Consider the following 42,408-nt stretch of genomic DNA (forward strand, 5'->3'; position numbering starts at 1 on the left):
GGTAACCCAGCAGCGTTGTCGCCACGCCACCCGCCCGCTCCCAATTGCTGCGGATCAGCTCGAACAGGTGACTGAAATCCAGCCACTGGGTGATTTCCAGGCCGGTGCGCGCCTCCAGCCAGGGCAGCGCGGTCAGCATCAGCCAGTCGCGATAAGCCGGCAGCGAGGCCCACAGCGTCAACACCTGGCGCTCGATCGTCGGCACCAGCAGCACCAGCGCCAGCAGCACCAGCAGGGTCATGCCGGTGAACACCAGCCCCACGGCGAAATCACGCGAGCGGCCCCGGGCCTGCAACTTGTCCACCAACGGGTCGCCCAGCCAGCCCAGCATCGCCGCCAGGACAAACGGGGTCAGCACGGGCGCCAGCAGCCACAGCAGCCAACACACGGCCACCGCCACCGCCGCCCATTTGAGGCGGCGGAGAAACAGTGCGATTTCCTCGACCGGTTCCATGTCGCGCATCGGTCAGCGCATCCGGTAAACGGGTTCGTCGCCTTCCTCGGCGACCAGCACGTCGTCGCGGGCCACCGCGCGCTTGAAGCCCGGCAGGCCCGTCGGCAGCTCCAGATCGAACGTCACGCTGCCTGGCACCGCACGCACCGGCGTGATCCGGCCCACCGCGGACAGCTTCTCCAGATAGCCGGCCAGGCGAATGTAGGCCTCCGCACTCGCGATGCCATTGAAGGTCACCCGGTACGTGCCGGCCGGCCCGAGGCCCTTGGCACTGCCAGGCTTGGCATACCGGCGGACCAGTGCGTTGGCCGCGCCGTCCGCACCGGTGGCCATCACCCGACGGGCATCGGCGTGCTTCTCCGTCCAACGCGACAGCACCTTGCCACCATCGACGAAGATCCAGTCGGCCTGCCAGCCCTCCTTAACCCGGTACAGCTTGCCCACCAGTTGCATCGGCGGGCTGTAGCGCGTCGATGCGCGGGCCACGGCCGCGGTGTCCCCGCGCCAGATCGCGCCCACCACCGCCTGTTCGGCGGCGGTACCGGCGGGCAGGCCCAGCGCGTACCCGCGGTCCTTGGCCCGGTCCAGCACCGGCCGGGCTGCGTTGGTCTGCGGCAGCCCCACCAGGCGCGGGCCCGAGCCATCGTCAATCGCCATCCACAGCACCGGCTTGGGCCGCGGCAGCGGCCAGATCGGCAGGCCCACGATCGCCGCCAGCTCATCCACCTGTTCCTGGTCGAAGCGAACCACCAGCACGGTACCGAAGGTCGGTGCACCGCGGGAGGACACACCCTCGTCCTGCCGGTAGTCGTACCCATCCACCATCTCCCTGGCGCGGGCCAGCTCCTGGCGCATGCCGGGGCGCGAGGCGACCGCGTTGTCGCCCGACAGGCGCGCCAGCACCTGCACCAGCGCGCGCACGAAGGCGTTGTTGCGCTCCGGCTCGCCCTGGCCGTTGACCCTGACCTCGGCGGCGTAGGGCCCCTGGGCCTTCGCACGATCACCCTCCACGCGCTGCGCGGCCGCGCCAAACGCCATCGAAAGCAACGCGACGGCCAAAAACACTCGGATTGCGCGGAGCATCGCCTACCCTAAGTTGGCTGGATTCATCCGGAAATGGTGCCCCACCCCGGGTGATCCGTCCATTGACGCCGGTCGCGGACGCCACCACCGGGCCAACGGGGCACCGGCAGACTGCTAAAATGCGCGACTCCCTACCGCCACCGCCGAGTCCGCCGTGACGAGCCCCACCCCGCTTACCTACCGTGACGCCGGCGTCGACATCGACGCGGGCAACGAAGTCGTCGAACGCATCAAGCCGCTGGTCAAGCGCACCATGCGCCCCGAAGTGCTGGGCGGTGTCGGCCTGTTCGGCGGCCTGTTCGACGTGAGCGGCAAGTACCGCGAACCGGTGCTGGTGTCCGGCACCGACGGCGTGGGCACCAAGCTGATCCTGGCCAAGCAACTCAACCGCCACGACACCATCGGCATCGACCTGGTGGCCATGTGCGTCAACGACGTGCTGGTGCAGGGTGCCGAGCCGCTGTTCTTCCTCGATTACTTCGCCACCGGCAAGCTCGACGTGGCCACCACCGTCGACGTGGTCGGCGGCATCGCCAAGGGCTGCGAAATCGCCGGCTGCGCGCTGATCGGCGGCGAGACCGCCGAGATGCCCGACATGTACCCGCCGGGCGAGTACGACCTGGCCGGTTTCACCGTCGGTGCGGTCGAGAAGGCCAAGTTGATCGACAGCAGCAAGGTGCGTGCGGGCGACGTCCTGATCGGCATCGCCTCCAGTGGCCCGCACTCCAACGGCTATTCGCTGGTCCGCAAGATCCTGGCGCGCGCCGGCAATCCACTCGACCTCGACCTGGGCGGCGTGAAGCTGGCCGACGCGCTGATGGAGCCCACCCGCATCTACGTCAAGCCAGTGCTGGAACTGCTGGCCCGGCACGACATCCATGCGATGGCCCACGTCACCGGCGGCGCGCTGGTGGAGAAGATCATCCGCGTGGTACCGCAGGAGTTCGGCCTGGAGATCGACACGTCCGCGTGGCCGCTGCCGGCGGTGTTCGACTGGCTGCAGCGCGAAGGCAACGTGCCGCGCGAGGAAATGTGGCGCACCTTCAACTGCGGCGTCGGCTTCGTGCTGATCGTCGCGCCGGGCGACGTGGCCGCGATCAATGCCGACCTCGATCGACTGGGCCTTGCGCACTGGCAGATCGGCCAGGTCACCCCGGCCGGCACCGGCGAACGCCTGCGCATCGGCTGACCGCATGCGCCTGGCGGTCCTGGCCTCCGGCCGCGGCAGCAACCTGCTGGCCATCCTCGACGCGATCGCGCGGGGCCAGCTGGATGCCGAGGTTGTGGGCGTGTTCTCCGACCGGGCCAAGGCCGCGGCCCTCGACCATGCCCGCGAGGCCGGCGTGCCGGCCACCGCGCTGTCCGCCAAGGGCTACCCCAGCCGCGAGGCGTTCGATGAAGCGATGTTCAGCCTCGTCGACGCCGTTCATCCAGACCTCATCGTCTGTGCGGGATACATGCGGCTCATGAGCGCCGCCTCCGTCAACCAGCGCCTAGGCCGGATGATCAACATCCATCCTTCGCTGCTGCCCGCCTTCAAGGGCCTGCACACCCACCAGCAGGCGCTTGATGCGGGCGCTGCGGTGCACGGCGCCAGCGTGCATTTCGTCACTGCCGAACTCGACGGCGGCCCTGTCATTGCCCAGGCCCGCGTGCCGGTATTGCCGGGCGACGATGCCGAACGCCTCGCCGGCCGTGTGCTGGAACGCGAGCACCCGCTGCTGATTGCCACCCTGCGCGAACTGGCCGCCGGCCACATCCGCTTGAACAAGCACGGCGTGCAATACGATGGGGCCACGCTGGACGCCCCCCTTCAACTCACCGCCGACAATCGCCTCTCGCCGCCATGACCCGGACCCGACTGATCACTGCCGTCGCCGCCCTGATCGTCCCGTTGTCCGCCGCCATCGCGCAGAGCGCCCTCCCGACGCCGCCTGCAACCTCCGCTGTGGCGCCCGCCGCCGCGGCACTGGAACCGTTCATCGCCCAGTACAAGGTCTACAAGGGCAGCAGCGAACTGGGTGAAGCCACCCTGCAACTGGTGCGCCAACCCGGCAATCGCTGGCGGGTGGACCTGCTGATGCGCGGCGGCGGTCTGTTCAAGATCGCCGGCGTGCATGCCGACCAGAGCACCGTATTCGACACCTCCATCTCCGGCCAGACTTACCGCCCGCTGACTCAGGCCACGGTGCGCAGGGTCGTATTCACGCAGCGGAAGACCATCGGTCTCTACGATTGGAAATCACGTACCGCCCGCTGGACGGGCGACGTGAAGGAGTCCCGCTCCCGCCCCGTGGCCCTGCAGCCCGGGGACATGAGCGGGTTGTTGATCAACCTGGCGGTGATCCGCGACGCTGCCCCCGGCAAGGCCCTGCACTACCGCTTTGTCGACGATGGCCGCGTTCGCGACCACCGCTACCAGGTCGCCAGCGACGTGGAGAGCATGGGCGCGGGCGACATGCGGTTCGATACGCTGCGGGTCAGCCGCATCGGCAACACCAGCGGCGACGAGACCTTGCTGTGGGTGGCCAACGGCGTCCCGACGCCGATCCGCATCCTGCAGCGGGACGATGGACAGGACAGCTACGACCTGCGCCTGGTCGAGTACAAGGGAATCCAGTAGATGACGATGACGTTTTCCAAGTCGAAGGTGTACCGGATGGCGTTCGCGGTCTTGGCCGTGCTGGCCAGTGCGCCCGCGTTGGCACTCGAACCGTTCACCGCGGACTACCAGGCCAGTTACATGGGCATGCAGGCCAATGGCCGCATGACCCTGGTCGCCGCGGGCGAAGGCAAGTGGCGCTACAACCTGAGCATCCAGAACCAGTTGGCCAACCTCAGCCAGACCACCGTCTTCCAGGACATGGACGGCCAGTGGCGCCCGCTGTCGGGCACCGACAGCAGCAAGGTGCTGATCAAGAGCTCGATCAAGAACGCGGCCTACGACTGGTCACGTGGTGTCGCCACCTGGTCCGGCGACGTCAAGCCCGATCGCGCCGGCCCGGTGAAGCTGCAGGCCGGTGACATGGACGCGTTGCTGATCAACCTCGCGCTGGTGCGCGACGTGCTGGCTGGCAAGCCGCTGGTCTACCGGATGGTGGAAAACGGCAAGGTCAAGGTGATGAAGTACGCCGTGGCCGGCAAGGAGCAGATCACAGTGGGCGGCAAGCCGCAGCAGGCCACCAAGGTGGTCAACACCAGCGGCGAGCGCCAGATCATCGCCTGGGTGGTCGAAGGCCTGCCGGTCCCGGCCCGCATCCTGCAACGCGAGAAGGGCTCCGACGCGATGGACCTGCGGGTGAGCACAGTCCGATAGTTGTACCTGGCGTGCCGGCACGTGTGGGACCGCGGGCACATTGTTCGCCTCCAGCTCCCGCCCACAAAAAAGCCCCACCCGGGGCTTTTTTGTTCTCTGAGGGTTGGCGCCGCCAGGCGTTAGCCAATGCGGCGGATCTTCGCCCCCAGCCCCGACAGCTTCTCCTCGATGTTCTCGTAGCCGCGGTCGAGGTGGTAGATACGGTCGATGGTGGTCTCGCCTTCGGCCACCAGCCCGGCCAGGATCAGCGACGCCGACGCGCGCAGATCGGTGGCCATTACCGGCGCACCGCTGAGCTTCTCCACGCCCCGCACCACCGCGCTGTGCCCGTCCACGTGGATGTCGGCGCCCAGGCGTACCAACTCGTTCACGTGCATGAAGCGGTTCTCGAAGATCGTCTCCTTGATCACGCCCACGCCCTCAGCCACGCAGTTCATGGCCATGAACTGCGCCTGCATGTCGGTCGGGAACGCCGGATGTGGCGCGGTGGTGAGGTTCACCGCCTTCGGCCGCTTGCCGTGCATGTCCAGGGTGATGCGGTCACCCTCGCAGGTGATTTCCGCACCGGCCTCGCGCAGCTTGTCCAGCACCGCATCCATGGTGTCCGGGCGCGCCTTGCGCGCGGTGATCCGGCCGCCGGTCATCGCCGCGGCCACCAGGAAGGTGCCGGTTTCGATGCGGTCGGCCACCACGGCGTGCCTGCCGCCGTGCAGGCGCTCGACGCCGTGGACCACGATGCGCGGCGTGCCCTCGCCCTCGATCTGCGCGCCCATCGCTCGCAGGCATTCGGCCAGGTCCACGATCTCCGGCTCCATCGCCGCGTTCTCGAGGATGGTGGTGCCTTCGGCCAGGGTCGCGGCCATCAGCACGTTCTCGGTCGCGCCCACGCTGACGATCTCGAACACGTGGCGTGCGCCCTTCAGCCGGGCCGCCTTGGCCTTGATGAAGCCATGCTCCACCACGATCTCCGCACCCAGCGCCTGCAGGCCCTTGATGTGCAGGTCCACCGGCCGCGAACCGATCGCGCAACCGCCCGGCAGCGACACTTCCGCCTCGCCGTACTTGGCCAGCAACGGGCCCAGCACCAGCACCGAGGCGCGCATGGTCTTCACCAGCTCGTAGGGCGCGATGTGGCTGTTGACCGTGCGCGGGTCCACCACGATGCCGCTCTCGCTGCCGGTGCCGATGGTGCCCTGGTCGATGGTGATGGTCGCGCCCAGCCCGGCCAGCAGCTTGGCGGTGGTGACCACGTCGTGCAGGTGCGGCACGTTGCTGATTTCCACCGGCTCGTCGGCCAGCAGGGTGGCGCACAGGATGGGCAGCACGGCGTTCTTGGCGCCGGAAATCTGCACCTCACCGTTCAGCGGGCGTCCGCCCTCGACAACAATCTTCTGCATGGAATTCTCGGCTCGCGGAACGGGGATGTTTACCAGTGGAGTGCCGCCGGGACGCCGGGCTCGCGCGGACCACCGCGCAAGCTTCCCGGCCGGCATGGCGCGGATCAGGCCGAGGCTCCGGCCTCGTCAGGGGTCATGGTCTTCAGTGCCAAGGCGTGGATCTCGCCGCCCATGCGCTCGCCGAGGGTCGCGTAGACCATGCGATGGCGCGCCAGCGGCAGCTTGCCGCGGAAGGCCTCGGCCACCACCGTCGCTTCAAAGTGCACGCCATCATCGCCGCGCACGTCGGCACGGGCGCCGGGCAGGCCTTGTTCGATGAGGGCACGGATGATTTCGGGATTCATGGGGAAAAGCACCTTGGTGGTCGTCGCGCTCAGGGGAGGACATCCCGCTACGGGCACCGGAACGGCCGCCAGCGCCAGCGTTGCGTCGCCGCCCGCCCGGCACCGGGCGTTTCCGGGCCAGACCGCATAGAATGGACCGATTAGCCTAGCGGAAAGGCCCCCACTCCGAAATGGCAACCGTGCCTTCGCCCCGATCGCCCCACACCACGCCCGACACCAGCTCCCTGGCCGCCAGCGGCCGCCGCGCCTTCGCGGTGGAGATCGACGCCCTCGCCGCCGTCGCCGACCGCCTGGACGGTGAGTTCAGTGCCGCCTGCCGACTGATGCTGGAGACCCGCGGCCGCGTGGTCTGCACCGGGATGGGCAAGTCCGGGCACATCGCCCGCAAGATCGCCGCCACACTGGCCTCCACCGGCACCCCGGCGTTCTACGTACATCCCGGCGAGGCCGCCCACGGTGACCTGGGCATGATCATCGACGCCGATGTGGTGCTGGCGCTGTCGTACTCGGGCGAAAGCGACGAGATCCTGTTGCTGCTGCCGGTACTGAAGCGCCAAGGCAACAAGCTGATCTCGATGACCGGTCGCCCGCAGTCGTCCATGGCGCGCGAATCCGACGTGCACCTGGACGTCAGCGTGCCCGCCGAGGCCTGCCCGCTGGCGCTGGCGCCCACCTCCAGCACCACCGCCTCGCTGGCGATGGGCGATGCGCTGGCCGTGGCCCTGCTGGAAGCGCGCGGCTTCACCGCCGACGACTTCGCCCGCTCGCATCCGGCCGGTGCGCTGGGCCGGCGTCTGCTGCTGCACATCACCGACGTCATGCACGCCGGCGACGATGTCCCCGCCGTGGGCCCGGACGCCACCGTCAGCGAGGCGCTGGTGGAAATGAGCCGCAAGCGCCTGGGCATGACCGCGGTGGTCGATGCCGAGCGGCGCCTGCTCGGCCTGTACACCGACGGCGACCTGCGCCGCAGCCTGGACGATGCCGACGTCGACCTGCGCACCACCCCCATCGCCCGCGTGATGACGAAGGCGCCCAGGACCATCGATGCGGGCGCGCTGGCCGTGGAGGCCGCGCAGTTGATGGAAGCGCACAAGATCAGCGGCCTGCTGGTGGTGGACGCTGAACAACGCGTGGTCGGGGCGCTCAACATTCACGACCTGTTGCGCGCCCGGGTGGTCTGATCCCGACGACGCCGGACCCTCGACGCCATGCCCTATTCCCACTTCAATGACTACCCCCCCGCAGTGCGCGACCACGCCACCCGCGTGCGGCTGGCCTGCTTCGACGTCGACGGCACCCTGACCGACGGGCGCCTGTTCTTCGACACCGAGGGCCGCGAGCTCAAGGCCTTCCACGTGCACGACGGCCAGGGGCTGGTGCTGCTGCGCAAGGTCGGCATCACCGTGGCCTTCGTCACCGCGCGCGCCAGCACGATTGCCGAGCAACGCGCACGCGAACTGGGCATCGTCGAAGTGCACACCGCCGTGGCCGACAAGCTGGCCTGCGTGCGCGACATCGCCGCCCGCATGGGCATCGGCATGGACGAAGTGGCCTTCATGGGCGACGACCTGCCGGACCTGCGCGTGATGCAGCAGGTCGGCTTCTCCGTGGCCCCGGGCAGCGGCCATCCGTGGGTGCGCGAACGCGCCCATTGGCGCACGTCCGCCCCCGCCGGCAATGGCGCGGTCCGCGAGTTCTGCGACCTGGTCCTGGCTGCGCAGGGCAAGGCCGAGGCGCTGCTGGCCGACGTGGTCCGCATTGATGGCGTGCGCGTCGAGGGCAACGCATGACGTGGCGGACGATGACCACGTGGGTCCTGCTGGTCGCGGCAATCGCCAGTGGCTGGATGCTGTGGCGCCAGCGCGCCCCGGAGACCGCGCCGGCGAAGGCGCAATTCCGCCCTGATTACGTGCTCAACGACCTGGAACTGATCGCGCTCGACGACCACGGCCGCGAGGCCTTCACCCTGCGCGCGCCGCACCTGACCCGCGACCCATCGGCTAAATCGATGGACATCCAGACCCCGCTGTTCATGATCCCCCCGAGCCCCGGAAAGGCCGGCACGCCCTGGGCAGTGCGCTCGGCCACGGCCTGGGTCGCCCCCAAGGGCGACGAGATCCGCCTGCGCGGGCAGGTGAAGGCCGACAGCCAGGACGCGCAGGGGCGGCCGGTCAACATCACGACCGAAGAGCTGAACGTCTTCCCCAACACGAAGCGCGCCACGTCCACGGCCAAGGTCGCGATGACCCAGCCCGGATTTATACTGAACGGCCGTGGGCTCGACGCCCAGCTTGATGCCAAGCGCATCGTCCTCCAATCCGACGTCAAGGCCCGATATGAAAGGACTGCCCGCTAGTTCGCTGGCCACCGTGCCGGCACTCCTGCTGGCTGCCGCGCTTGCCCTGCCGCAGGCGGCCTCGGCGCGCTCGTCCGACCGCAACCAGCCGATGGACATCGATGCCGGCCACTCGGACTACAGCCTCGACGAGAACAAGCCGGCGACGCTCTCCGGTGGCGTCACCATCACCCAGGGCAGCCTCAATATCACCGCCAGCACCGCGGTGATCACCCAGCGCAACGGCGACCCAACCCGCGTGGTGCTCACCGGCGCACCGGTCACGCTCAAGCAGCAGATGGACGATGGCACGCCTATGAACGCCATCGCCAACAAGATCGACTACGACCTCACCACCGAGGTGGTGGTGTTCACCGGCAAGGTCGACATCCGCCAGCCGCGGGGCAACCTCAGCGGCGAACGCGTGGTCTACAACATGCGCACCCAGCAGGTCACCGGCGGGGGCCAGGGCGCGGGCCGGGTGAAGATGCGCATCATGCCCAAGGGCGCGCGCGCCAACGGGAGCGGCACCTGATGCTGGTCGCCAACGGACTGCGCAAGGCGTATCGCTCGCGCGAGGTGGTCAAGGACTTCGGCCTGACCCTCGATGCCGGCGAGGTCGTCGGCCTGCTGGGCCCCAACGGCGCCGGCAAGACCACCTGCTTCTACATGATCGTCGGCCTGGTGCCGGCCGATGCCGGCGAGATCAAGCTCGACGGCCGCGACATCACCCATGAGCCGATGTACGCGCGCGCCAAGTTCGGCGTGGGCTACCTGCCGCAGGAACCCTCGGTGTTCCGCAAGCTGTCTGTGTCCGACAACATCATGCTGGTGCTGGAGCTGCGCGAAGACCTGGACAAGGCCGGCCGCGAGCGTGAACTGGCCAACCTGCTGGACGAGTTGCAGATCGGCCATGTCGCCACCCAGTTGGGCGCCAGCCTATCCGGCGGCGAGCGCCGCCGCGTCGAGATCGCGCGCGCGCTGGCCGGCAAACCGCGCCTGATCCTGCTCGACGAGCCGTTCGCGGGCGTCGACCCGATCTCCGTCGGCGAGATCCAGCGCATCGTCACCCACCTCAAGAATCGCGGCATCGGTGTGCTCATCACCGACCACAACGTGCGCGAGACCTTGGGCATCTGCGACCGGGCGTATATCCTCAGCGATGGTGGCGTGCTCGCGCAGGGGGCTCCGGACGCGCTGCTGGCCAATCCCGACGTGCGTCGCGTGTATCTGGGCGAAACCTTCCGCCTGTGACCGAATCGCCAACGACCGTCGGCCCTGCCGCGGTACGTTTGTGATCGACCATGAAACCTCGCCTCCAAACCGCTATTGGACAGCACCTGGTGATGACGCCGCAGTTGCGGCAGGCCATCCACCTGCTGCAGCTGTCCACCGCGGAACTTGAGGCCGAACTGGCCGAGGCGGTGGAGAGCAACCCGCTGCTCGACTGGACCGAAGAGCACGCGCTCGCTCCCGACACGGGCGAAGTCCCCTCGCCCACCGAGGCCGGTCCCGCTGAACAAACACCCGCGCGCGACGACGATGACTGGGGCCTGCCGGAAGGCGAGACCTGGTACGAGCGCGTCGGCCCTTCTGATCGGGACGAGGAAACGCCCGAGGCCGAACAGGTCGCGGGCGACGAAAGCCTGCGCGACCACCTGCTGTGGCAGTTGCACCTGAGCCATCTCTCGCCGCGCGACCGTGGCATTGGCGTCGCCCTGATCGATGCGATCGATGATGACGGCTACCTGCGTGAGGATCTGGACGCCTTCGTCGCGTCGCTGCGCCCCGAGATCGAAGCCAGTTGCGCCGAAGTGGCCACGGTGCTGCACCAGGTCCAGCGCTTCGACCCGGTGGGCGTGGGCGCCCGCAACCTCGGCGAATGCCTGCGGCTGCAACTGGACACCCTGCCGGACACCACGCCCGGCAAGCCGCTGGCCGGCCAACTGGCCAACGGACCGCTGGAGCGGCTGCCCCGGATCGGGATCGAGGGCCTGGCCACCGAACTCAAATTGCCGGCGGTAGAAGTGGACGTGGCCGTGCAACTGTTGCGCTCGCTGGATCCCCGACCCGGCGCACAGATCGGCGGCATCGGCAGCGACACCTACGTCAGCCCCGACGTGGTGATCTGGCGCCAGCACGGCGTGTGGCGCACCGCCCTGGCCTCCGGCACCCGGCCGGGCCTGGCCATCCACCGCGGCTACGAGTCCATGATCCGCCATGCCAGCACGGCCGACGCCAGCTACCTGCGCGGCCGGCTGCAGGAGGCACGCTGGCTGCTCAAGAGCCTGGAGGCGCGCGGCGACACCCTGCTCAAGGTCACGCGCTGCCTGATCCGCCAGCAGGCCGCCTTCCTCGAGTTCGGCGACAGCGCGCTGCGCCCGCTGACCCTGCGCGAGGTCGCACAGGATGTCGGCCTGCATGAGTCCACCGTGTCGCGCGCGATCGCCCGCAAGTACGCGCGCACGCCGCGCGGCACGATTCCGCTGCGCGCGTTCTTCGCTTCGGGCATCGAGACCGGTGCCGGCGGCGAAGCCTCCAGCACCGCCATCCAGGCGATGATCCGCCAGCTGATCGAGGCCGAGAACCCTCGCAAGCCAATGTCCGACGCGCGCCTGGCCGAATCGCTCAAGGCTGGTGGCATGCCGGTCGCGCGACGCACCATCGCCAAGTATCGCGAGGCGATGAACATTCCTTCCTCGCAGGATCGGGTCCGGATCTGCTGACCGGGGTGCCGCCGCCCCCTTCGGCGGAATCGTTAAGTACTCGTAACGCGCCATGGCGGGCTAACCCGTTACGTTCTCGCCGGTGCGCCGACAACACCGCGCGCACGCCGATTGACCGTTATCAAGGCATCGCTTCACGAAAGCTTGAAACTGGCACCAACGCATCCCAGACATGAGATGCTGTCACTACCGTTCCAACGTGAAGGAGGTTTCCGATGCGTATCGACGTCCACGGTCAGCAGATCGAAGTCACCCAGGCCCTGCGGGACTACGTGGAATCAAAGCTGGAACGGCTGCCGCGCCATTTCGAACAACCGCTCGACGTGCGCGTGCTGCTCAATGTAGACAAGGTCGAACAACGGGCCGAAGCCAACATCACCATCGCAGGCAAGGTGCTGCATGCCGATGCCACCGGCGTGGACATGTACGCGGCCATCGACCTGCTTGCCGACAAACTCGACCGCCTGCTGATGAAGCACAAGGAAAAGCAGGTCGACACCCACCGCCGCGCCGAGGGCATCGCCCGCAGTGCCGACTTTGGCTGAAGGATGCCCCTGCATGACATGCTCGACGGTGACCGCGTTGCACGGCTGGCTTCGGCCGACAGTCGCGATGCGGTGATCGACGCCGCCGCCCGGCTGCTGGCCGGCGCGGCGGCTCCGCCACAAGAAGTGGCCCTCATCCGCGACAGCCTGCGGGCGCGCGAAGCCTTGGCCAGCACGGCCATCGGCCACGGGGTGGCATTGCCGCACGGCCGCATCGCCGACCTCGAAGACACCCGCTGCGCTTTCCTGCAATTGAGCCCCGCCGTCGATTTCGGCGCGCTCGATGGCCAACCGGTCGATCTGGTGGTGGCAATGGCGGTACCCGAACACTTCGCACAGGAACACCTGCACCGTTTGGCCGTGGTGGCCGAGCGCTTCTCCGATCCCGGGTTCCGTGCCGCGCTACGTGCCGCCCGCACGCCCACCGCGCTATACCGGCTGTTGGTGACCGGACAGCCCAACGGCGGCTGAGTCCCATTAAGATGGGCTGATGACGACCCGCATCAGCGCCAACGAACTCTTCGAGCAGCAACGCGAACGCCTGGACCTGCGTTGGATCGCCGGCCAGTCCGGCGGTGATCGTGTGTTGGAGGCGGGCGATACCGTGGCCCGGCGCCCCTCGCTGGCGGGCTACCTCAACGCCATCTATCCGAACAAGGTCCAGATCCTCGGCACCGAGGAGTTGGCCTGGCTGGACGGACTGGACCCGCGCCAGCGCTGGGAAACCATCGAGAAGATCATCCACTTCCGCCCGCTGGCGCTGGTGGTGAGCAAGAGCCAGGCCTGCCCCGAGGACCTGCGGCTGGCCGCCGAGGAGTCGGAAACGCCGCTGTGGTGTTCGCCGCGCCGTGGCCACGAACTGCTCAACCTGCTGCAGTACCACCTGGCGCGCGCGCTGGCGCCACGCATCACCATGCACGGCGTGTTCATGGAGATCTACTCCATCGGCGTGCTGATCACCGGTGAATCCGGCTCGGGCAAGAGCGAACTGGCGCTGGAGCTGATCACCCGGGGCCACCGCCTGGTCGCCGACGATGCCCCGGAATTCACCCAGATCGCTCCCGACGTGCTCGACGGCACCTGCCCCGACATGCTGCAGGACCTGCTGGAAGTGCGCGGCCTGGGCGTGCTCAACATCCGCCAGATGTTCGGTGACACGGCGGTCAAGAAGAACAAGTACCTTCGGCTCATCGTCCACCTGACCAAGCCGATGACCGACCCCCTGCCCAGCGGGCTGGAGCGCCTGACCGGCGACAACAGCACGCGTCGCATCCTGGACCTGGACGTGCCGATGACCACCCTGCCGGTGATGCCCGGCCGCAACCTTGCCGTGCTGACCGAGGCGGCCACGCGCCTGCACAGCCTGCGGATGAAGGGCCTGGACCCGGCGGCGGCGTTCATCGCCCGCCACAGCAACTTCCTTGAACGAGGCGAAGCATGACGACCACCCCGACGCCGGCGCTGGTAATCGTCAGCGGCCTGTCCGGCTCGGGCAAGTCGGTGGCGCTGCGCACCTTCGAGGACCTGGGCTACTACTGCGTCGACAACCTGCCCATCGAGATGCTGCCGCAGTTCGTGCGCAGCGTCAGCAGCGGCGACGACGCCCCGCCCAAGCTGGCGGTGGGCATCGACGTGCGCAACCGCGTCGGCGAGCTGGCCAAGGTCTCCGGCTGGCTCTCTGCCGTGGGCGAACTGGGCCTGGACCCGCGCCTGCTGTTTTTCGAATGCCGCGACGAAGTGCTGCTGCGGCGCTATGCGGACACCCGCCGCCGCCACCCGTTGAGCCACCTCGGCCTGGCGCTGGGAGAGGCCATTGCGCGTGAACGCGAGCTGCTGCGCCCGCTGCGCCAGATCGCCGACACGGTGATCGACACCAGCGACCTCAACGTGCACCAGCTTCGTCGGCACGTGATCACCGAGTTCGAGATGGGCGACGACAAGAAGCTGTCGCTGCTGTTCGAGTCCTTCGCCTACCGCCACGGTGTCCCCGCCGACGCCGACTTCGTCTTCGACGCACGCGCCCTGCCCAACCCGCACTGGGATGCGGTGCTGCGGCCGCTGTCCGGTCGCGATGCGGGCGTGCGTGACTATCTGGACCGGCAGGCGGACGTGGAGATGTTCTTCGGCCAGGTCAGCCAGTTCCTCGACGCCTGGCTGCCGCGCATGAACGCCGACACCACGCGCAGCTACGTCACCGTCGCCTTCGGCTGCACCGGCGGGCGCCACCGCTCGGTCTACCTGGCCGAACGCATGGCCGCCCACGCCCGTGCGGAGGGCTGGGACGAAGTGGCCGTGCACCATCGCGAACTCGATTAGTCCAACCCGCGTCACGCGCGCCGGGACGCCTTCGTCCCGGATTCATGCTGCCTGCTTTCAGGCGGCGTCCCTGCTCTGTTAAGTTTCCTCCATGGCCGTCGGAATCCTGCTCATCACCCACCCCGGCATCGGCAGCGCGCTCGTCGCGGTGGCCAACGGACTGCTGCGCACGCTGCCGCTGCGCACCGAGGCCTTCGAGGTCCCCTTTGGCGGCGACCCGGACGAACTGTTGCCACAGGCCAGCGCGGCACTGCGGCGGGTGGACGGCGGCGCGGGCGTGCTGGTGCTCACCGACCTGTACGGCGCCACGCCCAGCAACCTGGCGGCCAAGGTCGCGCGGCTGGGCACGCCGGTACGCCGCGTGTCGGCGGTGAGCCTGCCGATGCTGTTGCGGGTGATGAACTACGCCGAGCTGGAGCTGGACGAACTGCCTGCGGTCGCTTCCGCCGGTGCCCGCAATGGCGTGATCCTGGACGACGCGTGAGGCCCCCCACATGATCGAACGCGAACTGACCGTCAGCAATCGACTGGGCCTGCATGCCCGGGCCACCGCCAAGCTGGTGCAACTGCTGTCGGCCTACAAGAGCAACGTGACCCTCACCGCCAAGGGCCGCGAGGTCAATGCCAAGAGCATCATGGGCGTGATGCTGCTTGCCGCCGGCCAGGGCACGCAGGTCAAGCTGCGCGTGGACGGCGAGGACGAAGGGACCGCCTGCGACGCGGTGGCTTCGCTGTTCGAACGCCGCTTCGACGAAGACAGCTGAGCGGAGCCCGGGGATGAGGCAGGTGTTCAATGGACTGGGGGCGTCGCGCGGCAGCGCGCTGGGACGTGCCCGGGTCCGCCTGCCGCATGCACTGGAGGTGGCTGAGGAACACATCCACAGCAACCAGGTTGAAGGCGAGCTGGCGCGCCTGCACGAGGCCATCGACGTCGTGCGTGCCGAGATGCATGCCCTCAGGGAACGCCTGCACGGCGCGCTCGCCCATGAGGTGGGCGAGTTCCTCGATCTGCACACCCTGCTGCTGGACGACCCCGAACTGCTGCAGGGCCTGGATGCGCTGATCCGCACCGGCCGCTACACCGCCGACTACGCGCTACGGCTGCAACGTGACCGCATCGCCTCGGTGTTCGAGGCGATGGACGACGATTATTTCCGCAGCCGCGTGGACGACATCGACCAGGTCATCGGTCGCATCCACGCCGCGCTGCACCGGCGCGGGGCCGAGACGGCCGGCGTGGCCGGCGAGATCCTGATCACCGACAACGTGGCCCCCGCCGAACTGGCACAACTGCAGGCGCAGGGCGTGGTGGCCATCGTTACCGCCGGGGGCAGCACGCTCTCGCACAGCGCCATCCTCGCGCGCAGCCTGCACCTGCCGCTGGTGGTCGGTGCGGCGCAGGCACTGCAGAAGATCAACGACGGCGACGCGCTGATCGTCGACGGTGGCAGCGGCCTGGTGGTGCTCGAACCCGGCCCCGGAGACCTGCGCGACCACCGCACCCGCGAGCGCGAGTACATCCGCGAGCGCAAGGAGCTGCATCGCCTGCGCCGCGAACCCACGCGCACGCGCGATGGCCACGACATCCAGCTGCACGCCAACGCCGAGTCGCGTGAGGACGTGGCCGAGGCGCATGCGCTCGGCGCCAGCGGCATCGGGCTGTACCGCACCGAGTTCCTGTTCCTGCAGCGCCATGAACTGCCGGACGAGGAAGAGCAGTTCCGCGCCTACCGCGACGTGGTGCTGGGCATGAGCGGTCGCCCGGTGACCATCCGCACCCTGGACCTGGGCGCGGACAAGGCCGACCGCACCGGGCTGGCGCTGCGCGACGAACCCAATCCCGCGCTGGGCCTGCGCGGTGTGCGCCTGTCGATGGCGCGCAGCGGCCTGCTCGACACCCAGCTGCGAGCCGCGTTGCGCGCTTCCGGCTACGGGCCGATCCGCATCCTGGTGCCGATGGTCACCTCGCGCGAGGAGATCGCGACGGTGCGCACGCGCATCAAGCTGATCGGCCGCGACCTGCGCACCCAGGGCTACGAGATCGCCGATTACGTGCCGCTGGGCGCGATGATCGAAGTGCCAGCCGCCGCGATCGCGCTGCCGGGCTACATCGGCAAGCTGGACTTCCTGTCCATCGGCACCAACGATCTGGTGCAGTACCTGCTCGCCGCCGACCGCAACAACGAAGCGTTGGCCGAGTTGTACACGCCACTGCATCCGGCAGTGATCCGCCTGGTGCGCGACGTGATCCGGCTGGCACATGCCCGCGGCAAATCCGTGGCGGTGTGCGGCGAGATGGCCGGCGACCCGGCCTTCACCCCGTTGCTGCTGGCGTTGGGCCTGAATGAGTTCAGCCTGCACCCCGGCACCTTGCTGGAGGTGCGACGTCGCATCCGCGAATGCGACCTTGCCACGCTGAAGAAGCGTGTTCCCGCGCTGATGCGCGCGCGCGACCGCAGCGACATCGAGGCTTGGGTGGCCCGCGCCTGCGCCGATTAGGGCACTGCCCTCCACAGCCGGGGTGTGCAGCGTCGCGATCACGGGCGATAATGTGCGCATGAACGCATGACGCCCGGTCGCACCCGTCGTCGCCCGCATGAGGCGATGGTTGCGGCTCCCCGCAGGAACGGCCCCCGGCCGCTTCCCCGAGACCGCCCACGGAGCGCCGCATGGCCGAAGCCATCCGCCACGACAAGACCGCACGCCAGCTGCGTCTGCTTTCGGACGCGCTCGACAGCGGCCGGCTGGGCCCGGTCAAGCGGCTGGTCAACACCCTGTCCCCGGCGGAGATCGGCAACCTGCTCGAGTCGCTGCCGCCGGGCAAGCGCACGGTGGTGTGGGGCCTGGTCGATCCCGAGGACGACGGTGAGGTGCTGCTGCACGTGGGCGAGGACGTCCGCGAGAACCTCATCGCCGACATGGATCCGGACGAGCTGGTCGCGGCGGTCGAGGATCTCGACATCGACGACCTAGCCGACCTGGTCGAGGACCTGCCGGACACCGTCATCGACGAAGTGCTCAAGTCGATGGACCGCGAGAACCGCGACCGACTGGAGCAGGTGCTGTCGTACCCGGAGGACACCGCCGGCCGCCTGATGAATCCCGACGTGGTGACGGTGCGCACCGACACCACCGTGGACGTGGTACTGCGCTACCTGCGCCTGCGCGGCGAGCTGCCGGACCACACCGACCACCTGTACGTGGTCAGCCGCCGCCACCAGTACCTGGGCCGCATCGCGGTCACCGCGCTGCTGACCCACGAACCGGGCACGCCGATCAACAAGCTGGTGGACGACGAACAGCCGGCCATCGATGTCGGCGAGACCGCCACCGAGGTGGCGCGCCAGTTCTCCGACCACGACTGGATCAGCGCGCCGGTGGTGGACGACAACAACATCCTGCTCGGCCGCATCACCATCGACGACGTGGTCGACATCATCCGCGAGCAGGCCGAGCACCAGGCGCTGGGCGCCGCTGGCCTGGACGAGGACGAGGACCTGTTCTCACCGGTGCCGCGCGCGTGGCGCCGCCGCCTGATGTGGCTCAGCATCAACCTGGGCACGGCATTCCTCGCCGCCAAGGTGGTCGACAGCTTCAAGGGCACCATCGACGAACTGGTCGCGCTCGCGGTGCTGATGCCCATCGTCGCCGGCATGGGCGGCAATGCCGGCACCCAGGTACTGGCGCTGATGGTGCGCGGCCTGGCGCTGGGCCAGGTGGGCGCGTCCAACATCCGCACGCTCATGTGGAAGGAAGCGCGCGTCGCCCTGCTGAACGGGCTCGTGCTGGGCCTGGTGCTGGCGCTGATCGTGCTGGCCTGGTTCCAGGACATCGGTCTGTCGCTGGTGATCTTCACCGCATTGACCGCCAACCTGCTGTTCGCCGCGCTGGCCGGCGTGATGGTGCCGGTGACGCTCAAGCGCGCAGGCTACGACCCGGCGCTGGCGAGCAGCATCTTCCTCACCACCGTCACCGACGTGATGGGATTCTTTACCTTCCTCGGGCTTGCGACGCTGTTGCTGGTGCGCTGAGCATCGCCCGCGAACGTATTCGGCGCGCGACACCAAACACAACCAGGCGGGTGCGCTGCAGGAACCGTGGCGCACGGCGCGCGCACGGCCGCACAGCGACCTTCAACGGGCCAGTAGTGCCTCCAGCACCGCCATGCGTGCCGCCACGCCGTTGCTCACCTGGCGCAGGATCAACGACTGCGGGCCATCGGCCACCTCGTCGGTGATTTCCACGCCACGGTTCATCGGGCCGGGATGCATCACCACCGCATCGGGCGCGGCACGGCGCAGGCGTGTTGCGGTCAGGCCGTAGTCGCGGTGGTAATCGTCCAGCGAGTCCACCAGTCCCTCTTCCATGCGCTCGCGTTGCAGGCGCAGCATCATCGCCACGTCCACGCCTTCCAGTGCGGCGTCGAGGTCGTGGGTGACCGTGCAGCCCGCCAGCGTGCCGTCGTCGGGCAACAGCGATGCCGGGGCGCAGACGCGGATGTCAATCGACCCGCCCTCTGCTGCCCCGAGCGTGCGCAGCGCGTGCAGGTCGGAACGCGCCACGCGCGAATGCTTCACGTCACCGACGATCGCGATCTTCAGCCGCGAGAAGTCCGCACCCTTGGCCTGGCGCAGGGTCAGCATGTCGAGCAGGCCCTGGGTCGGATGGTTGCTACGGCCGTCGCCGGCATTGAGCAGGGCGGTGTCGGCGTTGGCCGCCGCGGCCAGTTCGGCCACCGCGCCATCCTGCTTGTGGCGCACGACGAAACCGCGCACGCCCATCGCCTCCAGGTTCTTCAGCGTGTCGCGCGCAGTCTCGCCCTTGCTGGTGGACGAGGACGAGGCATCGAAACTGAGCACGTCGGCGCCCAACCGCTGCGCCGCCAGGGTGAAGCTCATGCGCGTGCGGGTGGATGGCTCGAAGAACAGCGTGCACACCGCGGTGCCAGCCAGCGCGCCCCGCGCGTCGTGGCCTTCGGCGAAATGCTGCGCGCGATCAAGCAGCGCGGACAACTGCGCGCGCGGCATGCCGTCGAGGGTGAGCAGGTGGCGCAGCGCGCCGGAAGCATCGGTCTGGGGAATCATGCGGGGGGCAGGTCGGTAAGCGGTGTGGCGTCATCCGGAGAGGCGAGCCAGCGTTCGATGATCACGGCCGCGGCCACCGCGTCCAGCGCCTCGGCATCGCGGCGGCGCTTGCGGCCCTCGGCACGGTCGCTGGCGAAGCGCTGCGCGGCCTCGATGGAGCTGGAGCGTTCGTCCACCAGCACCACCGGCAGCTTGCAGCGGCCGTGCAGTTCGCGGGCAAAGGCGTGGGCGCGGGCGCGGATGGGCTGGTCGCCGCCATCAAGGGTCATTGGGTCGCCAATCACAATTCCGTCGGGGCGCCATTCCTTGAGTAGACGATCGATGGCCGGCCAGTCGGGGCCATTGGCGTGCACATCCACCACGGCCAGCGCGCGCGCGCCGTGGCCGAAGGCGCTGCCCACGGCCACACCGATGCGGCGGGCACCCACGTCGAAGCCCAGCACCGTGCCATCGCGGCGGATCGTTGCGGTCATGCGTGCCCGGCGTAATCAGCCAGGTGGGCGAAGTCGACACCGATGCGACCCGCCGCCGCTTGCCAGCGCGCCTCCAGCGGCAGCGCGAACAGCAGCTCGGCGTCCACCGGCGCGGTCAGCCAGTCGTTCTCCGTGAGTTCGTGCTCCAGCTGGCCTTGGCCCCAACCCGCACAGCCCAGCGCCACGATGGCATGCGCTGGGCCTTCGCCCTTGGCCATCGCCTCCAGGATGTCGCGCGAGGTGGTGAGGAACAACGCTTCGCTGACCTGCAGCGAGGAGTCCCAACGCATGCCGCCGTCGTGCAGCACGAAGCCGCGCTCCGGGTGCACCGGCCCGCCGGCCAGCACGATCTGCGCGGCCATCGCCGGGTCATGCGCTTCCAACCCCATCTGGCCGAGCACGTCGCCCAGGGTGTATTCGGACGCCTTGTTGACCATGATGCCCATCGCGCCGTCGTCGTCGTGCTGGCACACCAGGGTCACGCTGCGCGCGAAATTGCCGTCCGCCAGCGCCGGCAGCGCGATCAGCAACTGGTTGGTCAGGGGCGTGGGCATGAGCGACATGCGCCCATTCTAGCCCGTGCCATACTCGGGGCGACATTCACGGACGAGCCTCATGAGCGAAAGCCCCGACCTGCCCGCCCGGAGCCGGCCCTTCGTCGTACTGGTCGCCCTGTTGCAAGGCCTGTTGCTGTACCTGGCCGAGACTGGCCGCGAGCACGGCTGGTGGCCGTTCGATGGCCTCGGCGGCCTCGTTTGCTGGTACACGCTGGTGCTGTCGGTCCCCACCCTGATGACGCTGTCGGTGCAGGAGCTACGCGACCGGCTGTTCTGGCAGCATGCCCTTGGCGCCACGGCGGTATTCGGCGCGCTGGCCGCATGGGCCGGCTGGAGCGCGACCGGGGCCCCCGGGCTGGCCAGCGGCCGCGTGCTGGCGCCGTTTGGCCTGACCATGGCCGCGGCGCTGTTCGTCGCCCTGCCCTATCTGCAGAGCCGGCTGCAGTACCGACGCTGGAGTGCGCCCTATCCCGACCTGTTCGAGCACGCTTGGCAGAACGCACTGACCCTGCTGCTCACCCTGTTGTTCGTGGGCATCTGCTGGGGCGTGCTGACGCTGTGGGCGCAGCTGTTCGCGCTGATCAAGATCACCTTCTTCAAGACCCTGTTCCGCGAAGAGCCGTTCGTGTACCTGGCCACCGGCACGATGGCGGGGCTGGGTGTCCTCATCGGGCGCACCCAACGCCGCCCGGTACAGGTGGCGCGGCAGATCGTGTTCGCGATCTTCAAGGGTCTGCTGCCGCTGCTGGCACTGATCATGCTGACCTTCGTCGCCAGCCTGCCGTTCACGGGCGAGGAGGCGCTGTGGAACACGCAGTCGGCGGCCTCGATCCTGATGAGCGTGCTGATCCTGCTGGCGTTGTTCATCAACGCTGTCTACCAGGATGGCGGAGGCGCACCACCCTACCCGGCCTGGTTGCGCCATGCGGTGGATGCGGCGCTGGTGGTGTCGCCGGTGTACGCGGGACTCGCGCTGTACGCGCTGTGGTTGCGCGTGCACCAGTACGGCTGGACCGCCGAACGCGTGTGGGCGACGCTGCTGGCGCTGGTGCTCGCGGGCCACGCGCTGGGCTATGCGTGGGCGGCGCTGAAGCGCGGCGACGGCTGGCTGCGCCCGCTGCCGAAGGTCAACGTGGCCCTGTCATTGGGCGCAATGGCAATTGCACTGCTGGTCAATTCACCGCTGCTGGACCCGCACGGCATCGCCATCCGCGACCAGATCGCCCGGCTGCGGGACGGCCGCACCCAAAGTGACGCCATCGATTTCGACTACCTGCGCTTCCATGCGGGGCGTCGCGGCTACGAGGCCGCGCAGGCGCTACAGCACGAGCCGGCCATCACCCGCGATGCGGAACGGCTGGCGGAGTTGCGCCGCGTGCTCAAGCGCACCACGCCTTATGGCGCATGGAAGAGCGACGAGGAACTGCGCCGCACCGCCATCACCCGGGTGGACGATGCACGCACGCTGCTGCATCCCGCCACCGGCGCAGAGCCATTGGACCTGGCATGGCTGGAGGCCCTGGTGGCGCATCGGTTGGATGCGGGCGCGTGCCTCCAGCGCGACGCCGACTGCGTGGTACTCAGCCCCGACCTGGACGGGGATGGCCAGCGCGAACGCCTGCTCTGCGACGCGGGCCGGCCCTGGGGCGTGACCTGCCAACTGCACACCCGGGACCTGCAGGGATGGCACGACGCTGCCTCACTGCACCTGCCGGGCGATGCGACCAAACTGGGACGGGCCCTCCGCGCCGGCCAGCTCACGCCACGCCCGCGGCGCTGGCCGGACATCGAAGTGGCCGGGGAACGCGCCGCGTTCTCGTCCGAGGCCGTACGCGCGACAGTCGACTGAACCGCCATGTCATCCTATTGTGATTTCGCCACCGGGCATCCCCTCCACGGCCCCTACCACGACACCGAGTACGGCTTCCCGCACCGCGACGAGGCGGTGCTGTTCGAGCGTCTGGTGCTGGAGATCAACCAGGCTGGGCTGAGCTGGGAAACCATCCTGAAAAAGCGCGAGGGCTTCCGCCGCGCCTACGATGGCTTCGACGTGGACACCGTGGCCGCCTACGGTCCGCGCGACCGCGAGCGCCTGTTGGCCGACCCGGGGATCATCCGCAACCGGCTGAAGGTGGAGGCGGCCATCCACAACGCACAGGTGGTGCAACGGTTGCGGACGTCGCACGGCGGCTTTGCCGACTGGTTGGACGCGCACCTGCTGGACGCCGGGAGTGCCCGCGACAAGGCGGGCTGGGTGAAGTTGTTCAAGCGCACCTTCCGCTTCACCGGCGGGGAGATCACCGGCGAGTTCCTGATGAGCCTGGGTTACCTGCCGGGCACGCACCGCGCGGATTGCCCGGTCCACGCGCGGATCGCCGAACTGCAGCCGCCGTGGATGCGGGCGCGGTGACGTCCACGCTGGAAGAGATCACACCCATGGAGAGGTATTGATGGATCGTCGACGTTTCCTTGCCGCTGGCGGCTTGACCGCGGCATCACCGTTGTTCGCGCATGCCGCCACAGCGGCCTTTCCGGGCGCCCGAACCACTGCCATTGGCGGGCAGGCACGACCGGAGGCCACGCCCACGATGTTCACCCAGGTCAACTTCATCGCTGATGGATTGAACCTGCGCCCCGCCGAGTACGCCGCACTGCTGGCGGAGACCGTGGCGGGCGGCGACGTCGAGGCCGACAATTACAGCCTTGGCGGCGCCATCGAGCAGTTGGAGCAGACCTTTGCCCGCCTGCTGGGCAAGGAGGCCGCCATGTTCGTGCCCACCGGCACGCTGGCCAACCATCTTGCCGTGCGCACGCTGGCCGGCAATGACCGCCGGGTGCTGGTCCAGGCCGAAAGCCACCTCTACGCCGACAGTGGGGACGGAGCCACCACGCTCAGCGGCCTCAACCTGATCCCACTGTTACCGGGAGCGGTGACGCTGACGGTGGATGACGTTCGGCCGTGGGTGGAGCGCTCTGTCGGCGGCCGGGTGCCCGGCAAGATCGGCGCAATTTCCGTGGAAAGTCCGGTGCGCAGGCTGGGCCATCGCATGGCCGACTTCAGCGAGTTGCAACGGCTAAGCACCTACGCCCGCGGACAGGGCATCCGCATGCACCTGGATGGCGCGCGGCTGTTCAACCTGCCGCAGCACTCCGGCCACACCGTCCACGATTACACCCAGCTTTTCGACACGGTGTACGTGTCGCTCTGGAAGCACTTCAACGCCGCCAGTGGTGCCATCCTCGCTGGCGATGCCGCGTTGATCAACGGCCTGTATCACACGCGCCGCATGTTTGGCGGTTCATTGCCACACGCGTGGCCGCAGGTCGCTGTGGCGCAACGCTTCGCCGCCACCTACCAGCAGGACTATGCGAAGGCGTGGCAGGCAGCGGAGGCGATCATCGCGCAACTGCGGGCGGACGGGCGGTTCGCCATTCGCAAGCTTGAAGATGGCACCAGCCTTTTCTACATGACGGTGGCTGGAGCAGACCATCAAAAGCTGGCTGCACGCGCCCGCGCGCGCGGCGTGACCTTGGCACCGCCGCCTTCCGGTCAAAGCGAATTCACGATGCAGGTGAATACCAGCCTGCTGCGCATGCCGCCCGCCAAGGTGGCGGGCGTACTGATCGACGCCCTGGCCGGCTGAGCCGGCCTCAGCGCACCTCGGCCAAGTCAACGCCATCCAGGCCGGCAGACAGGGTCTTGGCATCGCCGCCCTGCGCCAGCTTGATGCGCAGGCGCACCTCGTTCTGGCTGTCGGCGTAGCGCAGCGCATCCTCGTAGGTGATCTCACCGGCCTGGTACAGCTCGAACAGGGCCTGGTCGAAGGTCTTCATGCCCAGCTGCACGGACTCCTTCATCACTTCCTTGAGCTTGTGGATCTCGCCGTCGCGGATGTAGTCCTGCACCAGCGGCGTGCCCAGCAGGATCTCCATCGCCACGCGGCGGCCCTTGCCATCCGGGGTCGGGATCAGCTGTTGTGCGACCACGCCCTTGATGTTGAGCGACAGGTCCATCAGCAACTGGCCGCGGCGGTCCTCGGGGAAGAAGTTGATGATGCGGTCCATCGCCTGGTTGGCGTTGTTGGCGTGCAGCGTGCACAGCACCAGGTGGCCGGTTTCGGCAAAGGCGATGGCGTGGTCCATGCCCTCGCGGGTACGCACCTCGCCGATCATGATCACGTCCGGTGCCTGGCGCAGGGTGTTCTTCAGCGCCGCTTCCCAGCTCTCGGTGTCGATGCCGACCTCGCGCTGGGTGATGATGCAGCCCTCGTGCTTGTGCACGAATTCGATCGGGTCCTCGATCGTGATGATGTGGCCGGTCGAGTTCATGTTGCGGTAGCCGATCATCGCCGCCAGCGAGGTGGACTTACCCGTACCGGTCGCGCCGACGAAGATGATGATGCCGCGCTTGGTCATCGCCAGCGTCTTGATGATCGGCGGCAGGTTCAGCTCTTCCACCGTCGGGATCTTGGTCTCGATGCGGCGCAGGACCATGCCGACCTGGTTGCGCTGGTAGAAGCACGACACGCGGAAGCGGCCCACGCCGGACACGCCGATGGCGAAGTTGCACTCGTGGGTTTTCTCGAACTCCTCGCGCTGCTGCGGCGTCATCACGTTCAGCACCAGGTCGCGACTCTGTTGCGGCGTAAGCGCGGTCTGGGTGATGGGCGAGATCTTGCCGTGCACCTTCATCGAGGGCGGCATGCCGGCGGTGATGAACAGGTCCGAGGCCTTCTGGTGGGCCATCAGCTTGAGGAACGAGGTGAAATCGATGGTGCTCATCCGGTACTCCCTTGCCGCGCGCCCCTGGGCGACACGGCGTACAAATCAATGAAACGCGGCGACGCGCGCCGTCACTCGAACAGCCGCTTGTCCTTCGCGTACTCCCGCGCCTGCGGGCGCAGGATCAGGCCGCGCTTGACCAGGTCCTGCAGGTGCTGGTCCAGGGTCATCATGCCGGCCGCCTGGCCGGTCTGGATGGCCGAGTACATCTGCGCCACTTTGTCCTCGCGGATCAGGTTGCGGATGGCCGGGGTGCCGACCATGATTTCCCACGCCGCGGTACGGCCACCGCCCACCTTCTTCAGCAGCGCCTGGCTGATCACCGCACGCAGCGACTCCGACAGCATCGAGCGGACCATCGGCTTCTCGCCGGCGGGGAACACGTCGATGATGCGGTCGATGGTCTTGGCCGCCGACGAGGTGTGCAGGGTGGCGAACACCAGGTGGCCGGTCTCCGCCGCGGTCAGCGCCAGGCGGATCGTCTCGATGTCGCGCATTTCGCCGACCAGGATGTAGTCCGGGTCCTCACGCAGCGCGCTGCGCAGCGCCTCGTTGAAGCCGTGCGTGTCGCGGTGCACTTCTCGCTGGTTGATCAGGCACTTCTGCGAGGTATGCACGAACTCGATCGGGTCTTCGACCGACAGCACGTGGCCATACTCGTTCTTGTTGATGTGGTCGATCATCGCCGCCAGCGTGGTCGACTTGCCCGAACCCGTCGGGCCGGTGACCAGGATCAGGCCCTGCGGCTGGTCGATCAGGTCCTTGAAGATCTTCGGGCAATTCAGATCCTCCAGGGTCAGCACCTCGGACGGAATGGTACGGAACACCGCACCGGCGCCGCGGTTCTGGTTGAAGGCGTTGACGCGGAAACGCGCCAGCCCCGGGATCTCGAACGAGAAGTCGACCTCGAGGAACTCCTCGTAGTCGCGGCGCTGCTTGTCCGACATGATGTCGTACACCAGCGCGTGCACCTGCTTGTGCTCCAGCGCCGGGATGTTGATGCGGCGGACGTCGCCGTCCACGCGGATCATCGGCGGCAAACCAGCCGACAGGTGAAGGTCAGAAGCCTTGTTCTTGACCGAGAACGCCAACAGTTCGGCGATATCCATGCGTGCTCCCCCGCACTGCGTCGGAACCGGTCGCGCGACCGGCAAGTTGGAACGATACTACCCCTTGCGAAGCAGTATAGACCTGTACCTGTGTCGCCAATCCATCCCATGGACGAGACCACCGACGAGCTGGCGCGCGCCCTTCAGGGCGTACTCCGGCAACTGGATAACGCAGCCTGTTCAGCCAAGCGGCCAACGCCGCGGCTGCTGGCGGTCAGCAAGACCCAACCGGCGGCGCGGGTGGCGGTACTGGCCGCGGCCGGCCATCGCGCCTTTGGCGAAAACTATGTGCAGGAAGCGGCGACCAAGATCGCTGCACTGGCGTCACTGGGGCTGGAGTGGCACCTGATCGGCCACCTGCAGTCGAACAAGGCCAAGGACGCGGCGGAACTGTTCGACTGGGTGCAGACAGTGGACCGGGCCAAGCTGGTAACGGCGCTGGCCCGCCACCGCAGCGCTGAACGGCCGCCGCTGAACGTGCTGGTGCAGGTCAATATCGATGACGAGGCGAGCAAGCACGGGTGCCGGCCCGATGAGGTGGCGGCACTCGCGGAGGCCATCGCTGCCGAGCCGCGGCTGCGACTGCGGGGACTGATGGCCATTCCCACGCCGTGGCCGGACCTGGAGAAGCGCCGCGCGGCCTTTGCCCAGGTGCGGCAGCTGTACGAAGCGCTGCAGCAGGCCCATCCCGGGGTGGATACCCTGTCGATGGGCATGAGCGAGGACCATGCCGTGGCCATCGCCGAAGGTGCGACCATGGTGCGCGTGGGCACGGCCCTGTTCGGGCGTCGCCCGGCCGCCGGATAGGCGCTGCCCGTGCGGACCCCGCGCATACCCGGCGTCCCGGCCATGCACGCCATGCCGGTCGCGTCTTATCACCCCGACCCCCATCCCGGACAGCAGGAAGCCCCATGAACCATCAATCTCCTGCCAGCCTCGCCTTCATCGGCGGCGGCAACATGGCCCGCAGCCTGATCGGCGGCCTCGTGGCCCGCGGCGCGGACCCGACCACGATCCGCGTCGCCGAGCCCGTGGATGCGCTGCGGCATGCAATGCAACAGGACTTCGGCGTCCACACCTTCGACCACGCGGCCGATGCGGTGCAGGGCGCGGACGCCTGGGTGTTGGCGGTGAAACCGCAGGTCATGCGCGCCGTCTGCGAAGCGCTGACTACGCAGGCCCAGGCCACGCGGCCGCTGGTGGTGTCCATCGCCGCCGGCATCACCGCCGGGCAACTGGACCGCTGGCTGGGAGGCTCATTGGCGGTGGTCCGCGCCATGCCCAACACGCCGGCACTGCTCGGTGCGGGCGTGACGGGCCTGTTTGCCAATGCCGCGACCGACAACGCGGGCCGGGCCCGTGCCGCGGCGCTGCTCGGCGCGGTGGGCGCCACAGTGTGGATCGACGACGAGCACCTGATGGACGCGGTGACCGCGGTATCCGGCAGCGGCCCGGCCTACGTGTTCCTGCTGGCCGAGGCCATGCAGCAGGCCGGTGAGGCGCAGGGACTGGACCCCGCCGCGGCGCGGGTGCTGGCGGCGCAGACCCTGCTGGGCGCGGCGCGCATGCTGACCGAGCGCGAGGAACCGGCCGACGTGCTGCGTGCCCGCGTCACCTCGCCGGGCGGCACGACGCAGGCGGCCATCGAAACCTTCGAGGCGGGTGGCTTCCGCGGGCTGGTGGCCAGGGCCATCGACGCGGCCACCACCCGCGGTCGCGAACTGTCCGCCGCCAACGACTGAGTCACCGGGAGTGTTGCCATGATGCCCAGTTCCACGCCGATGTTGCCTCCCAGCGCATGCCTTGCCCTGGGCAACCACTCCGGCAGCCCACTCCCGTTGGCGCGGCGCCGTCGTGTGGCCGCCACTTGGATACCCCTGCTCACCTGCCTGCTACTGGGTGGCTGCGGCGGCGATACCGGCCCCGCCGGTCCGCCCGCTGCCGCGACTGCTCCCTCTGCACCGCAGGAGGCCGTGACCCGGATCGGCGACGTGACCATCCGCGCGAGCGTGGTGCAGACCTCCACCCTGCCCGACACGGTGGCCATGCAGTACGGCATCGAGCGCAGCGACCGCCTCGCCCTGCTGCTGGTGGCCGTGCGCCAAGGGCCGGAAGCGCAGGAAACCGCGCTGCCGGCAACCATCACCGCCACCGCCACCGACCTGCGCGGCCGACGCCAGGACATTCCGATGCGCGAGTTGCGCACCGGCGACCTGCTCGATTACGTGGGCACCGCCGAGATCGACCTGCCCGACACCATGCGCTTCGAGCTCACCATCGTGCGCGAAGGCGGCGCCCGGTCGACGATGCAGTTCAACCGCGAGTTCTATCCGCGCTGACCGTGCGCGGGTCGTCCCCGCGCGCCCAAGCCTGCACCACTGCGGCGATCTCGCGCACGCCATCGGTCAGCGCCGCGGGCCCCGGCTGCAGGATCGCGGGTGACTTGATCTCGTGCAGCCAACCGCCGCGCACTGCGGGGACCGTCTCCCAGCCCGGGCGCGCGGCCACCTTCTCGGGCCGGAACTTCTTGCCGCACCACGAGCCCAGCACGATGTCCGGCGCGCGGGCCACCACCTCGTCGCCATTGGCCAGGATGCGGCCCTTGGCCAGCGACTCGGTGGCGCGTTCGGGAAAGACGTCGTCGCCGCCGGCAATGCGCACCAGCTCGGACACCCAGCGGATGCCGGTGATCAGCGGGTCGTCCCATTCCTCGAAATAGACCTTGGGTCGGCGCGGCAGGCGTGCGGCTGCGTCGGCGATGGCGTCGAGGCCCCGCTGCAGCTCGTCGGCATAGGCAATCGCGCGCTCTGCGGCGCCCACCATGGCACCCAGGCGGCGGATGTAATCGAGGATGCCATCCACGCTGCGGTGGTTGCTGATCCACACTTCCACGCCATGGCGGATCAGTTCGGCGGCGATGTCGGCCTGGATGTCGGAGAAACCGATGACGAAATCCGGCTGCAGCTTCAGGATCTCGCCGATCTTCGCGCTGGTGAAGGCACTGACCTTGGGCTTTTCCTTGCGCGCAATGGCCGGGCGCACGGTGAAGCCGCTGATGCCGACGATGCGGTGCTGCTCACCGAGCGCGTACAGCGTCTCGGTGGGCTCTTCGGTCAGGCAGACAATGCGTTGGGGTCCCATCGCGCCATTCTGCCCAAGGCTTCGGGCCGGCGACAGCGATTACGGGTACAACATGCGCCGCGACCACGCGCCAACGGCGTCGACTTCGTAATGCTGCCGCTCGTGCAGGCGGAAATCGGCGCCGTACCAGAACTCGATGGTCTCCGGCTTGACCCGGAAACCGGTCCAGCGCGGTGGGCGCGCGACTTCGCGGCCATCGAACTCGCGCTCGGCGTCGGCCAGCCGCTGTTCAAAGGTGTCCCGGTCGGGCAGGGTCTGCGACTGCTTCGATGCCCACGCGCCCAGCTGGCTGACCCGCGGCCGCGAGGCGAAGTATGCGTCGGCCTCGGCATCGGACACGATTTCCACCGCCCCCTCGATGCGCACCTGCACGCCGTTGCGCACGCGTGGCCAGTGGAACAACAGCGCGGCGTGCGGATTTGCCTGCAACTCCCGACCCTTGCGCCCATCCAGGTGGGTGTAGAAGACGAAGCCGCGACGGTCGCGCGACTTGAGCAGGACCACCCGCGCCGAAGGCCGCCCCTGCGGCGTGGCGGTGGCCACGGTCATGGCGGTGGGGTCGGGTTCACCGGCCGTGGCGGCCTCGGCGAACAGGGTGTCGAAGGTGGCGAGGGCTTCGCCCAGCAGGTCGGTCGTGTCCATGCTGCGCATTGTGCGCCATCCCCCCAGTCCGCCGCCTGATCCGGATCAACCTGCGACGGGCGGCGCGCCTTGGCACCGCCCGCCCATGTCCTTACTCGACAACGAACGAAACCCGCATGTTGACCCGCCATTCGGTGACGTTGCCGTCGTTGTCGGTCACCACCTTGACCTCATTGACCCAGGCACCCTTGATGTTCTTCACCGATTCGGCGCATTTCTTCAGGCCGCTTTTCACTGCGTCCTCCATGCTGGCCTTGGACGATGCATTGAGCTCGATGACCTTGGCGATGGCCATGGCAAACCTCCTGTGGCCCGCGACCGGGCTGGCGCGGAACTCCGACCCTAGGCGTGGAAGCGTTAAGGCCGCGCAGTCAGTTGCGCCCGCAACCAGCCCGTGCCCGCCGCCGGCGCACGCCTACAATGGGGGAATGAAGCCCGCTGCCAATCTCGTCCTTGTCGGCCCGATGGGCGCGGGCAAGACCACGCTGGGCCACGCGCTGGCCGAGCGCCTGGGCCTGCATCTGCACGACCTGGACCGGGCGGTGGAACTGGCGGCCGGCGCCAGCGTGGCCGATCTGTTCGCCCGCGAAGGCGAGGCCGGCTTCCGCACCCGCGAAAAGGCCAAGCTGGCCGAGCTGCTGGCGGGCGATGGCGCGCTGGTCGCCACCGGCGGCGGCGCGGTGCTGGACGCCGACAACCGCCGCATCCTGCGCGCCCGCGGCTTCGTGGTGTACCTGCCGGTGGACGTGGCCACGCAACTGGCGCGGCTGGCCGGTGACCACACCCGCCCGTTGCTGGCGCGGCCGGACCGTGAACAGGTGCTGCAAGACCTTGCCGCCCTGCGCACGCCGTTGTACCGGGAAGTGGCGGACCTGGTCTTCGACACGACCGGATTGGCGGCCGAAGACGCTGCGGCACAACTGGCCGACCGGTTGGCCACTCAATGGATGCGCCAGGGAGCAACCGCATGAACACGGTACGCACGGTCAAGGTAAGCGGCGACTATCACTACACCATCGCCATCGGCGCGGGCCTGCTGGACGATGCTCCCCGTCTGGCGCACACCCTGCGTGGCCGCCACGTGCTGCTGGTGAGCGATGGCAACGTCGCACCACTGTACGCCGACAAGGTCGAGGCGGCATTGGCCGCCGCACGCCCGGACCTGGTGGTCCGCCGTTTCGTGATCCCGCCCGGCGAACAGGAGAAGACCCTCGCCCGCTTCGGCGAATGCATCGAAGCGCTGGCCGCCATGGGCGCCACCCGCGACGCCACGGTGCTGGCCCTCGGTGGCGGCGTGGTGGGCGACCTGGCCGGCTTCGCCGCCGCCTGCTGGATGCGGGGCGTCGACTGCGTGCAACTGCCGACATCACTGCTGGCCATGGTGGACTCCTCGGTGGGCGGCAAGACCGCGGTGGACCTGCCGGCGGGCAAGAACCTGGTCGGCGCCTTCCACCCGCCGCGCGCAGTGATCGCCGACACCGCGACCCTGCACACCCTGCCGGAGCGCGAGCTGCGCGCAGGCCTGGCCGAAGTGGTGAAGTACGGCGCGATCTTCGACGCCGGGTTCCTGCATTGGATCGAGGCCCATGCCGAATCGCTGCTGGCCGGCGACGAGGCGGCGCTGTCCTACGCCATCGCCCATTCGTGCGAGCACAAGGCCGACGTGGTGGCGCGTGATCCGTTCGAGCACGGCGACCGCGCGATGCTCAACTTCGGCCACACCTTTGGCCACGCCATCGAGACCGAGCAGGGCTACGCCGGTACCACCGGCGCCGGGCTCAACCATGGCGAGGCGGTGGCGGTGGGGATGGTGCTGGCCGCCCGGCTGTCGGCCGCACTGGGCATGGCCCCCGACGCCGACGCCGAACGCCTGCAGGCGTTGCTGCAGCGGCTGGGACTGCCCACTGCGATCCCGGCAGGACTGGCGCCCGATGCATTGCTGGCCCGCATGCAGCTGGACAAGAAGGCCGACGCGCGCGGCCTGCGGCTGGTGCTGTGGAACGGCGCGGGCAAGGCCTGCATCGTGTCGGGCGTGGCCGAGAACGCAGTGTTGCGGGCTCTGGCGCACGGCTGAGCCGCGCTGCCGCTACAATGCCGGGCCATGCGCCTGCTCCTGCAACAACGGCCTGACGGCCCCGAAGCCCCGCGCTTCGTGCAACTGATGCTGCAACCCGACCTGTTGGGCGGGTGGACGCTGGTGCGCGAGTCCGGGCAGATCGGCGGCCGCAGCCAGCTGCGCCGTGACCAGTTCATGGACCAGGACAGCGCCTTGGCCGCGCTGGAGAAAGCGCGCGACCAGCACATCAAGCGCGGCTACCAGTTGATGTTCACCCAGGGCGCGGACGCGCCGCGGTGAGCGGTGCGATTAGCCGCAACCTGTCCCTCGCCGCGCCGGCAACACCTTGGCAGCGACGGCGAACCGCCCGCGCGGCGACCGCGACCCCCTCTTTTTTCGCCCCACTCCTTGACCGAACCGCGCCCACACGCGCTTGAGGACTACTGCATGACCGCCAACGCCCCACTGACCAACGACCGCTTCCTTCGCGCCCTTCGCCGCGAGCCGGTCGACTGCACGCCGGTGTGGCTGATGCGCCAAGCGGGCCGCTACCTGCCGGAGTACCGCGCCACCCGCTCGGCCGCCGGCAGTTTCCTCAACATGGCCAAGAACCCGGAACTGGCCTGCGAAGTGACCCTGCAGCCGCTGCGCCGCTTCCCGCTGGACGCCGCGATCCTGTTCTCCGACATCCTGACCGTGCCCGACGCGATGGGCCTGGGCCTGTATTTCGTCGAAGGCGAAGGCCCCAAGTTCGAACGCCCGGTGCGCAGCGCTGCCGACATCGCCAGGCTGGCTGTACCGGACATGGGCACCGAACTGCGCTACGTGACCGACGCGGTCAGCCTGATCCGCCGCGAGCTCAACGGCAGCGTGCCGTTGATCGGCTTCTCCGGCAGCCCTTGGACGCTGGCCTGCTACATGGTCGAAGGCGGCGGCAGCAAGGACTTCGCGCGGGTGAAGTCGCTGGCGCTCAACGACCCGGCCGCGATGCACCAGCTGCTGGAGGTCACCACCGACGCCGTGATCGCCTACCTGTCCGCGCAGCGCGCGGCGGGCGCGCAGGCGCTGCAGGTATTCGACACCTGGGGCGGCGTGCTGTCGCCGGCGATGTACCGCGAATTCTCGCTGCGCTACCTCAAGCGCATCGCGCAGGAGCTGCCGCGCGGCGAAGGCGCCGACCGCACCCCGCTGATCCTGTTCGGCAAGGGCAACGGCGCTTACGTGGAAGAACTGGCCGCCACCGGCACCGAAGGCGTGGGCATCGACTGGACCGTGGACCTGGGCGATGCGGCGCGCCGCACCGGCGGCAAGGTCGCCCTGCAGGGCAATCTGGACCCGGTAACGCTGTACGCCTCGCCCGACGCCATCCGCGCCGAAGTCGGACGGGCCCTGGACAGCTACCGCGAGGGCAACGGCGGCTCGCGCGAAGGCCACGTGTTCAACCTCGGCCACGGCATGTCGCCGGACATGAACCCCGAGCACGTCGCCGTGCTGGTCGACGCGGTGCACGCACTCAGCCGTCGCTGAGCGCGCGATCGCTCTCGACACGCGCGATTCGCGCGCGGCCAGCCCCAGCCGCGCGCCCCGGGCGCCCCGCCGTCACGCGACGCCGGTTGGCTCCGGGCAAAGGGCGGTCACCACGTCCGACAGCATCGCCCTGGTCACCGGCTTGCGCAGGAAGCGGTTGAACCCCGCGTCCAGCGCCTGGGCCATCGCCGCTTCGTCGGAGCGCGCAGTCAGGGCTACCAGCGGTGCCTGGAAACCGCGCGCACGCAGTTGGCGCGCCAGGCTCAGGCCGTCCATGCCCGGCAGGTCGAGGTCGAGCAGCGCGAGGGAGAAGTCCTGCGTCATGGTGGCCGTGAGGGCGGCCAGGGCATGCGGCGCGTGGTGGACGCGATGTCCTTGCGACTGCAGCAGGCCGGTGACCACCTCAGCCACCATCAGGTCGTCCTCGACCAGCAGGATGCGAAGCGCCCCCGGCGCCGAATCCCGGCAGGGTTCCAACTGGGGTTCCGAGACCGAATCCGAATCCACCGCCGGAGCGAGCTCGGCGTCGGCCAGCGGCAGGTCCACCACGAACCGTGCGCCCTCGCCCAAGGCGCCCGACACGCTGATCCGCCCCCCCATTTCCGCAGCCAGCTCCTGGCAGATCGCCAACCCGAGCCCACTTCCGCCGTAGCGCGCGGCGGTGCGCGCGCCTTCGGCCTGCTCAAAGCGCCGGAACAGCCGGGACGCCTGCTCCTCGCTCAGGCCAGGCCCAGTGTCGGCCACTTCCAGTGACAGGCCGGTCGGTGCCAGCCGCCCCACCCGCAACGTCACACTGCCGCGCTCGGTGAACTTGATCGCATTCGCCAACAGGTTGGTCAGGATCTGCGCGATGCGGTCGGCATCGCCGACCAGCCCGGCCGGCAACTCGGGCGCTACTTCCGTTTGAAAGGCCAAGCCCTTCTGCCGCGCAAGCGGCGCCATCAGTGCCACTGCCTCCTCGACCAATGCGCGCGGATCGAACGGCTGCGGGTCCAGTTCCAACTTGCCGGATTCGATCCGAGCGAGGTCCAACGCATCGTTGACCAGTCGCAGCAAACGCTCGCCAGCGCGGCGGATGGATTCGGCGTAGCCACGCTGCTGCCGGTCCAGTGACGTACCCAGCAACAGCTCGCTCATGCCCAGCACCCCTGTCATCGGCGTGCGGACCTCATGGCCCAGCGTGGCGAGGAACTGGGTCTTGGCCAGTGAAGCGTGCTGGGCAAGCTCGCGCTCCTGCTGCGCCATCTGCCATGCGTGCCGACGACGGACGCGCTGCCGGTAGGCATCGCCCAACCACCATGCCAACAACAGGGCCAGGCCAGCGGCGCCAGCCAGGGCGGCCGGCGTGCGCCACCATGGCGGCGCCACGTCGAACGTCACCTGCTGCACCGGAGACCACACGTTGTCGGCGTTGCGCGCCTGCATCTCCAGCCGGTAGCGTCCGGGCGCGAGCGCGCTGAACACCCGCTCGCCGCGCATGCCCGCGTCCACCCAATCGCCGTCATGGCCGCTGAGCCGGAAACGGTAGGCATGGGTACGCGCGTTGTTGAACGACAGCAGGCGCGCCGCCACCCGCAGGTCGCGGTCGTCGTGCGCCAGTTCGAACCCACCGCTGCCATCCAGGCGCCTCACGCCCGCATCGTTGCGGACGTGGATGTCTTCGACCACCAACCGCGGCGGACGGGTGGAGGGCCGCACGATCGCCGGATCGAACAGCACCAGCCCCTCCGGCGAGCCCGTCAGGAGGCGGCCATCGCCGGGCCGCGGTACCGGCGGGCCGCTGAACTCCTGGCTGGGCAGGCCGTCGTGCACGCCGAACACGCGTGCACTGCGCTGCGCCGGGTCCACCCGGATGATGCCGCGGACACTGGTCATCCACACGATGCCTGCGGCGTCCACGGTCACGCCGTTGGGCACGACCTGCGGCAACCCGCCGGTCGCATCCATCCGCCAAGCCCGCGCGTAGCGGCGAGGCGTCCGACGGTAGCGTTCGATCGCATCGTCGCGTGCCACCCAGATCTGGCCGTCGGGTGCCGCCGCCACGCTGCGCACGCCATCGGCCGGCAAGCCTGCTACATGCTCCAGGCGCCGCAGGTCCGGGTTCCATGCCTGTACGCCGTGGGCACCCAGCACCCACAAGCGCCCGCCCGGCCCGCGCGCCAGGCTCGCGATCTGCGTGCCCGGCAGCAGCCCTTGGCCATCGCCAGGGTAGAGGTTGTGGAGGACATGACCGTCGGGATCGCGCGCCTGCAGCCCACTGGCCTCGGTGGCGACCCACAGAAGCCCGGTACCATCCTGCGCCATCGCTACGGGCAAGCCTTCCAGGACCGAGTCACGCGGAGTCCGCCGCGACCAGCGCACGGTCTGACGCGTGCGCGGGTCATAGCGCACCAGCGCCTCATGGGAGGCCACCCACACGCGCGCGTCGCGGTCCTCGATCACCGCCGACAGGATCATGCCCCGGCCCACGTCATGCAGCGTGTGCTCGACGTGGCCGGTCTCGGGATCAAAGCGGTCGAGCACGCCACCGGTACCCACCAGCCACATGTCCCCGTCGCGCGCGGGGGCAATGCCGAGCACGCTGGCATTGGCCAACGAGGTGGGATCTTCGAGGCGACGTGGCAGCACCGAGAACTGGCGCCAGTTGGGCGGCAGGTACCAAAGCCCGTTGCTGCTGCTTGCAAACCACAGGCCGCCCTCGTGGTCCTCGTAGGTCTTCACCCACGGCGGGCGCACGATGCCACGGCTGGACAGGCTGTAAAGCGGCACCACCGCCACGTCACCGTCGTTGTCGCGGCCCAAGCCCTGCGGGATGTCCAGCCAGCGACTTCCGTCGCGGTCGCGGTGCAGGACGTGCAGCACCGGCACGTCCCGCCAGGGACGCGGGTCCACGCGGCCGTCGGGACGGCGCACGGCCACGCCCTGGCTGGTGCCGATCCACAACGTGCCGTCGTCTTCGACGGTCATCGCGTTCACGAACGTCGACCCGAGTTTGTCGGGCGCCAGCCGCTCGAAGTCCCATCCGGTCCAGCGCGCGACACCGGCCTTGGTACCCACCCACAGGGTGCCGTCCGGCGCCACCAGCACCTTCGACACGCTGGGACTGGGCAGGCTGCGCGGGTCACCCGGGCGCGGCATGAAGCGCGTGACGTGCCCCTTGGCGTCCAACCGATGCAGGCCGTGATCGGCGGTGCCGAACCAGATGTCACCCGCAGGCGTGGAGGTCACCGTCCAGATGTCGTTGCTGCCCATCGCCGGGCTGTTGCCGGTGTTGTAGTAGCGGAACGTCTGCCGGGCCTCGTCCAGTACCGCCAGGCCCGCCATGCGCGTAGCCACCCACAGCCGGTTGCGCGCATCGACGTGCACGCTCCACACGAAGTTGTCGCGCAGCCCACGCTCGGCGCGCCAGACCCGGTAATCGAGACCATCAAACCGCGCCAGGCCGTCGCTGGTCGCAATCCACAGGTAGCCGTGGCGATCCTCGGTGAGGTCATTGATGCGATTTGAAGGCAACCCATCCGCCACGGTCAGCTGCCGCAGGCGAGGCGTCTCTGGCAAACCCGCATGGATCGGCGCCCACGCGCCCAACAACAGGCACGCCCACAGCAGCAGCCGCACAGCCCATCCCTGCATCACCCGCTCCATCTCCTGCGCCACGGCGTATCCAGTCGTTCGGCGGCACTTTGCCGCATTCCCCCCGGCAAGGCTGGGCGATGGCGCCGTGGTACGCAAGTCGGCTGTCGCGCGCATGCCCTTGGAACCTTCCCCCCCCCAGCCCATCGCGGCGTCTACAATCGGCCGAGCACACCCGCAATCAACGGGACCCCCGATGACGCTTACCCGCCCCTTCTCCGTCGCCCTTGTCATGGGGGCCCTGCTGGCAGGCGTCACGGCCCGCGCCACGGAACCGGAGGTGTACACCTTGGATCCAATCCATACCCGGGTGGTGGTGGCGGTCGAGCACGCAGGTTTTTCGAAGGCGCTGGGCACGGCGTCCGGCAGTACCGGCAGCCTGTGGTTTGATCCCGCTGACCTTGCGGCCACGCGCTGGGATATCGCCGTCCCGCTGACCCGCCTCGACTTTGGCGATGCGAAGTGGAACGCGGCGGTACAGGCGGCAAGCCTGCTCGACGCCAAGCGCTATCCGGAGGCGCGATTCGTCTCCACGGCCGTCACCGCCGTCGATGCCCAGCATGCCCGCGCCTGCGGCGACCTCACCGTGCGCGGCGTAACCGCGCCCTTGTGCCTGGACGTGACGGTCAACGCCGTCAAGCGCCACCCGCTGCCGCCCTTCCGCCGCACGGCCGGGTTTTCCGCCAGTGGCATGCTCAGCCGCAAGGCGTTCGGCCTGGAGGCGTGGCCCAACGTCATCGGTGACTGCGTCGAACTGCGCATCGAGGCCGAAGCCGTGCGTGCGCGCAACGACGAACCGGTGTCTTCGCCAGACACCGCGCCGACCCCCACCCCCGGGGCACCACGCGCATGAACGCCAAGAACACCGCCGACCGCTGGGGCTGGGTCAGCCAGTCGTTGCACTGGCTGATCGCGCTGCTGATCGTGGTGATCGCGATCATCGGCCTGAACATGGTCGACCTGCCCAACTCGCCGCGGAAGATCTCGGTCTACGCGCTGCACAAATCACTGGGGCTTACGGTGCTGGCGCTGGTAGTGTTGCGCGCGGCCTGGCGGCTGTATGCGGGCGCGCCGCGACACTTGCCCGGCACGCCCACGTGGCAGCAGCGCGTGGCCACGATGACGCACGCTGCGCTGTACGCGCTGATGTTGGCGATGCCGCTGTCGGGCTGGCTGCTGAATTCCGCGGCCGGCTATCCGCTGCAATGGTTCAAGCTCTTCAACCTGCCCGCGCTGGCGGCGCATGACGAGGGCCTGCGCGAAGTGGCCGAGGGCCTGCACGAAGCCGGCTTCTGGGTGCTGCTGGTGCTGGTGTTGGCCCATGCCGGTGCGGCGCTGTTCCACCACCTGTTCCAGCACGACGACACGCTGCGACGCATGCTGCCCATGCGCGCGCGCGGCGGCGCGTCCACGCCCCCGGAGAATTGAGTCATGCGCCACTTCACTGCCGCCCTCGCCTTCGGCCTGCTCCTGGCCAGGCCCGCACTGGCTGCCGATTACGTGCAGGCCGCAGGTTCGTCGCTGACGTTCGCCTCGCGTTACCAGGGCGAGATATTCACCGGTCGGTTTGCGTCGTTCTCCACCCGGCTCAGCTTTGACCCCGCGCGGCTGGCCGCCGCCAAACTCGACGTAACTATCCCGCTGCTGGGCGTGACCACCGCCAACAACGACCGCGACACCACGCTGCAGAGCGCGGATTTCTTCAATACCGCGCGATTCCCGCAGGCCCGTTTCACCGCCAGCCGGTTCCGCAGCCTGGGCGGCAACCGCTATGCCGCCGACGGCATCCTGACCCTGCGCGGCGTCAGCAAGCCGGTGACGCTGGGCTTCACCTGGTCGCCCGGTGCCCGCCCGGTGCTGACCGGCAAAGCCACGGTGAAGCGACTGGACTTCGGCGTGGGCAGTGGCGACTGGGCGGACACCGAACTGCTGCCCAACGACGTCGCGGTCAGCACCAAGGTGGTCTTCAGCCCGGCGAAATGAACAGGCGCAGCCGTTCCACGTCGAACGGCCAATCCAGCTCCGCGCCGCCGCGCGCGTCGTGCAGCACCGGAACGCGGGCGCCGTAGCGTGCTTCCAGCGCCGCATCGTCGTCGATGAACACGCTGTCGAAGTCCGGTACCCGCGCAGCCGCCAGCACCTCCAACGCCAGGTCGCAGAGATGACAATCATCGCGCTGGAACAGGATCAACCGGGGGGCGTTGGGCATGGGCGGCACGATGCGTTTGCGTATGGGGAAAGGCCAAGGATTGCGTGCACGGGCATGCACCGGCCAGCGTAGGATAATGGGTTGCCTGCGGCCCGTCGCCGCGACTCAATAACCCCGCCCCGGCGGTTGGAGATTTTTCGTGGCTGTCAGCAGTTTCGACCTGTTCAAGATCGGCATCGGCCCCAGTTCCTCGCATACCGTTGGACCGATGCGCGCCGCGGCGCGCTTCATCGAGCGCTGGCTGGTCGAGAACGACGACCTGCAGCGGACCGCACGCCTGCGTGCCGAGGTGTTCGGCTCGCTGGCGCTGACCGGTCGCGGCCACGGTACCGACAAGGCGGTGCTGATGGGCCTGGAAGGCCATTGGCCCAACCAGATCGACCCCGACATCATCCCCGCCGCGCTGGAGCGCATTCGTGCCAGCAAGCGCATCCGCCTGCACGGCGGGCACGAGATCGGCTTCGACGAGAAGCACGACCTGATCATGAACAAGCGCCAGAAGCTGCCGTTCCACACCAACGGCATGCGTTTCACCGCGTACGACGCCGACGGCGAGGTGATCGCCACGCGCGATTACTACTCGGTGGGCGGTGGCTTCGTGGTCAACCAGGACGAGGCCGCCGAAGACCGCATCGTCGCCGATGAGACCGAACTGCCCTACCCATTCCACTCCGGCGACGAGCTGCTGGCGCGCTGCGCCGAGAGCGGGTTGAGCATCGCCGAGCTGATGTACGCCAACGAAAGGGCATGGCGCACGCCGGAGGAAATCAACGCCGGGCTCGACGAGATCTGGACGGCGATGTCCGCCTGCGTGGCGCGGGGCATCCGCGAGGGTGGCACGCTGCCCGGCGGCCTGCACGTGAGCCGGCGAGCGCCCGCGCTGCATGCCGAACTGTCGTCGCGTCCGGAGGCAGCAATGCGCGACCCGCTGACCACACTGGACTGGGTCAACCTGTACGCGCTGGCAGTGAACGAGGAGAACGCCGCCGGCGGTCGCGTGGTCACGGCGCCGACCAATGGCGCGGCCGGCATCATCCCCTCGGTACTGCATTACTACGATCGGTTCATTCCCGGCGCGAACATCCAGGGCGTGCGTACGTTCCTGCTCACCGCCGCCGCTGTAGGCATCCTCTACAAGGAGAACGCTTCCATCTCCGGCGCCGAAGTCGGCTGCCAGGGCGAGGTCGGCGTGGCCTGCTCCATGGCCGCGGCCGGCCTGACCGCCGCGATCGGCGGCAGCTGCAGCCAGATCGAGAATGCGGCGGAGATCGGCATGGAGCACAACCTCGGCCTGACCTGCGACCCGATCGGCGGCCTGGTGCAGATTCCGTGCATCGAGCGCAACGCGATGGGTGCGGTGAAGGCCATCAACGCCAGCCGCATGGCGATGCGCGGCGACGGCAAGCACAAGGTCTCGCTGGACAAGGTGATCAAGACCATGCGCGACACCGGCCGCGACATGCAGGACAAGTACAAGGAGACCTCGCGCGGCGGGCTTGCGGTCAACGTGATTGAGTGCTGATTGTTGACGGCCTCATTTCGTATGGGCCCCGCCTGGGCGGGACGGCGCTTCAATGGACCACGCCTGTCCCGCCCCTTGGCTGACCGTCAACCGCAGATACGCAGCACGTCGTCCAGCAGGCCTGCAGCGGTGACTTCGGCGCCGGCGCCCGGCCCCTGGATCACCAGCGGCTGGCGCGAATAGCGGTCCGACCAGATGGCCACGCGGTTGTCGGTGCCTGCGCCGCCGGCCAACGGGTGGTCCGCCGGCAATGACTCCAACCCAACGCGCGCCTTGCCATGCTCGAGCCGCGCAATGAAGCGCAGCTTCCCGCCATTCTTGTAGGCATCCGCAAAGCGATCGCGCAGCGGTTGATCCAGCGATGGCAACGCTGCATCCACGTCGGCCTTCGCCAGTCGCGCCAGCTCGGCCGGCACCAGCGAAGCCACGTCCACGTCTCCAGGCTCCAGTTCGACGCCGGCAGCCCGGGCGAGGATCACGATCTTGCGGCGCACGTCCTCGCCGGACAGGTCATCGCGCGGGTCCGGCTCGGTATAACCCGCTTCGCGCGCCTCGCGCACGAAGCCGGAAAAGGGACGCAGGCCATCGTAGTGGTTGAACAGCCATGCCAGCGAACCTGACAGCACGCCGGCGATGGCGTGGATGCGATCGCCGCCCGCGCGCAACTCGCGGATCGAGCGGATCAGCGGCAAGCCCGCACCCACGGTGGCACTGTCGCCATAGCGCGTGTTGCCTTCCGCGCAGGCCGCATGGATCGCGCGCCAGCGTTCCAGCGAAGTGCCCTGCCCCAGCTTGCAGGCCGTCACCACGTGGATGCCCTGCGACAGCCAGCGCGCGTGGTTCAGTGCGACCTCCTCGCTGGCGGTGGCGTCGACCACGATGCGCGGCCCATGGCCGCCCTGCAGCGCCAGCTCCACCGCCGACAACCGGCTGGGCTGGCCCTCATGCTGCAGCAGGTCGGCCACCCCTTCGGGCAACAGGCCAAAGCGGCCTCCCAGCGCGTGGCGCGAATTGGCGGCGTACACCAGCGACAACCGCCCACCCTGCGACGATCCCGACCACGCGGTTAGCCGTTCCAGCACCGCGCGCCCCACGGTGCCGGTGCCGAGCAACGCCACGCGGGCCGGCGCGCGCTGGGCCTGCGGCACGCCGGC

At 68.8% G+C, this 42,408-nt stretch carries 47 protein-coding genes (1 of these 47 cut by a window edge); 32 read left to right on the forward strand and 15 right to left on the reverse strand.

Annotated elements, in window-relative coordinates; translation table 11 throughout:
* Window positions 1-454, reverse strand: the beginning of a protein-coding gene (locus N800_RS08420; protein WP_036137067.1) for an AI-2E family transporter. It extends 689 nt beyond the left edge of the window; 454 of the gene's 1,143 nt are visible here — the first part of the coding sequence; it begins with the start codon at window positions 452-454; its stop codon lies off the left edge, out of view.
* A 12-nt stretch (window positions 455-466) separates the two neighbouring features.
* Window positions 467-1,537, reverse strand: coding sequence for a DUF2066 domain-containing protein (locus tag N800_RS08425; protein ID WP_036136928.1), 1,071 nt, complete (start codon window positions 1,535-1,537; stop codon window positions 467-469).
* Window positions 1,538-1,691: 154 nt separating this feature from the next.
* On the opposite strand from N800_RS08425, the gene purM reads away from it, so the two are divergent.
* Genes purM through N800_RS08445 form a run of 4 tightly spaced genes read left to right on the forward strand, consistent with a single transcriptional unit; the run spans window position 1,692 to window position 4,853 of the window.
* Window positions 1,692-2,726, forward strand: coding sequence for a phosphoribosylformylglycinamidine cyclo-ligase (gene purM, locus N800_RS08430; RefSeq protein WP_036136931.1), 1,035 nt, complete (start codon window positions 1,692-1,694; stop codon window positions 2,724-2,726).
* Window positions 2,727-2,730: 4 nt separating this feature from the next.
* Window positions 2,731-3,387: a phosphoribosylglycinamide formyltransferase gene (gene purN, locus N800_RS08435; protein ID WP_036136934.1), complete on the forward strand. Its 657-nt coding sequence runs from the start codon at window positions 2,731-2,733 to the stop codon at window positions 3,385-3,387.
* Window positions 3,384-4,160, forward strand: a complete 777-nt coding sequence (locus tag N800_RS08440; RefSeq protein ID WP_036136937.1) for a DUF3108 domain-containing protein — start codon at window positions 3,384-3,386, stop codon at window positions 4,158-4,160. The genes purN and N800_RS08440 overlap by 4 nt, the downstream gene beginning before the upstream one ends.
* Window positions 4,161-4,166: 6 nt before the next feature.
* Window positions 4,167-4,853, forward strand: coding sequence for a DUF3108 domain-containing protein (locus N800_RS08445; protein ID WP_036137068.1), 687 nt, complete (start codon window positions 4,167-4,169; stop codon window positions 4,851-4,853).
* Between the two features lie 119 nt (window positions 4,854-4,972).
* Here N800_RS08445 and murA read toward each other — a convergent pair whose 3' ends face one another.
* A complete protein-coding gene (gene murA, locus N800_RS08450; RefSeq protein ID WP_036136940.1) occupies window positions 4,973-6,250 on the reverse strand; it encodes a UDP-N-acetylglucosamine 1-carboxyvinyltransferase in 1,278 nt (425 codons plus the stop codon).
* A gap of 104 nt (window positions 6,251-6,354) precedes the next feature.
* A complete protein-coding gene (locus N800_RS08455; RefSeq protein WP_036136942.1) occupies window positions 6,355-6,594 on the reverse strand; it encodes a BolA family protein in 240 nt (79 codons plus the stop codon).
* 170 nt (window positions 6,595-6,764) lie between these two features.
* On the opposite strand from N800_RS08455, the gene N800_RS08460 reads away from it, so the two are divergent.
* The 14 genes from N800_RS08460 to mgtE all read left to right on the forward strand — a co-directional run bounded on the left by N800_RS08460 (window position 6,765) and on the right by mgtE (window position 18,550).
* The gene (locus N800_RS08460; protein WP_036136945.1) at window positions 6,765-7,778 is read left to right on the forward strand and encodes a KpsF/GutQ family sugar-phosphate isomerase; all 1,014 of its coding nucleotides are present in this window, start codon (window positions 6,765-6,767) and stop codon (window positions 7,776-7,778) included.
* Between the two features lie 27 nt (window positions 7,779-7,805).
* Window positions 7,806-8,387: a KdsC family phosphatase gene (locus tag N800_RS08465; protein ID WP_052108070.1), complete on the forward strand. Its 582-nt coding sequence runs from the start codon at window positions 7,806-7,808 to the stop codon at window positions 8,385-8,387.
* Between the two features lie 11 nt (window positions 8,388-8,398).
* The gene (lptC, locus tag N800_RS08470; protein ID WP_198032499.1) at window positions 8,399-8,953 is read left to right on the forward strand and encodes an LPS export ABC transporter periplasmic protein LptC; all 555 of its coding nucleotides are present in this window, start codon (window positions 8,399-8,401) and stop codon (window positions 8,951-8,953) included.
* Complete coding sequence (gene lptA / locus N800_RS08475) at window positions 8,934-9,467, forward strand: lipopolysaccharide transport periplasmic protein LptA (RefSeq protein WP_036136951.1); 534 nt, start codon at window positions 8,934-8,936, stop codon at window positions 9,465-9,467. Before lptC ends, lptA begins: the two co-directional genes overlap by 20 nt.
* On the forward strand, window positions 9,467-10,186 hold the full coding sequence (gene lptB, locus N800_RS08480; protein ID WP_036136954.1) for an LPS export ABC transporter ATP-binding protein: 720 nt from the start codon (window positions 9,467-9,469) through the stop codon (window positions 10,184-10,186). The genes lptA and lptB overlap by 1 nt, the downstream gene beginning before the upstream one ends.
* Window positions 10,187-10,236: 50 nt before the next feature.
* Window positions 10,237-11,658 (forward strand): RNA polymerase factor sigma-54, encoded by a 1,422-nt coding sequence (locus tag N800_RS08485; RefSeq protein ID WP_036136957.1) that lies wholly within the window; start codon window positions 10,237-10,239, stop codon window positions 11,656-11,658.
* 215 nt (window positions 11,659-11,873) lie between these two features.
* Window positions 11,874-12,203 carry a ribosome hibernation-promoting factor, HPF/YfiA family gene (gene hpf / locus N800_RS08490; RefSeq protein ID WP_036136960.1) on the forward strand — a complete coding sequence of 110 codons (330 nt, stop codon included), beginning with the start codon at window positions 11,874-11,876 and terminating at the stop codon, window positions 12,201-12,203.
* A gap of 3 nt (window positions 12,204-12,206) precedes the next feature.
* A complete protein-coding gene (locus N800_RS08495) occupies window positions 12,207-12,674 on the forward strand; it encodes a PTS sugar transporter subunit IIA (protein WP_036136963.1) in 468 nt (155 codons plus the stop codon).
* Window positions 12,675-12,693: 19 nt separating this feature from the next.
* The gene (gene hprK / locus N800_RS08500; RefSeq protein ID WP_036136965.1) at window positions 12,694-13,644 is read left to right on the forward strand and encodes an HPr(Ser) kinase/phosphatase; all 951 of its coding nucleotides are present in this window, start codon (window positions 12,694-12,696) and stop codon (window positions 13,642-13,644) included.
* A complete protein-coding gene (gene rapZ / locus N800_RS08505; RefSeq protein ID WP_036136967.1) occupies window positions 13,641-14,519 on the forward strand; it encodes an RNase adapter RapZ in 879 nt (292 codons plus the stop codon). The genes hprK and rapZ overlap by 4 nt, the downstream gene beginning before the upstream one ends.
* A 91-nt stretch (window positions 14,520-14,610) precedes the next feature.
* Entirely contained in the window at window positions 14,611-15,003 is a 393-nt protein-coding gene (locus N800_RS08510; protein ID WP_036136969.1) for a PTS sugar transporter subunit IIA, read from the forward strand.
* Window positions 15,004-15,013: 10 nt separating this feature from the next.
* Window positions 15,014-15,283 (forward strand): HPr family phosphocarrier protein, encoded by a 270-nt coding sequence (locus tag N800_RS08515; RefSeq protein WP_036136972.1) that lies wholly within the window; start codon window positions 15,014-15,016, stop codon window positions 15,281-15,283.
* 13 nt (window positions 15,284-15,296) lie between these two features.
* Entirely contained in the window at window positions 15,297-17,018 is a 1,722-nt protein-coding gene (ptsP, locus tag N800_RS08520) for a phosphoenolpyruvate--protein phosphotransferase (protein WP_036136974.1), read from the forward strand.
* Window positions 17,019-17,188: 170 nt separating this feature from the next.
* On the forward strand, window positions 17,189-18,550 hold the full coding sequence (mgtE, locus tag N800_RS08525) for a magnesium transporter (RefSeq protein ID WP_036136976.1): 1,362 nt from the start codon (window positions 17,189-17,191) through the stop codon (window positions 18,548-18,550).
* A gap of 102 nt (window positions 18,551-18,652) precedes the next feature.
* Here the strand turns inward: mgtE and N800_RS08530 are convergent, their stop codons facing one another.
* Genes N800_RS08530 through N800_RS08540 form a run of 3 tightly spaced genes read right to left on the reverse strand, consistent with a single transcriptional unit; the run spans window position 18,653 to window position 20,639 of the window.
* The gene (locus N800_RS08530; RefSeq protein ID WP_036136978.1) at window positions 18,653-19,603 is read right to left on the reverse strand and encodes an aspartate carbamoyltransferase catalytic subunit; all 951 of its coding nucleotides are present in this window, start codon (window positions 19,601-19,603) and stop codon (window positions 18,653-18,655) included.
* Window positions 19,600-20,076 carry a Holliday junction resolvase RuvX gene (gene ruvX, locus N800_RS08535; RefSeq protein ID WP_036136981.1) on the reverse strand — a complete coding sequence of 159 codons (477 nt, stop codon included), beginning with the start codon at window positions 20,074-20,076 and terminating at the stop codon, window positions 19,600-19,602. Before ruvX ends, N800_RS08530 begins: the two co-directional genes overlap by 4 nt.
* The gene (locus N800_RS08540; protein ID WP_036136984.1) at window positions 20,073-20,639 is read right to left on the reverse strand and encodes a YqgE/AlgH family protein; all 567 of its coding nucleotides are present in this window, start codon (window positions 20,637-20,639) and stop codon (window positions 20,073-20,075) included. The genes ruvX and N800_RS08540 overlap by 4 nt, the downstream gene beginning before the upstream one ends.
* 52 nt (window positions 20,640-20,691) lie before the next feature.
* On the opposite strand from N800_RS08540, the gene N800_RS08545 reads away from it, so the two are divergent.
* From N800_RS08545 to N800_RS08555, 3 genes are read left to right on the forward strand one after another with little or no spacing between them, the layout of a single operon-like run.
* Window positions 20,692-22,482 (forward strand): DUF4153 domain-containing protein, encoded by a 1,791-nt coding sequence (locus N800_RS08545; protein ID WP_052108072.1) that lies wholly within the window; start codon window positions 20,692-20,694, stop codon window positions 22,480-22,482.
* A 6-nt stretch (window positions 22,483-22,488) separates the two neighbouring features.
* Window positions 22,489-23,043 carry a DNA-3-methyladenine glycosylase I gene (locus tag N800_RS08550; RefSeq protein ID WP_036136987.1) on the forward strand — a complete coding sequence of 185 codons (555 nt, stop codon included), beginning with the start codon at window positions 22,489-22,491 and terminating at the stop codon, window positions 23,041-23,043.
* A gap of 40 nt (window positions 23,044-23,083) precedes the next feature.
* Entirely contained in the window at window positions 23,084-24,277 is a 1,194-nt protein-coding gene (locus tag N800_RS08555) for a threonine aldolase family protein (protein ID WP_052108074.1), read from the forward strand.
* 7 nt (window positions 24,278-24,284) lie between these two features.
* Here the strand turns inward: N800_RS08555 and N800_RS08560 are convergent, their stop codons facing one another.
* Complete coding sequence (locus tag N800_RS08560; RefSeq protein ID WP_036136990.1) at window positions 24,285-25,415, reverse strand: PilT/PilU family type 4a pilus ATPase; 1,131 nt, start codon at window positions 25,413-25,415, stop codon at window positions 24,285-24,287.
* Between the two features lie 71 nt (window positions 25,416-25,486).
* Window positions 25,487-26,524 (reverse strand): type IV pilus twitching motility protein PilT, encoded by a 1,038-nt coding sequence (locus tag N800_RS08565; RefSeq protein ID WP_036136993.1) that lies wholly within the window; start codon window positions 26,522-26,524, stop codon window positions 25,487-25,489.
* Window positions 26,525-26,632: 108 nt separating this feature from the next.
* Between N800_RS08565 and N800_RS08570 the strand changes: the two genes are divergently transcribed.
* From N800_RS08570 to N800_RS16085, 3 genes are all read left to right on the forward strand, one after another.
* Window positions 26,633-27,331 (forward strand): YggS family pyridoxal phosphate-dependent enzyme, encoded by a 699-nt coding sequence (locus N800_RS08570; RefSeq protein ID WP_084087375.1) that lies wholly within the window; start codon window positions 26,633-26,635, stop codon window positions 27,329-27,331.
* Between the two features lie 104 nt (window positions 27,332-27,435).
* The gene (proC, locus tag N800_RS08575) at window positions 27,436-28,266 is read left to right on the forward strand and encodes a pyrroline-5-carboxylate reductase (protein WP_036136995.1); all 831 of its coding nucleotides are present in this window, start codon (window positions 27,436-27,438) and stop codon (window positions 28,264-28,266) included.
* 231 nt (window positions 28,267-28,497) lie between these two features.
* The gene (locus N800_RS16085) at window positions 28,498-28,863 is read left to right on the forward strand and encodes a DUF4426 domain-containing protein (RefSeq protein WP_198032500.1); all 366 of its coding nucleotides are present in this window, start codon (window positions 28,498-28,500) and stop codon (window positions 28,861-28,863) included.
* On the opposite strand, the gene N800_RS08585 is transcribed toward N800_RS16085, so the two are convergent.
* The 3 genes from N800_RS08585 to N800_RS08595 form a co-directional block, all read right to left on the reverse strand.
* The gene (locus tag N800_RS08585; protein ID WP_052108075.1) at window positions 28,838-29,665 is read right to left on the reverse strand and encodes an ABC transporter substrate-binding protein; all 828 of its coding nucleotides are present in this window, start codon (window positions 29,663-29,665) and stop codon (window positions 28,838-28,840) included. The genes N800_RS16085 and N800_RS08585 overlap by 26 nt on opposite strands.
* A 39-nt stretch (window positions 29,666-29,704) precedes the next feature.
* Entirely contained in the window at window positions 29,705-30,307 is a 603-nt protein-coding gene (gene pdxH / locus N800_RS08590; RefSeq protein WP_036137080.1) for a pyridoxamine 5'-phosphate oxidase, read from the reverse strand.
* Window positions 30,308-30,398: 91 nt separating this feature from the next.
* On the reverse strand, window positions 30,399-30,602 hold the full coding sequence (locus tag N800_RS08595; protein ID WP_036137001.1) for a dodecin family protein: 204 nt from the start codon (window positions 30,600-30,602) through the stop codon (window positions 30,399-30,401).
* A gap of 133 nt (window positions 30,603-30,735) precedes the next feature.
* Here N800_RS08595 and N800_RS08600 point away from each other — a divergent pair, with 133 nt between their 5' ends.
* The 4 genes from N800_RS08600 (at window position 30,736) to hemE (ending at window position 33,890) form a co-directional block, all read left to right on the forward strand.
* Complete coding sequence (locus N800_RS08600) at window positions 30,736-31,278, forward strand: shikimate kinase (protein ID WP_036137003.1); 543 nt, start codon at window positions 30,736-30,738, stop codon at window positions 31,276-31,278.
* Entirely contained in the window at window positions 31,275-32,381 is a 1,107-nt protein-coding gene (gene aroB, locus N800_RS08605) for a 3-dehydroquinate synthase (RefSeq protein ID WP_156962923.1), read from the forward strand. Before N800_RS08600 ends, aroB begins: the two co-directional genes overlap by 4 nt.
* A 27-nt stretch (window positions 32,382-32,408) precedes the next feature.
* The gene (locus N800_RS08610; protein ID WP_036137008.1) at window positions 32,409-32,663 is read left to right on the forward strand and encodes a WGR domain-containing protein; all 255 of its coding nucleotides are present in this window, start codon (window positions 32,409-32,411) and stop codon (window positions 32,661-32,663) included.
* A gap of 147 nt (window positions 32,664-32,810) precedes the next feature.
* Window positions 32,811-33,890 carry a uroporphyrinogen decarboxylase gene (gene hemE, locus N800_RS08615; protein ID WP_036137011.1) on the forward strand — a complete coding sequence of 360 codons (1,080 nt, stop codon included), beginning with the start codon at window positions 32,811-32,813 and terminating at the stop codon, window positions 33,888-33,890.
* A gap of 72 nt (window positions 33,891-33,962) precedes the next feature.
* Here the strand turns inward: hemE and N800_RS08620 are convergent, their stop codons facing one another.
* Window positions 33,963-37,547 (reverse strand): two-component regulator propeller domain-containing protein, encoded by a 3,585-nt coding sequence (locus N800_RS08620; protein ID WP_232227573.1) that lies wholly within the window; start codon window positions 37,545-37,547, stop codon window positions 33,963-33,965.
* A 172-nt stretch (window positions 37,548-37,719) separates the two neighbouring features.
* On the opposite strand from N800_RS08620, the gene N800_RS08625 reads away from it, so the two are divergent.
* Genes N800_RS08625 through N800_RS08635 form a run of 3 tightly spaced genes read left to right on the forward strand, consistent with a single transcriptional unit; the run spans window position 37,720 to window position 39,506 of the window.
* Window positions 37,720-38,376, forward strand: a complete 657-nt coding sequence (locus N800_RS08625) for a YceI family protein (protein WP_052108076.1) — start codon at window positions 37,720-37,722, stop codon at window positions 38,374-38,376.
* Window positions 38,373-38,951, forward strand: coding sequence for a cytochrome b (locus N800_RS08630; protein WP_036137017.1), 579 nt, complete (start codon window positions 38,373-38,375; stop codon window positions 38,949-38,951). The genes N800_RS08625 and N800_RS08630 overlap by 4 nt, the downstream gene beginning before the upstream one ends.
* A 3-nt stretch (window positions 38,952-38,954) precedes the next feature.
* Window positions 38,955-39,506, forward strand: coding sequence for a YceI family protein (locus N800_RS08635; protein WP_036137020.1), 552 nt, complete (start codon window positions 38,955-38,957; stop codon window positions 39,504-39,506).
* On the opposite strand, the gene N800_RS08640 is transcribed toward N800_RS08635, so the two are convergent.
* The gene (locus N800_RS08640; RefSeq protein ID WP_036137023.1) at window positions 39,490-39,732 is read right to left on the reverse strand and encodes a glutaredoxin family protein; all 243 of its coding nucleotides are present in this window, start codon (window positions 39,730-39,732) and stop codon (window positions 39,490-39,492) included. The two genes, N800_RS08635 and N800_RS08640, sit on opposite strands and share 17 nt — an antisense overlap.
* A 139-nt stretch (window positions 39,733-39,871) precedes the next feature.
* Here N800_RS08640 and N800_RS08645 point away from each other — a divergent pair, with 139 nt between their 5' ends.
* The gene (locus N800_RS08645) at window positions 39,872-41,254 is read left to right on the forward strand and encodes an L-serine ammonia-lyase (RefSeq protein ID WP_036137026.1); all 1,383 of its coding nucleotides are present in this window, start codon (window positions 39,872-39,874) and stop codon (window positions 41,252-41,254) included.
* 86 nt (window positions 41,255-41,340) lie between these two features.
* Here the strand turns inward: N800_RS08645 and N800_RS08650 are convergent, their stop codons facing one another.
* Window positions 41,341-42,402 (reverse strand): homoserine dehydrogenase family protein, encoded by a 1,062-nt coding sequence (locus N800_RS08650; protein ID WP_052108077.1) that lies wholly within the window; start codon window positions 42,400-42,402, stop codon window positions 41,341-41,343.
* Window positions 42,403-42,408 lie beyond the last annotated feature (6 nt).

This window comes from Lysobacter daejeonensis GH1-9, from assembly GCF_000768355.1.
Lineage (GTDB): Bacteria > Pseudomonadota > Gammaproteobacteria > Xanthomonadales > Xanthomonadaceae > Aerolutibacter > Aerolutibacter daejeonensis.

Excerpts from the sequence above, each read along its gene's own strand:
- N800_RS08425 (WP_036136928.1), bottom strand. The coding sequence starts at position 1,537 with ATGCTCCGCGCAATCCGAGTGTTTTTGGCCGTCGCGTTGCTTTCGATG.
- purN (WP_036136934.1), top strand. The coding sequence starts at position 2,731 with ATGCGCCTGGCGGTCCTGGCCTCCGGCCGCGGCAGCAACCTGCTGGCC.
- N800_RS08440 (WP_036136937.1), top strand. The coding sequence starts at position 3,384 with ATGACCCGGACCCGACTGATCACTGCCGTCGCCGCCCTGATCGTCCCG.
- N800_RS08445 (WP_036137068.1), top strand. The coding sequence starts at position 4,167 with ATGACGTTTTCCAAGTCGAAGGTGTACCGGATGGCGTTCGCGGTCTTG.
- murA (WP_036136940.1), bottom strand. The coding sequence starts at position 6,250 with ATGCAGAAGATTGTTGTCGAGGGCGGACGCCCGCTGAACGGTGAGGTG.
- N800_RS08455 (WP_036136942.1), bottom strand. The coding sequence starts at position 6,594 with ATGAATCCCGAAATCATCCGTGCCCTCATCGAACAAGGCCTGCCCGGC.
- N800_RS08460 (WP_036136945.1), top strand. The coding sequence starts at position 6,765 with ATGGCAACCGTGCCTTCGCCCCGATCGCCCCACACCACGCCCGACACC.
- N800_RS08465 (WP_052108070.1), top strand. The coding sequence starts at position 7,806 with ATGCCCTATTCCCACTTCAATGACTACCCCCCCGCAGTGCGCGACCAC.
- lptC (WP_198032499.1), top strand. The coding sequence starts at position 8,399 with ATGACCACGTGGGTCCTGCTGGTCGCGGCAATCGCCAGTGGCTGGATG.
- lptA (WP_036136951.1), top strand. The coding sequence starts at position 8,934 with ATGAAAGGACTGCCCGCTAGTTCGCTGGCCACCGTGCCGGCACTCCTG.
- lptB (WP_036136954.1), top strand. The coding sequence starts at position 9,467 with ATGCTGGTCGCCAACGGACTGCGCAAGGCGTATCGCTCGCGCGAGGTG.
- N800_RS08485 (WP_036136957.1), top strand. The coding sequence starts at position 10,237 with ATGAAACCTCGCCTCCAAACCGCTATTGGACAGCACCTGGTGATGACG.
- hpf (WP_036136960.1), top strand. The coding sequence starts at position 11,874 with ATGCGTATCGACGTCCACGGTCAGCAGATCGAAGTCACCCAGGCCCTG.
- N800_RS08495 (WP_036136963.1), top strand. The coding sequence starts at position 12,207 with ATGCCCCTGCATGACATGCTCGACGGTGACCGCGTTGCACGGCTGGCT.
- hprK (WP_036136965.1), top strand. The coding sequence starts at position 12,694 with ATGACGACCCGCATCAGCGCCAACGAACTCTTCGAGCAGCAACGCGAA.
- rapZ (WP_036136967.1), top strand. The coding sequence starts at position 13,641 with ATGACGACCACCCCGACGCCGGCGCTGGTAATCGTCAGCGGCCTGTCC.
- N800_RS08510 (WP_036136969.1), top strand. The coding sequence starts at position 14,611 with ATGGCCGTCGGAATCCTGCTCATCACCCACCCCGGCATCGGCAGCGCG.
- N800_RS08515 (WP_036136972.1), top strand. The coding sequence starts at position 15,014 with ATGATCGAACGCGAACTGACCGTCAGCAATCGACTGGGCCTGCATGCC.
- ptsP (WP_036136974.1), top strand. The coding sequence starts at position 15,297 with ATGAGGCAGGTGTTCAATGGACTGGGGGCGTCGCGCGGCAGCGCGCTG.
- mgtE (WP_036136976.1), top strand. The coding sequence starts at position 17,189 with ATGGCCGAAGCCATCCGCCACGACAAGACCGCACGCCAGCTGCGTCTG.
- N800_RS08530 (WP_036136978.1), bottom strand. The coding sequence starts at position 19,603 with ATGATTCCCCAGACCGATGCTTCCGGCGCGCTGCGCCACCTGCTCACC.
- ruvX (WP_036136981.1), bottom strand. The coding sequence starts at position 20,076 with ATGACCGCAACGATCCGCCGCGATGGCACGGTGCTGGGCTTCGACGTG.
- N800_RS08540 (WP_036136984.1), bottom strand. The coding sequence starts at position 20,639 with ATGTCGCTCATGCCCACGCCCCTGACCAACCAGTTGCTGATCGCGCTG.
- N800_RS08545 (WP_052108072.1), top strand. The coding sequence starts at position 20,692 with ATGAGCGAAAGCCCCGACCTGCCCGCCCGGAGCCGGCCCTTCGTCGTA.
- N800_RS08550 (WP_036136987.1), top strand. The coding sequence starts at position 22,489 with ATGTCATCCTATTGTGATTTCGCCACCGGGCATCCCCTCCACGGCCCC.
- N800_RS08555 (WP_052108074.1), top strand. The coding sequence starts at position 23,084 with ATGGATCGTCGACGTTTCCTTGCCGCTGGCGGCTTGACCGCGGCATCA.
- N800_RS08560 (WP_036136990.1), bottom strand. The coding sequence starts at position 25,415 with ATGAGCACCATCGATTTCACCTCGTTCCTCAAGCTGATGGCCCACCAG.
- N800_RS08565 (WP_036136993.1), bottom strand. The coding sequence starts at position 26,524 with ATGGATATCGCCGAACTGTTGGCGTTCTCGGTCAAGAACAAGGCTTCT.
- N800_RS08570 (WP_084087375.1), top strand. The coding sequence starts at position 26,633 with ATGGACGAGACCACCGACGAGCTGGCGCGCGCCCTTCAGGGCGTACTC.
- proC (WP_036136995.1), top strand. The coding sequence starts at position 27,436 with ATGAACCATCAATCTCCTGCCAGCCTCGCCTTCATCGGCGGCGGCAAC.
- N800_RS08585 (WP_052108075.1), bottom strand. The coding sequence starts at position 29,665 with ATGGGACCCCAACGCATTGTCTGCCTGACCGAAGAGCCCACCGAGACG.
- pdxH (WP_036137080.1), bottom strand. The coding sequence starts at position 30,307 with ATGGACACGACCGACCTGCTGGGCGAAGCCCTCGCCACCTTCGACACC.
- N800_RS08595 (WP_036137001.1), bottom strand. The coding sequence starts at position 30,602 with ATGGCCATCGCCAAGGTCATCGAGCTCAATGCATCGTCCAAGGCCAGC.
- N800_RS08600 (WP_036137003.1), top strand. The coding sequence starts at position 30,736 with ATGAAGCCCGCTGCCAATCTCGTCCTTGTCGGCCCGATGGGCGCGGGC.
- aroB (WP_156962923.1), top strand. The coding sequence starts at position 31,275 with ATGAACACGGTACGCACGGTCAAGGTAAGCGGCGACTATCACTACACC.
- N800_RS08610 (WP_036137008.1), top strand. The coding sequence starts at position 32,409 with ATGCGCCTGCTCCTGCAACAACGGCCTGACGGCCCCGAAGCCCCGCGC.
- hemE (WP_036137011.1), top strand. The coding sequence starts at position 32,811 with ATGACCGCCAACGCCCCACTGACCAACGACCGCTTCCTTCGCGCCCTT.
- N800_RS08625 (WP_052108076.1), top strand. The coding sequence starts at position 37,720 with ATGACGCTTACCCGCCCCTTCTCCGTCGCCCTTGTCATGGGGGCCCTG.
- N800_RS08630 (WP_036137017.1), top strand. The coding sequence starts at position 38,373 with ATGAACGCCAAGAACACCGCCGACCGCTGGGGCTGGGTCAGCCAGTCG.
- N800_RS08635 (WP_036137020.1), top strand. The coding sequence starts at position 38,955 with ATGCGCCACTTCACTGCCGCCCTCGCCTTCGGCCTGCTCCTGGCCAGG.
- N800_RS08640 (WP_036137023.1), bottom strand. The coding sequence starts at position 39,732 with ATGCCCAACGCCCCCCGGTTGATCCTGTTCCAGCGCGATGATTGTCAT.